We start from the raw sequence: 56,339 nt of genomic DNA, 5'->3' as shown, positions 1-56,339 counted from the left end.
GCGCTCAAGGAGGACGGCTGAGGAGGCTGTGGGTGCTGCCCCGAGCCCCTATGGCCTGAACGCCAGCCGACCGATCTACCGGATGGCGGCCGAGCCGACGCGGCTGCGCGAGGCGGCCGACGCGGTCAGGGGGAGTGGTTGAGGGCGGCCGACGCGGCGAGCATCGCGCGGACCTCGGTGACGAGCGCCGGCTTGGGCTCCCACACGTCGGGGCGGCCGAGCGTCACGATCGGCCGGGGCAGCGGCAGCACGTCCGCCAGGCGCCAGTGGTACGCGCCCGGGTCGGCCCACGGGCCGCAGTCGCAGGTGCCGCCCTGCACCGCGGCCGAGCACACCTCGGTCAGCTCGGCGGTCGCGATGATCGCGCCGATCGCGGCGAGCGGGTCGCGCGGATCCCAGCCGGCCTCCTGGATCAGCGGCGAGTCGCACGCCTTCAGGTCGACGCGCATCGCCGCGTAGACCAGCAGCGGGCCCCGGTAGGAGGCCGGCTGCCGCTGGTTGTAGACGGCCTTGCCTCCCCGCGCGATCGCGAAGGCCCAGGGCTGCTGAACGCTGATCGCCTGCACGCGGTCCACCTCCCGTGCTCGCCTGGTCTCCATCGACCGGGCCGTCCGGACGGTGGTGCCCGTTTCCGGGCGGAGTATCCAGGGGGTCATCCGGTCCGCACCCGTTGGTCAGGTGCCACGACAACGTGCGGGCCGGTCGAATGGTTCAAAGGATGTTTTTTCATGCGTTGGCGCGCCGGGCAACCTGGCACGCCGGGAAGATCAGTTCTGCACCATCCGGGTGTAGGCGATGATGTTGTCCACATAGTGGCCGCTGCCCGGATCGAACGAGCCGCCGCAGGTCACCAGCCGCAGCGCCGGGTAGTCCAGGTCCTCGGCGTAGACCTTCTCGCCGGGGAACGCGGACTTGGCGACGCGCTCGACGCGCTCGACGGCGAACGTGGCCGTCCTCCCGTCGCGCCGCCGCACCCGCACCCGGTCGCCGGGCCGCAGCTCGCGCAGCCGCGCGAAGACGGCCGGCCTCTTGTTCGCGTCGACATGGCCGAGGATCACCGCCGGGCCGCCCTCGCCGGGCGTCGGGCCGCGCTCCCACCAGCCCGCCAGGTTCGGCGTGGACAGCGGCGGCGTCTCGATCCTGCCGTCCGGCTGCAGCCCGAGCTCCGTCACCGGCGCCGAGACGCCGATGCGCGGGATCGTGATCGCGGCGGGCTGCGACCGGGGCAGCGGCGCCGCGCCCGCCCCGGCGGCGGCCTTGCCCGGGCCGCCGGGGTCGACCGGGCCGCCGTCCCAGTCGTCGGAGCCGCAGCCGGCCAGCGCGAGGACGCAGGCCGCCGTGCCGAGGACGAGGCGGCCTGCCCGCACGTTCAGGTGTTCCCCTTCGCGCGGCGGCGCAGCACGACGCCGCCGCCCACGGCCGCCAGCGCCGCGAGCGCGCCGCCGGTGAGGGCCGGGGCCGGGTCCCGCCCGTGGGCGGTGCTGCCGTCGCCGGTGTCGGGCGCGCCCTGCGGGATGGTCGGGCCGCCGTCCTCCGCCCGGTCGCTGCCCGGCCTGGTGCTGAAGGTGACCGAGCCGTAGCCCGGGCAGGTGACGGTGAGCCGGACGATCGCGGGCAGGTGCTTCTTGAACCGCCCGTTGCCCTCCCACCGGTCGCCGGAGTTGTCGACCGCGTCCATGCGCGGCTGCTCCACGAACGACGACGACGAGGCCGTCGGCTGGACCGGGCAGGTCGCGTTGATGTCGACGTTGCCGCCCGGCAGGACGCGCCGCGACGACAGGCGCACGTCGTCGAATCCGAACTTGAAGCGGGGGTCCTTGCCGGGCGGCGGCTTGCCGGGACCGGACGTCGGCGGGGGCGTCGGCGGCGGCGTCGTCCGGTGCGGCGTCCGCACCGACAGCTCGAAGGCCTCCAGCCCCTTGCCGGTGCGGCAGAAGAACTTGGCCGTGTAGACGTGGTCGGGCTCGAGGTCGGACGCGGTGGTGGCGATCGCCGTCCACACGCCCTTGCCCTGCTCGTTCCAGTCCGCCGGGTCGTTCTTGAAGAACAGCTTGTTCGGCAGGACGTGCGGCGAGCCGGCGCAGCCGGTCACGCGCAGCTCCAGGTTCCCGCCCGGCTCGGCCGGGAAGGCGCCGGAGGTGATCTTGGGCGGGCCGGCCGGCTCGTCCGCGGGGGGCGCCGCGACGGCGGGGGCGGCCGCGCCGAGGAGCGCGGCCCCCGATACGGCGCCCGCGGCGGCGAGTCTTGTGATGCCCATATGGCTCCTTGCCGGGAGGGTGGGCTCGGTCCGTCGATCACAGGTGTGACGCGCGAAACGGTGCCGGGGTTGTCCCTGTGACCGCTGGGGAGCGTGTTGCGTTCATCGCGCAGTGTAGTGATCATGCCGACGATCGCGCGAGAAGGCAATGGCCTGATCCGGTCAGCCCTTGAGGGCGCCCGCCATCAGGCCGCGCATGAAGAACCGGCCGAGCAGCAGGTACACCAGCAGCGTCGGCAGCGACGCCAGCAGCGCGGACGCCATCTGCTGGTCGTACTGGACGGCGACCGCGCCCGACCCGGCGGTGTTGTTCAGCAGCACCGTCACCGGCCAGCTGTCGGGCGCGCCGAGGAACACCGCGAACAGGAAGTCGTTCCACAGCGAGGTGAACTGCCAGATCAGCGTCACCGCGAACGCCGGGCCCGACAGGGGCAGCACGATCCAGGCGTAGGTGCGCAGGATCCCGGCGCCGTCCACCCGGGCGGCCTCCACCAGCTCGTCCGGGACCGTCACGTAGTAGTTGCGGAAGATCAGCGTGCAGATCGGGATGCCGTAGACGACGTGCGCGAGCACCAGGCCGCGGATCGTGCCGGCCAGCTCCAGGTGGGTGAGCAGCCCGGCGAGCGGGATCATCACCGCCTGGTAGGGGATGAACATGCCGAACAGGAACAGCGTGAACACCGCGTCGGCGCCGGGGAAGCGCCACTTGGCGAGGACGTAGCCGTTCAGCGAGCCGAGCACGGCCGAGAGCAGCGAGCCGGTCACCGCGATCTTGACGCTGTTGACCAGGCCGGGGCGCAGCGTCGTCCACGCCGACCGCCAGCCGGCCAGGCTCCAGTGCGCGGGCAGGCTCCACGCCTGCTGCGGGCCGGCCTCGGCGAACGGCTTCAGGCTCGTCACGACCAGCACGTACACCGGGATCAGGAACAGCACGGCGAACAGCAGCAGGAGCGCCGGGCGCAGCACCCTCGTCATCGGACCCGCTCCGTCCGCACCGACCACACCAGGTAGGGGACCACCAGCACCGCGACCGCGACCAGCAGGTAGGTCGCGATCGTCGCGCCGTTGGCCGGGTCGTGCCGGTCGAAGACCTCCACGTAGGTCGCGACGGCCGGCACGTAGGTGATGATCTGCTTGCCCGCGATCGCCATGATCAGGTCGAACACCTTCAGCGAGATGTGCCCGAGGATGATCAGCGCGGACAGTGTCACCGGCCGCAGCCGCGGGAACACCACGTACCGGTACACCTGCCACTCCGAGGCGCCGTCCACCCGCGCCGCCTCCCGCAGCTCCTCGGGGACGCCGCGGAACCCGGCCAGGTACAGCGCCATGACATAGCCCGACATCTGCCAGATCGCGGGCAGCGCCATCGCGGCCATGCCCCAGCCGGGGTCCTGCCACCAGTCGTTGGCCAGCGCGCCGAGCCCGGCCTTGTGGAACAGCTGGTTCAGCCCGACGGCCCGCTCGGGCGGCGCCGGGTTCATCAGCCAGCGCCACACCACCCCGCTCGCGATGAACGAGATCGCCATCGGGAACAGGTAGACCGCGCGGAACCCGGCCTCGCCCCGGATGCCCTTGTCCATCAGGAACGCCAGGAACGCGCCGAGCAGCAGCGCCCCGCCGACGAACACCGCGGTGAACAGCAGCGCGTGCCGCACCGCGCCCGGCCAGCTCGGCTGGTGCCACAGGTCGACGAAGTCGCGGCCCTTGTCGAACCCGTAGGGCGACACCTCGTCGTGCCGACCGCTCACCGCGACCCGGGTGTTCCAGAAGATCAGCCCGTACACGAACAGCCCGACCGCCAGGATCGACGGCGACACCAGCAGCAGTCCCGGCAGCGACTTCCGGAGCCGCCGCCGGGCCGGCGCCGGGCTCACTGGCCGCTGTTCTTGGCCGCCTCGGCCAGCCCCGCCTGGAGTTTGCCGACGTCCCTGCTCTGCAGGAAGAGCCCGACGGCGGTGTCGATGTCGGTGTGCTGCCGCTTGCTCGCGCTCACCCCGTGCCAGAACGACCCGGCGAGCTTGACGCCCGGCTTGTTCCACTCGTTGAACGCGTACTCCAGGTAGCCGGTGTACAGGCTCTTGTCGGCGTCCTTGCGGGCCGGGACGGACCCCTTCTTGGGGTTGAACAGGTCCTGGCCCTCCTTGCTGGACACCTCCTTCAGCCACAGCAGCGACCCGCCGCGGTGCGGCGCGCCCTTCGGCAGGGTGAAGCTGTCCGACAGCCACATGTAGGTGCCGTCGGTGCCGGGGGAGGGGGCGTACTTGAAGTCGGTGCCGAGCTTCTTGCCGAGGCCGTTCGGCGCGCCGCCGGTGAAGTAGCCGTACGCCCAGTCGCCCATGATGTTGAACGCGGCCTCGCCGTCCACCACGGCCTTGGCGGCGCCCTGCCAGTCGGTGGAGGCGGCCTCGGCGGTGGTGTAGCCGACGATCGTGGCGAAGTCGTGCAGCGCCTTGGTGACCGCCGGGCCGTTCCAGTCGGCGCCCGGCCGCCACAGCGCGTTGTAGGCGTCGGTGCCGAGGTCGCCGAGCAGCACGTTCTCCAGCAGGTGGTCGGCGGTCCACTGGGCGCCGAGCGACAGCGGCACCTTCCCGGTCTTGTCCTTGACGGCCTTCAGCGCGGCGATGAAGTCGGCGATCGAGGCGGGCGGCCCGGCGATCCCCGCCTCCTTCAAGATCTTGGGGTTGTACCAGAGCATGTTGGAGCGGTGGATGTTCACCGGCACCGAGTAGATCTTCCCCTGGTAGGTGATCTGCTGCAGGAGCTGCTGCGGGTAGGCGGACCGCAGGCCGTTCTCGTCGTAGAAGGAGTCCAGCGGCTCGATCTGCCCGGCCTTGATGTAGTCGAGCAGCTCGGCGCCGGCGTGGCCCTGGAAGGAGTCCGGCGGCTTGCGGTTCTGCAGCCGGCTCGCCAGCACCGCCTGCGCCTGGGTGCCCGAGCCGCCCGCGATGGCGGCGTTGACGAACTCGACGCCGGGGTTCTTCTTCTTGAAGTCGGCGACCATCGCCGCGAGCCCGTCGGCCTCGCCGGGCCCGGTCCACCAGGAGAAGACCTCGACCTTGGAGGCGTCGCCGGTCTCCTTGCCGCCGCCACCGCAGCCCGAGAGGGCCAGTACTCCGCTGAGGGCCGCCGCCGCGGCCGCCTTCCACCGTCCTCGCATCGCCCGTCCCTTCGGTCGCCCGAGGGCTTCAGCGTCCGTTCGGACACGCGGGCGGTCAACGGGGCCGGGTGAAATCGAGATCTTGCGGTGACCCGGCCCCCGCCGGCGGCGCGGCTACCAGCGCAGCGCGGGCGGCAGCAGCTCGGTGCCGGCGTCGGGCCATTCCAGGGGCGCGCCGAGCGGGACGAGCTCGGCCATCTGCAGCCGGAACCACGGCGAGGCCTCGGGCCGGTCCACCAGCTCCAGGCACCGCTCCCAGCTCCACCACTCGGCGTCCTCCACCTCGGCGGGGTTGCGGCGCACCCCCGGGCGGCTCGCCACCGCCCGCACCACCGGGCACCGCTCGTACTCGACGGTGCCGTCCGCGGCGACCGCGCGGTAGCGGAATCCCGGCAGCACCGGTGTGATCGTGTCGACGATCACACCGAGCTCGTCGCGCAGCCGGCGCTCCACCGCCTCGCGCAGGCCCTCGCCGGGCCCCGGGTGGCCGCAGCAGCTGCCCGTCCAGACGCCGGGGAAGGTCCGCTTGGACAGTGCCCGGCGGGTGATGAGGACCTGTCCCGCGGGATCGACCACGTAGCAGGAGAAGGCGAGATGGTAAGGAGTGTCACGATGGTGGCCGGTGACCTTGTCGACCGTCCCGATGGCCTCGTCAGCCGCGTTGAGCAGCACGATCTCCTCGACACTCATGACCTCTTTCTATCGCAGAGTCACTGATCGTCACGGGTGAACGCAGGTGAAGGCGCACCTCCAGGACACGCACCGTACGTCCCAAGGGTCTGTAAACTCGGAACGGCCCGACGACCAGGGGCAGCGGAGCCCCTGATGGAGGAGTTGACACGCGTGACCCTGCTTGAGTCGATCAAGGGTCCGGAGGACCTCAGGCGACTGGACGCCACGCAACTGCCTCGGCTCGCGGCGGAGATCCGCGAGACCCTGGTCGAGGCGGTCGCCAAGACCGGCGGCCATCTGGGGCCCAACCTGGGCGTGGTCGAGCTGACCATCGCGCTGCACCGGGTCTTCGACTCGCCGCGCGACAAGATCCTCTTCGACACCGGTCACCAGGCGTACGTGCACAAGATGCTGACCGGCCGGCACGACTTCGCCGAGCTGCGCCGCCGCGGCGGGCTGTCGGGCTACCCGAGCCAGGCCGAGTCCGAGCACGACATCATCGAGAACTCGCACGCCTCCACCGCGCTGTCCTACGCCGACGGCCTGGCCAAGGCGTTCCAGCTGCGCGGCGAGGACGACCGCGCGGTGGTCGCGGTCGTCGGCGACGGCGCGCTCACCGGCGGCATGTGCTGGGAGGCGCTGAACAACATCGCCGCGGGCACCGACCGGCCCGTCATCATCGTGGTGAACGACAACGGCCGCTCCTACTCGCCGACGATCGGCGGGCTGGCCAGCCACCTGGCCGACCTGCGCGTCACCCGCGGCTACGAGCACGCGCTCGACCTGATCAAGAAGACGGTGCCGCGGACCCCGGTGGTCGGGCAGGTCGCCTACGAGGCGCTGCACGGCCTGAAGAAGGGCCTGAAGGACGTCCTGCAGCCGCAGGCGATGTTCGAGGACCTCGGCATGAAGTACGTCGGCCCGATCGACGGGCACGACGAGGAGGCGGTGGAGCACGCGCTGCGCCGCGCCCGCGGCTTCGGCCGCCCGGTGATCGTGCACGCGATCACCCGCAAGGGGTCGGGGTACGCGCCGGCCGAGAACGACACCGAGGACTGCATGCACGGCGGCGGCGCCTTCGACCCCGCCACCGGCAAGGCGCTGCCGAAGTCCGGCGGCCCGTCCTGGACGTCGGTGTTCGGCTCGGAGATGGTCGCGATCGGCGCCGAGCGCCCCGACGTGGTCGCCATCACCGCCGCCATGCTCTACCCGGTCGGCCTTGCCCCGTTCGCCGACGCCTACCCCGAGCGCACCTACGACGTCGGCATCGCCGAGCAGCACGCGGCGACGTCGGCGGCGGGCCTGGCGCTGGGCGGCCTGCACCCGGTCGTCGCGCTGTACGCCACCTTCCTCAACCGCGCCTTCGACCAGGTGCTGATGGACGTGGCGCTGCACAAGCTTCCGGTCACGTTCGCTTTGGACCGCTCCGGTGTGACCGGCGACGACGGCGCCAGCCACAACGGCATGTGGGACCTGTCGATCCTCAGCCTGATCCCCGGCATGCGCGTCGCGGTGCCGCGCGACGGCGCCCGGCTGCGCGAGCTGCTGCGCGAGTGCGTCGCGGTCACCGACGGGCCGACCGCGATCCGCTACCCCAAGGGCGCGGCCACCGCCGACATCGAGGCGGTCGGGCAGGCGGGCGGCATGGACGTGCTGGCCCGGCACGAGGGCGCCAACGGCACCCGGGTGCTGCTGGTCGCGGCCGGCTCGATGGCGGGCCCGGCGGTGGAGGCCGCGGAGCTGATCGCCGCGCAGGGCATCGGCGTCACCGTCGTCGACCCGCGCTGGATCAAGCCGCTGGACCCGGCGCTGGTCGACCTGGCCGCCGGGCAGAGCCTGGTCGCGGTGGTGGAGGACAACGGCCGCACCGGCGCGGTCGGCGACGCCGTCGCGCGGCTGCTGCGCGACCACGCGGTGGACGTCCCGCTGCGCACCTTCGGCATCCCGCAGGAGTTCCTGGACCACGCCTCGCGCGGCCAGATCCTCACCGACATCGGGCTGACCGCGCAGGACCTGGCCCGCGACGTCACCGAGGCGGTCGCGCGCCGCTCCATCGCCCCGGCGCGGGTCCCCGGCCGGTAGCGGCGGCGGCCGCCGTTCGCCGGGAAGGCCCGGAAGGCCGGGCGGTCCGCTAGCGGGGCCGGCAGGCGTCGCGCATGGCGTCCCAGTGCGCGAGCTTGACCCGCTCGCCGCGGCCGAGCGTCCGGGCGAGGGCGACCTCGGCGGCGTCGAGGTTGAGCCAGTCGGCGTAGGTGACGACGGGCAGCGCCCGCGACTCCAGCAGCTCCTCGACGGTGCGGACGGCGCCGCCGCCCGGCGCGTCGGCCAGCAGGTTGCGGACGGTCTCGGCGGCGTCGGACTTGTTGGTGCCGACGACGCCGGTCGGGCCGCGCTTGATCCAGCCGGCGACGTACTCGCGCGGCCGGCCCAGCACCCGCCCGCCCTCGTTCGGCACGACGTAGGCCCGCTGGTCGAACGGCAGGCCCTCCAGCGGCACGCTCTGGTAGCCGACCGACCGCAGCACCAGGCCGGCGGGCAGCGTCTCGAACTCGCCGGTGCCGGTGACGCGGCCGGTCTCGTCCAGCCGGGTCGCCTCCAGCCGCAGGCCCTCGACGCGGGTGGTGCCGAGGATCTCCACCGGCGCGCGCCAGAACCGCACGTCGATGCGGCGGGGCCGCGCGTCCCCGGGGTCGCCGGTCCAGCGGCTCAGCACCTGGACGTTCCCGCGCACGTGCCGGTCGGACTCGGCGAGCGCGGCACTGGCGGGGTCCAGCTCCATGTCCCCGGGGCGGACGTGCACGCCCACGCCGTCGATCTCGCCGAGCTCGCGCAGCTCCTTGGTGGTGAACTTGGCCTGCGCCGGGCCGCGCCGCCCGATCATGTGGATGCGCCGCACCCGGCTCCGGCCGAGCGCCTCCAGCACCTGCTCGGGCACGTCGGTCTCGCGCAGCTGCGCCACCGTCTTGGCCAGGATGCGCACCACGTCCACCGCGACGTTCCCGACGCCGATGACGGCGACCTCCTCGGCCGACAGGTCGAACACGTGGTGGGCGGCGTCGGGGTGCCCGCAGTACCAGTTGACGAAGTCGGTGGCCGCGACGCTGCCGGGCAGGTCCTCGCCGGGGATGCCGAGGTGCCGGTCGACCATGGCGCCGGTCGAGTAGATCACGGCGTCGTAGCAGTCCAGCAGCTCGCCGCGGGTGATGTCGCGGCCGAGCTCGACCCCGCCGAAGAACCGCACGCCCGGCTCCTCCAGCACCTTCTGCAGGTACCGCGCGATCGACTTGATCGACTTGTGGTCCGGCGCGACGCCGTACCGCACCAGCCCGTAGGGGGTGGGCAGCCGGTCGAAGACGTCCACCCGCGCCGTCCCGCCGGACTGCTTCACCAGCGCCTCGGCGGAGTACAGCCCCGCCGGACCCGACCCGATCACCGCGACACGCAGAGATGCAGCCATGCGCGCCATTGTGCACACCCGTTCACCAAATGAACACAGTGACCCGGGTCACTGACCCGGGTCACCGGGCGGCGCGGTCAGGAGCCGGGCTTGGCGGCGGCGCCGACGCGGCTGTGGCGGGCGCCGTAGGCGAAGTAGACGACGGCGCCGACCACCAGCCAGACCAGGAACCGCACCCAGGTGTCGACCGGCAGGTTCAGCATGACGAACAGGCAGGCCAGGACCGACAGGATCGGCACGACCGGGACCAGCGGGGTGCGGAACGAGCGGGGCAGGTCGGGCCGGGTGCGGCGCAGGATCAGCACGCCGACCGAGACGACCACGAACGCGAACAGGGTGCCGATGTTGACCAGCTCGGCGAGCTTGGCGAGCGGGATGAACCCGGCGAGGACCGCGACGATGCAGCCCATCAGAATGGTGCTGCGGTAGGGGGTGCCGAAGCGCGGGTGGACGGCGGCCAGCCAGGCCGGCAGCAGGCCGTCGCGGCTCATCGCGAAGAACACCCGGCTCTGCCCGAGCAGCAGGATCAGCACGACCGTGGTGAGGCCGGCGACCGCGCCGATGCTGATGACGGTGGCGAGCCAGGGGTGGCCGACGGCCTTGAAGGCGTCGGCGAGCGGCGCCTTGGTGCTGAGGTCCTTGTAGTTCTGCATGCCGACGACCACCAGCGACACCGCCGCGTACAGGATCGCGGTGATGACCAGGGAGCCGATCAGGCCGATGGGCAGGTCGCGCTGGGGGCGGCGGGCCTCCTCGGCGGCGGTGGCGACGATGTCGAACCCGATGTAGGCGAAGAAGACGACGGCGACGGCGGCGAAGATGCCGAGCCAGCCGTAGCTGACCGGGTTGATGCCGAACAGCACCTGCATGAGGGGCGCGGCGCCGCCCTCGACCGAGGGGTTGGCCTTGGCCGCCGGGATGAACGGGGTGTAGTTGGCGCTCTTGACGAAGAACAGGCCCGCGAAGATCACCAGCAGCACGATCGCGACCTTGATGGTCACCACCACCGCGTTGACCCGCGAGGAGATCTTGATGCCGGCGACCAGCAGCGCGGTCACCGCGAGGACGAGCAGGATCGCCGGGACGTTGACCACGCCGCCGCTCTCGCCCGGCGGGTTGGCCACCGCGTCCGGCAGCGTGAGGCCCGCGCTGTCCAGCAGCGAGGCGGCGTAGCCCGACCAGCCGACCGCGACGACGGCGGCGCCGAGCGCCAGCTCCAGGATGAGGTCCCAGCCGATGATCCAGGCGGGGAACTCGCCGAGCGTGGCGTAGGAGAAGGTGTAGGCCGAGCCCGCGACCGGGACGGTGGAGGAGAACTCCGCGTAGCAGAGGGCCGCCAGGCCGCACACGACGGCGGCGAGCACGAACGACAGCGCGACCGCGGGCCCCGCCTTGTCCTTGGCGACCTGGCCGGTGAGCACGAAGATGCCGGTGCCGATGATGACACCGACGCCGAAGACGGTGAGGTCGAGCGCCGACAGGTCCCGCCGGAGCCGGTGCGCGGGCTCCTCGGTGTCACGGATCGACTGTTCGACCGATTTGGTGCGGAGCAGGTTCACCTCGGGCTCCTTCGTCGCAGGCCGCAGGGATGCAGGATTGATCACCGCAGCGACACGGCCGAAACCCGAGAGTGAGGGATAGGTCTGGATATGCACGAAAAGAGGCGTCCCGCGGGCGGGACGCCTCTCTCACGTGGTGCCGCGCGGGCCCGGAGGGTCGGCTGCCGGGTCCCCGCGCGGACGCTTCTACTTGACCGACGCCACGCCCGGCTCGAGGAACCGGCGCCCGGCGACCTTCTCGCTGACCCCGGCGCGGTCCAGGTACGGCGTGATGCCGCCCAGGTGGAACGGCCAGCCCGCACCCATGATCATGCACAGGTCGATGTCCTGCGCGGCGGCGACGACGCCCTCGTCCAGCATGAGGCCGATCTCCTGCGCCAGCGCGTTCAGCGCCCGCTCCAGCACCTGCTCCTCGGTGGAGGGGCTGGTGCCGCCGCCGAAGATCTCCGCGGCCTCGGGGTCGATGGTGAAGTCCGGCAGGTACACGCCGGACTTGCCCGCCGCGACGAACTTGGCGAACTTCTCCGAGAGCGGGAAGCGCTCGGGGAAGGCGCCGTGCAGCGTCTCGTTGACGTGCAGCGCGATCGCCGGGCCGACCAGGCCCATCAGCACGAACGGCGGCATCGGCAGCCCGAGCGGCGCGGCGGCGCGCTCGGCCACCTCGATCGGGGTGCCCTCGTCCACCGTCTGGATGATCTCGGCCATGAGGCGCAGCAGGATGCGGTTGACCACGAACGCCGGGGCGTCCTTGACCAGCACGCACGACTTCTTCAGCTGCTTGCCGACCGCGAACGCCGTCGCCAGGGCGGCGTCGTCGGTCCGGTCGCCGCGCACGATCTCCAGCAGCGGCAGCACCGCGACCGGGTTGAAGAAGTGGAAGCCGACGACCCGCTCGGGGTGCTTCAGCTTCGAGGCCATCTCGGTGACCGACAGCGAGGAGGTGTTGGTCGCCAGGATGCAGTCGGCGGAGACGTGCTCCTCGACCTCGGCGAACACCTTCTGCTTGACGTTCATCTCCTCGAAGACCGCCTCGATGACCAGGTCGGCGTCGGCGAACGCGTCCTTGGTCAGCGAGCCGGAGATGAGGGACTTCAGCCGGTTGGCCTTGTCGCCGGAGACCCGGCCCTTGGCCAGCAGCTTGTCGATCTCGCCGTGCGCGTAGCCGACGCCCTTGTCCAGGCGGGCCTGGTCCAGGTCGGTGAGGACGACCGGCACCTCCAGGCGGCGCGCGAACAGCAGCGCCAGCTGCGAGGCCATCAGGCCCGCGCCGACGACGCCGACCTTGGCGACCTTGCGGGCCAGGGCCTTGTCGGGCGCGCCCGCCGGGCGCTTCGCGCGCTTCTGGGTGAGGTCGAAGGCGTACAGGCCGGCCCGCAGCTCGTCGCTCAGGATGAGGTCGGCCAGCGCCTCGTCTTCGGCGGCGAAGCCCTCGTCGCGGCTGCGGTCCTTGGCGGCGGCGACGAGCTCCAGGGCGCGGGTGTAGGACGGGGCGGCGCCGTGCAGCTTGCCCTCCACGGTCCAGCGGGCCAGGTTGACCGCGTCGTCCCAGCCCTTGCCCTTGTCGACCTCGGGGCGCTGCACGCTGATCTCGCCCTTGACCACGCGGGCGGTCCAGGCGAGCGACTCCTCCAGGAAGTCGGCGCCGTCGAAGATCGCGTCGGCGATGCCCAGCTCGTAGGCCTGCGCGCCCTTCAGCATGCGGTTCTGCGCGAGCGGGTTGTCGATGATGACCTTGAGGGCCTTCTCGGCGCCGATCAGGTTCGGCAGCAGGTAGGTGCCGCCCCAGCCGGGGACCAGGCCGAGGAACGCCTCGGGCAGCGCGATCGCCGGGACGTTCTTGGAGACCGTCCGGTAGGTGCAGTGCAGGCCGATCTCGACGCCGCCGCCCATCGCCGCGCCGTTATAGTAGGCGAAGGAGGGGACGCTCAGCTCGCCGAGGCGGCGGAACACGTCGTGGCCGAGCTTGCCGATGGCGAGCGCGTCCTCGCGCCTCTCGATCAGCGGCACGCCCTTGAGGTCGGCGCCGACCGCGAAGATGAACGGCTTGCCGGTGACGCCGACGGCCACGATGTCGTCGCGCGCGGCGACGGCGTCGACGGCCTCGTTCAGCTCGGCCAGGCCGTTCGGGCCGAAGGTGTTCGGCTTGGTGTGGTCGAAGCCGTTGTCCAGCGTGATCAGCGCGAGCGTGCCCGCGCCGTAGGGCAGCTGAACGTCGCGGACGCGGGCGTGGGTCACGACCTCGTCGGCGAAGATGGCCTTGATGTCGGTGCTCACTTGGCGCCCTCCCAGTTCACGTTCTCCCAGAGGACGGTCCCGCCCATGCCCATGCCGACGCACATGGTGGTGAGGCCGTAGCGGACGTCGGTGCGCTCCTCGAACAGCCGCGCGAGCTGGTTCATCAGCCGGACGCCGGAGGAGGCGAGGGGGTGGCCGAGGGCGATGGCGCCGCCCCAGGGGTTCACCCGCGCGTCGTCGTCGGCGATCTTGAAGTGCTCCAGGAACGCCAGCACCTGCACCGCGAACGCCTCGTTGATCTCGATGAGGCCGATGTCGTCCATGGTGAGGGAGTTGCGGGCGAGCAGCCTCTCGGTGGCCGGCACCGGGCCGATGCCCATGACCTCGGGCTCGACGCCCGCGAAGGAGAAGTCGACCAGGCGCATCTTGGGCGTGAGGCCGAGCTCGGCGGCGACGTCCTCGGCGGCCAGCAGGCACGCGGTGGCGCCGTCGTTCAGGCCCGCGGCGTTGCCGGCGGTGACGTTGCCGGCGACCCGGAACGGGGTCTTCAGCGAGGCCAGCGACTCCATGGTGGTCTGCGGGCGCGGCGGCTCGTCCTCGGTCGCCAGGCCCCAGCCCTTCTCGGCGGAGCGGATCGCGGTCGGCACCAGGTCCGGCTGGATCCTGCCGGCCGCGTAGGCGGCGGCGACCTTCTGCTGGCTGCGCACCGCGTAGGCGTCGGCGCGCTCCTTGGTGATCTGCGGGAAGCGGTCGTGCAGGTTCTCCGCGGTGGTGCCCATGACCAGCGCGGACGGGTCGACCAGCTTGTCGGCCAGGAAGCGGGGGTTGGGGTCCACGCCCTCGCCCATCGGGTGGCGGCCCATGTGCTCCACGCCGCCGGCGATGACGACGTCGTAGGAGCCGAAGGAGATGCCCGCGCCGGAGGTGGTGACGGCGGTCAGCGCGCCCGCGCACATGCGGTCGATCGCGTAGCCGGGCACCGACTTGGGCAGCCCGGCGAGCACGGCGGCGCTGCGGCCGATCGTCAGGCCCTGGTCGCCGGTCTGGGTGGTGGCGGCGATGGCGACCTCGTCCACCCGCTCGGGCGGGAGGGAGGGGTTGCGGCGCATCAGCTCGCGGATGGCGCGGACGACCAGGTCATCGGCGCGGGTCTCGGCGTACAGGCCCTTCGGGCCCGCCTTGCCGAACGGCGTGCGTACGCCGTCGACGAACACGACGTCACGTGCGGTGCGAGGCACGGATCGTCCTCCCTTGAGGAATGGTCGGTGAGGGTTGAGCCCCATGCCGCCCGCGGCGGGGCGGCACGAGTACCCACGAGCACGATGCTACTCGCCGGTAACGCGAAATACTACTCGTCAGTAACCACTGACGAGCTGTGCGGCGGCCACTGACCGGCTGTCAAGGGCGCCGGTGCCCCTTGTCCACCTATCGCCCCGTGGGTAGCGTGCGGGTAAATCACCGGAGGAGGCGCGGTGGTGCACGCCAGACCCGCTTACCGCCCCGGGCCGCGCCGGCGCGCCGGGCACGTGCGCGATCTCACCGCGCTGCTGCTCCGCACCGGCCTCATCCTGTCCGGCCCCCCGCAGCGCATCCCCGCCCACATCGGCGCCTACCGCCGCTGGGGCACCACGCTCGCCGGGCTGATCGCCGCCGGCGCCGCGCGCGGCCCGAACCGGCCCGCCCTCATCGACGACGCGGGCACCCTCACCTTCGCCGAGCTGGACACCCGCTCCACCCGCCTGGCCGCCGGGCTGCCGCTGGACGGCCCGCGCCCCCGCGTCGGCGTGCTCTGCCGCAACCACCGCGGCCTGGTGGAGACCCTGCTGGCGTGCAGCAAGCGCGGCGTGGAGGTGGTGCTGCTGAACACCGGCTTCGGCGCCGGGCAGGTGCGCGCCGTCCTCGGCGAGCTGCGCATGGACCTGCTGGTCGCCGACGCCGAGTTCGCGCCGCTGCTCGCCGCCGCGCCGATCGCGCTGCGCCGCACCATCGTGTGGGCCGACCGGCCGCCGGGCCCCGGGCTCGGCCCGACCCTGGACCAGATCGTGCAGGCCACCCCCGCCGGGACGATCTCCCCGCCGCAGGTGCAGGGCCGCACGATCATGCTGTCGTCCGGCACCACCGGCCGGCCCAAGGGCGCCCGCCGCCCGCCCCGCCCGGGCCTGTGGCCGCTCGCCTCGATGACCTCGCGGATCCCGCTGCGCGCCCGCCAGACGATGATCATCGAGGCGCCGCTGTTCCACACCTGGGGCTACGCCGCGCTGCAGATGGCCTGGGCGCTGCGCGCCCCGGTGGTGCTCCACCGCCGCTTCGACCCCGTCGCCACCCTCGCCGCGATCGCCGCGCACCGCGACGCGGTGGTGTTCGCCGTCCCGGTCATGCTCCAGCGCGTCCTGGACCTGCCGCCGCGGGTGCGCGCCGCCCACGACACCTCGGGCCTGCGCATCGTCGCGCTGAGCGGCGCCGCGCTGCCCGGCGACCTGGCCACCCGCTTCATGGACGCCTTCGGCGACCGCCTCTACAACGTCTACGGGTCCACCGAGGCGTCCTGGGTGTCCATCGCCACCCCGCGCGACCTGCGCGCCGACCCGCGCACCGCGGGCCGGCCGCCGCGCAACACCGCGCTCGCCGTCCTGGACGAGGAGGGCCGCCCCGTCGGCCGCGCCACCATCGGGCACATCCACGCCGCCAACGAGCTGGTCTTCGAGGGCTACACCGGCGGCGAGCCGGTCGAGGTCCGCGGCGGGCTGCTGGCCACCGGCGACCTCGGCCACATCGACCACCGCGGCCTGCTGTTCGTGGACGGCCGCACCGACGGCATGGTGGTGTCGGGCGGCGAGAACGTCCTCCCGCGCGAGGTCGAGGACGCGCTGCTGCGGCTGCCCGAGGTGCGCGAGGTCGCCGTCGTCGGCGTGCCCGACCCGGTGTGGGGGCAGCGCCTCGCCGCCTACGTGGTGCCGGCGCCCGGCGCCGAGCCCGACCCGGACGCGCTGCGCGCCCACGTGCACGCCCAGGTCGCCCGCTACGCCGTCCCGCGCGACGTGCACTTCCTGGCCGAGCTGCCGCGCAACGCCACCGGCAAGATCGTGCACCGCTGGCTCGCCGCCGGGCCGCGCCAGGCCGAGCCCGAAGGCCGCGTCGCCTGGCCGCAGCCCGCGCCCTGACGGGCCGTCAGCGCATCCAGCAGGTGTAGGAGATCCGCGCGGAACCGCCCGGCGCGAACGAGACGCTGCCCGACCCGCCGCCCAGGGCGTAGCACCGCACGGTGGAGATGACGGTCACCGCGACGCTGGTGGACTGCCCGCTCGACAGCGTTCCGGCGCCGGACGCCCGGACGCGGCCGATGCTGGAGCTCACCGACGCCACCGACCAGCGCACGGACCCGCCGGAGGCCGAGAGCCGGACGTAACAGGTCCGGGGGAGCCCGGCGACGCCGATGCCGCGGCAGGCGCCGTCGTTGACGACCAGCCGGCCGGGGCCGGACGGCACCGTGGGCGGCCGCTTGGTGGGCGGCGGCTTGCGGGTCGGCGCGGGCGCCGAGGGCGTCGTCGGCGCGGGGGTGGGCGCCCCGGGGGTCGTCGGCGTCGCCGAGGGGGACCCGGGCGGTGCTCCGGACGGCGATCCGGAGGACGGCGTGGTCGGCGACGCGCCCGGCCCCGTCGCCGGGGGCGTCTGCGAGCCCGGCGGCGTGGTGCCGCCGGTTCCGGGACCGGGCGTCACCCCGGTGTCGTCGCCGACGGTCCCGCCCGCCAGCGGCGCGGGCGTCCGCTTGGCGTGCCCGCCGGAATCCGGCCAGAGGATCACGGCCCCGGCCGCCACCAGGAGACCGGCGAGCCCGGCGGCGCCCATGGCCTTGGCCTTGCGTCCCGGCTTCCCCAGCCGCCGGGGCGCAGGCCGCGCGCCGTTCCGCAGCGGTCCGGCGGGCGGCAGCGGCGTGGTGGCCGTGGCGGAAGCGACGGCCGCCGCCGGTTCGGGTCCCGTCCCTCGCTTCTCCGCCCCGGTCGCCGCCGCCCAGGCGGCTGCCGCGGCTGCCGCGGTCCCGGCCGCCGCGGGCCCGGTCGCTGCAGGAGCGGACGCCGCCGGTTCGGGCGCCGCCCCCTGACCGCCTGCCGCTGCCGGAGGCCCGGCCACTGCGGGCCCGGTCGGCGCCGCCCCGGTCGCCGCCGGTTCGGACGCCGCCGACCCGGCCCCCGCCACCCGCTTGTCCTCCGCCGTCGCCGCAGCAGCGGCCGCTGCTGCCGCCGCAGCCGCGAGCCTGGCCTTGGTAAGACCGGTCGCCGCCGGTTCGGGCTCTGCCGCCCGCTTGTCCGCGGCGGCCGTCGCCGGCTCGGCTGCTTCCGGGCCGCCCGATGCGGCCGCGGTCGGCACAGGCCCAGCCCCCGCTGGTCCGGCCCCTGCCGTCCGCTCATCCGGCGCCGCGGGCTCGGGCGCCACAGGCTCGGCCGCCGCGGGCTCGGGCACCGTGGGCTCGGGCACTGTGGGCTCGGGCACCGTGGGCTCGGGTGCCGCGGGTGCCGCCGCCGCGGGCTCGTCCACCACGGGCGCGGGCAGCACGGGAGCACCCTTTTGCGACGTCGTGATCAGCCGGACGCACTTCTCACGGACGAGGCCGGTCAGCCATTCGCGCATCCCCTCCGGCTGCGCGACCGTGGCCGGGTTGTCGCGAAGGGAGATGAGCGTCGCACGGACGATCTCGACGGCCTTCACCTGGTCGCCGATGAGCTCGCCCGCATAGGCGATGAGCTGCGGGCCATAAACGTTGTAGACGTGGCCGACGGCCCCCGGACGTCCCTCCCGGAGGCTTTCGGCCAGCCACTGGTCGTCGCTCGGCGACGGACCCGGATCGCTGGACATCGCACGGATTATGGTCGTCCCGGACCGCCGTGGGATGGGGGCCGGGTGCGCATTCGGCGCGTCCGTTTTGTTAACCGGTTGATACCGGCGCCCGGTTCGTATGGGTCCCGTGCGTGCCCGGTCGCCCACGGTGAGGGCGACGGCCGGGAAGTGCTCAGAGACCGCCGGCCAGCACCCGCCGCAACGCGTCCGCGAACTCCTTGGTCTGCCCGAGGAAACCGGCGTGGTCGCCGGGGAACTCGACCGGTGGCGTGCCGAGCCGTTCGGCCAGCGCCACGGAGGTGCGGTAGGTGACCAGGGCGCCCGATCCGGCGCCGACGCCGACGACGACCCGGGCGGCGCCGGCCGTCACGGCGGCGACGTCGGGCACGTACCGGGCGGTGCCCCGCATCTCGTGGCCGAAGAAGCGGGCGCCGTCGGCCCTGGCCCGCTCGGGGGAGGCGGCGGGCGGCGGGCCGGCGTCGTCGCTGTCGAACCCGGCGTAGCTCATGAACTTGCGCCACGCCGCCTCCACGCCTTCCCGGCGGAAGGTCTCGGTCATGTCGTCGACGGTGGCGCGCTGCCCGGCGGCGTCGGGGAGCAGCTCTATCAGGGGCGGCTCGTGCGCGACCAGCGTCCGCACCCGCCCGGGGTGCCGCGCGGCCAGCGCGAGGGCCGACACCGCGCCGCCGCTGCTGCCGAACACGTCGGCGGTCTCGGCGCCGAGCGCGTCCAGCAGGGCGGCGAGGTCGTCCGCGCGAAGGTCGGGGGTGGAGTCCTGTGCGGGGTCGTCCAGGACGCTGTGCCCGATGCCCCGCGGGTCGTGGGTGACGACGGTGCGCTCGTCGGCGAGCAGGTCGGCGAGCGGCACGAAGAGCGCGCCCTCCATCGGCGATCCGGTGAGGACCAGCAGCGGGCCCGAGCCGCGGACCTCGTAATGCAGGCGCCCGCCTGCGATGGCGATGGTGCGGGAGGTGGACATGTCCGGGGTCCTTCCGTTGCGGCGACAAGGGGTTGACTACCCGTCGCCGCGGAACTCAGCGGAGGAGCGCCAGCATTCGCGAGATTTCGGCCGACCGGGATCGGGTGACGCGCTCGGCCAACCGCCGGGTCCAGGCGTCCTCGCCGCCGCGGTTCTCCAGCCGGGCCAGCTGGACGGCGTCGTCCTGGTGGGCGATCAGCAGGTTGAGGAACGCGCGCTCGAAGCGGTCGTCCGGAACGCGGTCGAGCGCGCGCAGCTCGGCGTCGCTGGTCTGCGGCATTCCGCCGTGGGCGGCGTGCGCGTGCGCCGGCGCGGTCCGGGGGCGGCGCCAGCCGCGCAGCCGGTCCGCCATGCCGCCGGCCTCGGCGAGCTCGGTGCTCTCGATCGCCGCCGCGAGCGTCGCGGTCTCGGGCCGCACGGCGTGCCGCCGGGCCAGCCGCACCAGCCGCACGCCCTGCGCCTGGTGCGGGAGCATCATCTGCAGGAACATCACGTCGGTGGCGTTGAAGCCGCGGCCGCCGCGCGCCGGGGCGGGGCCGGACGGCGCGCCGCCGGCGGCCCCGCACTGGGCGAACAGCAGCAGGACGCACGCGGCGGCCACCGCCAGCACGCCGTACCTCACCCGCTCAGACCTTCCGCCAGAGCGCGGCGACGTTCGGCGGCTCCCAGCCCGCGATCGCGGTGTGGGCCTGGAGGCACTCATAGGTCGAGCCGCCGTAGGTCACCCGGTCGCCGGCGGCGTAGGCCTTGCCCGCCGTCCAGGTACCGCCGGGCTGCGGCGGCGTGGGAGTCGGCGTCGGGGTCGGCGTGGGCGTGGGCGGGGGAGTGGTGGGCGGCGGCGTCGGCTCGCCGGTCCCGCCGAAGTCCACGTCGGAGCAGGTGTAGAACGCCTCCTGGCTGCCCACGACCCGCTGCCAGATCGAGTAGATCAGGTGCCGCCCGGTGCGCTGCGGGATGTTCAGCGTCCATGTGGTGAAGGTGGTGGGGTTCTGCTTGGTGAAGGTGGCCAGCGGCACCAGGTCCGACCAGCGCAGCGGCTGGGTGGGGTCCCAGCCCTGGCGGGTGATGTAGTACTCGAAGTTGCTCTGCGCGTGCGGGGCGGTCGCGTGGTAGGTGACGGTGAGCGGCCCCGGCGCGATGCGCTTGGCGGGCCAGTCGGCGCGCTGGAGGTCCAGGCCGCGGTACTTCGCCCGGCCCGCGCTGCAGAGCTGCCCGTCGGGGATGAGCTCGCGGTGCCGGCCGCCGGCGTCCAGCAGCGACACCTCGTTCCAGTCGTAGAACGCCTGGGTGCCGGCCGTCGCGACGGCCGCCTTGCACGCGGCGGACCGCGGGTTCTCCGGACCCTCGTTCATGCAGACGTAGACGCGGCTCGGCGGGTCGGACAGCGTGCCGTGCGCGGCGGCGGGGGAGGCGGGGGCGAGGACGGCGAGCGACGCGGCGGCCGGCAGGGTGGCGGCGGCCGCGGCGGCCTTCGTGCGGGAGCGCATGGGGGTTCCTTCCGATCGGGAGCGGTGGTGCACACGGAACGTGCGGTGGGTCCCCCGAGCCGGACGCGCGATGAAACTATTAGTAAGCTTTCCTATAAGTTCACTAGCACGGTAACCAGCGTCCCGGCGACCGGCAACCCCCGTCGCGGCGCGCGCCGATCGCCCCGGCAGACCAGCCCAGGTCGGCCGGCGGACCAGCCGGCGGAGCGCGGATTATCGGCACTTGTTCACAAGGGAACCGCCGTCGTCCCGGCAGTTCTGTGCCACTCCGGCCTTTCCGGCATCCGGTCGCGCCGGGCGCAGCGTGGCTTGGCATGGGTATGCCCGACAGCGAGGATCATCTGAAGTCCAGACACCATCCGTTCGGGAAGGCCGCACCGTGAGCGAAGAAGACCTGTTCTCCCTGCCTGTCACCGAGCAGCTGTCGTCCACGATCAGCCGCCGCCGGATCGGGCGGCTGCCGCTGGTCGTGATCGACCACCCGCGGGTGCGGGCCGCCGTCACCCTGCAGGGAGCCCAGCTCATCGCCTGGCAGCCCGCCGGCGAGCAGCCGGTGCTGTGGCTGAGCGAGGAATCGGCCTTCGCCGAAGGCAAGGCCGTGCGCGGCGGCGTGCCCATCTGCTGGCCGTGGTTCGCCGGGGCGGGGGAGCCGGGTCACGGCTTCGCCCGCATCTCCGAGTGGGAGCTCACCTCCCACAAGGAGGACGACGAGACGGTGTCCCTGACCTTCACGCTGCGCAGCAGCCCGCGGACCCGCGAGCTGTGGCCGCACGACTTCGTGCTGACGGCCCGCCACACCCTGGGGAAGGAGTGCGGGATCGAGCTTCAGGCCGAGGGCGACCACGTCAGCACCGGGGCGCTGCACTCCTACTTCCACGTCGGGTCGGCCGACGAGGTCACGGTCGCGGGCCTCGGCGACCGCTACATCGACAAGGTGATCGACGACTCCGACGGCAGGCAGGACGGCGAGCTGTCCTTCCCCGACCGCGTCGACCGCATCTTCTTCCACCCCGAGGAGGTCAGCCTGCTGAAGGACCCGGTGCTCGACCGCGTCGTCGAGGTGCGCCACCGCGAGGTCAGCGACGTGGTGACCTGGAACCCCGGGGTGGAGCTGTCGCACCGCCTGGACGACATGGCCGACGACGCCTACACCCGCTTCGTCTGCGTGGAGTCCGCCCGCCTCACCCGGCAGCTGGAGAGCGCCGAGGGCGCACCGGCCCGGTTCGGCGTCACCTTGAGCGTCCGGCGCTGAGAGCCTGTTTCCGAACCCATCGGGCCAGGTCAGCGGCAGGTGCGACGGAACGGCGGTAGACGCCGCCGTTCGCCCGGACATCACCGTGACGGACGAGCGAACGGCTCCTGGCGAAGAGATCACCGAGACGGGAGTTAGCGTCACGTCCAGGCGTCACGGTGTGACGGCTGGAGAACGCGAAGCGTCTTCCGTGGTCAGCGGGCCGCCGACGGCCAAAGGTTCGGAAACAGGCTCTCAGCAGCGGTCCACACCCCTGACCTCAAGGCCGTCACGCCGGGGTCACCAGTCGCGCCACCAGCCGTTGCGGCACGTGGCCCAGACGTAGCCCCACTTGCCGTCGGGCTTGCGTACCCAGACGTACTTGCTGTGGCCTTCTTCGCTCGGGAAGCATGTGCCGTAGGTCGTGGCGTTGGCGGTGGCGGCGGTGCCGACGGCCACCCCGGACGAGGCCAGGACCAACGCCGCGGCGATCACTGCACGACGAGCCAGGTTCATGAGACTCCCTTCTGTGGAGATCGCTTGCACAACCATCGTCACCGCGCCACCGAACTCGATCAACGAATCCGGATGGCCCGAACCGGCCAGAAAAACATTAGTGTCTACATGAAATCTCCCGCCCCGGACCGGGGCGCAGCCATCCGGCGATGCGCCGCAGGACGAGGGGCTGCCGATCGAGCGGCATGTGGATGAGAGCCTGTCCGGTTGCCCACCCCGCCACCGCTCGGCGGTGGCGGGGTGGGCCCCGCCGGGGGCCGGCTCGGCGCGGTTCAGGCGGCCGGGGTGTAGATCTGGTTGACCACGCCGGTGGTGAAGGTCTCGGACGTGGCCAGGTTCAGCTTGACGGTGTCCAGGCCGTCGAACCAGCGGGCGCCCTTGCCGACGACGATGGGGTGGACGAACAGCTGCAGCCGGTCCAGCAGCCCCGCCGCCAGCAGCGACCGCACGAGGGTGAGGCTGCCGGTGATGGCGATGTCCTTGCCTTCGGAGTCCTTGAGCGCCTGGAGCGCGCCGAGCACGTCACCGCTGATGATCTCGGTGTTGTTCCAGGCGGCCTCGGTCAGCGTGTTGGTGACCACGTACTTCTTCTGGCCGTTCATGAAGCCGGCGAACTCGTCCTCGCTGGTGGGCCAGTACGCAGCGAACTCCTCGTACTGGACGCGTCCCAGCAGCATCGCGTCGCAGCCGGCCATGGCCCCGCCGACGGCCGCGCCCATCTCATCGTTGAAGTACGGGAAGTGCCAGGTGTCGGGGGCCTCCGCCACGCCGTCCAGTGAGACGAACAGGCTAGAGATGATCTTGCGCATCGGATTTCTCCCTGGCGTGGGTCTGTACAGTACCGTACGGTACTGCCTCTCGGTACCGTACCGTACGGTACACTTCGGAGGGATGTCAACGACCGTTCCGGCAGAACCAGGAGAAGCGACGATGCCGAAGGCCGGACCGCCCCGGGCGGGCGCCGGAGAGGACCTCGCCGCGCAGACGCGGCGCCGGATCATGGACGCGGCGATGGAGGTGTTCCTGCGCGACGGCTACGTCGGCGCGAAGACCGACGAGATCGCCGCCGCGGCCGGAGCGTCGAAGCAGACGATCTACAAGCACTTCGGGCGCAAGGAGAACCTGTTCGAGCAGATCGTCCTCGACCGGCTGGGCGGCATCGACGAGCTCTTCCAGACCGCCATCGGGGAACTGGCGGTGACCGATGACGTCGAGAGCACCATGAGGGCGGTCGCGCGCAAGTTCGTCCACGCCATCACGCAGCCCTCGCACCTGCGTGTGCGCCGCCTGGTCATCGCCGAAGCCCCCCGCTTCCCCAAGCTCGGCCACGCCTACTTCGAGGCGGGGCCCGAGCGCGTGCACGCCGCGCTGGCGTCATCCTTCGAGCAGCTGACCGACCGCGGGCTGCTGCGGATCGACGAACCCGTCCTCGCGGCCAACCACTTCACCTGGCTGGTCGTCTCGATCCCGGTCAACAAGGTCATGTTCTGCGGGGAGGACGTCCGCTTCACGCCGTCCGAACTCGACCACTACGCCGACACCGCCGTCCGCGTCTTCGCCGCCGCCTACCGCGCATCCGCCCCGAAGCCGGCCGGGGCCTAGGCCCGGCGTCTCCGGAGCTGGTCAGTTCCGGAGTGATCAGTGCATGATGGGATTCGGCCGTCGTTGTCCGTCCTGGGAGGGTGTGCCGCCGTCATGCCGTTGCCACGACCGGTGCGCGAGCGCTGCCGCGAGTTCCTCGGGATCGACGGGCAGATCCGCTACATCTTCCCCGCGATGTCCCACGGCGGCGGCTCGGGGTTCCTGTTCGTGGTGACCGACGACCAGGTGGCGGTGCTGGCGACCGGGCCCTTCGGCGAGGGCAGGCCGAAGAGCGTGTGGGGCAGCTACCCGCGCGGCACCCGGATCGGCCCGGTGGAGGCCGGGCCCGGGGCGGGCTTCGAGTTCGGCGGGGCCTTCTTCGAGGTCGACGACGAGTACGTGCCCGTCGTCAACGCCGCCGACGCCGAGATCTTCGACCGCGACAGCCTGCCCCGGGACCCGCTCCCGGACCTGTGACCCGGCCCCGGGCCGCCGGTCAGGACTTGGCCGCGGCGGCGGTGCGGGGAGCGGCCGGCCTGGCGGCGCCGCCCGACGGCGGGCGCAGGAACAGCACCATGACCGGCACCAGGTAGAGCGCCCACATGACCAGCTGGAGCCAGGTGATCTGCGGGGTGACGTTGAGGACGCCCTGGAAGACCGTCTGCATCCAGTCGCCCGCGTGCCCGAACTGCTGGAAGAACTCGCCCGGCTTCAGCGCGACCGCCTTCAGGCCCGGCAGCGCCTCGGCCTCCTGCAGGTCGTGGAAGCCGTAGCCGAACACGCCGGCCGCGACGACGATCAGCGCGCCGCCCGTCCAGGTGAAGAAGCGCTTCAGGTTCAGCTTGAGGCCGCCCCGGTACAGCAGGTAGCCGAGCAGGACGGCGGTGGCCAGGCCGAGGAACGCGCCCACGATCGGCTCGGCCGCGCCCGCGGAGTTGTTGATGTTGGTCCACAGGAACAGGGCCGTCTCCAGGCCCTCGCGGCTGACAGCGAGGAAGGCGACGGTGCCGAGCGCGACCGGCCCGAGGCTGAGGGCGCCCTCGAGCTTGCCCTCCAGTTCGGCCTTGAGGAAGCGGGCGGCCTTGCGCATCCAGAAGACCATCCAGGTGACCAGGCCGACCGCGACGATCGACAGGATGCCGCCGAACAGCTCCTGGGTCTTGAACTGCATCACCGCCGACGCGGCGCTGAGCGCGGCGCCGAAGCAGGCGGCGAGGGCGACCGCGGCGCCGACGCCGATCCACACCGGCAGCAGCGCGGCCCGGTTGCCGGTCTTGACCAGGTAGGCGATCAGGATGCTGACCACCAGGGCGGCTTCGAGTCCCTCACGGAGTCCGATGAGGAAGTTGCCCAGTAGCACCGCTACGCTCCTCGGGGGTCGGGCCCCGGGACTGTTCTCCCGGCGGCGGACGTACGGTCGGGCCACCTGACGGCGCAGGTCGCTTAGGCAAAGCTAACCTAATCAACTCTGTGCCCGGACGCCGCCCCTGGCAAGGGGGCGGCGGGAGATCAGTCCTCGGCCGGCTCGTCCGCCGGCTCCCCGGCGGGCTCGGCGGCGAGGACGAACGCCTCGGCGAGCGGGGCGGCGGTGAGCCCGACCTGCCACGGGCGGGCGCCGAGGCCGCGCAGCGCCGCGCCGATCGCCCCGGCGGACGGATCGGCCGGCGGCGACCACGCCAGCCGCCGCACCGTGTCGGGCTGCAACAGGTTCTCGGCGGGCATCCGGTGCTCCTCGGCGAGCCCGGTGACGACGCCGCGGGCGGCGGTGAGCCGCGCGGCGGCCACCGGGTCGCGCTCGGCCCAGCGGTGCGGCGGCGGCGGGCCGTCGCCCGGCAGGTTCGCCTCGGGCAGCGCGCGCTCGGGCAGGCCCCGGGCGCGGGTGACCGCGCGCAGCCACGCCGACTGGTGCCGGCGGGCGCCGCGGCCGCGCATGGTGGGCAGCGCCTGCAACTCGGCGGGCGTCTTCGGCGGGTTCAGCGCCAGGTCGACGATCGCGGCGTCCTGCAGCACCCGCCCCGGGGACAGGTCGCGTTCCTGGGCGATGCGGTCGCGGGCCTCCCACACCTCGCGGACGATCGCCAGGGCGCGCCGGTTGCGGATGCGGTGGATGCCGGACGTGCGGCGCCACGGGTCGGTGCGCGGCGGCTTCGGCGGCATCGCCAGGATCGCCGCGAACTCCTCCAGCGCCCACTCCAGCTTGCCCGCCTCGGCGAGCCGCTCCTGCAGCGCGTCGCGCAGCTCCACCAGCAGCTCCACGTCGAGGGCGGCGTAGCGCAGCCAGTCCTCGGGGAGCGGCCGGGTCGACCAGTCGGCCGCCGAGTGGCCCTTCTCCAGCGTGTAGCCGAGGACGTTCTCCACCATCGAGCCGAGCCCGACCCGGGGGTAGCCGAGCAGCCGGCCGGCCAGCTCGGTGTCGAACAGCCGCGGCGGCACCATGCCGACCTCGGCCAGACACGGCAGGTCCTGGTTGGCGGCGTGCAGCACCCACTCGGCGTCCGCCAGCGCCGCGTTCAGGCCCGACAGGTCGGGCACGCCGGTCGGGTCGACCAGCGCGGTGCCGGCGCCCGCGCGGCGCAGCTGGATCAGGTAGGCGCGCTGGCCGTACCGGTAGCCCGAGGCGCGCTCGGCGTCGACGGCGACCGGGCCGGTGCCCGCGGCGAACGCGGCGATCACGCGGGCGAGGCCGGCGGCGTCGGCCACCACCGGCGGCACGCCCTCGGCCGGTTCCAGCAACGGCACGGGCGCCGGCCCCTCGGACTCGGCCCCGGCCCGCATTTCGGACACTCCCACGATCTCGGTGCTCTCCCCGGCCGCCTCGGTCTCGGACGCTGTGCTTCCCACGTCCCCTACCGTACGACGTTCAACGGCCCGATCCGCCGGGGCGGCCGGGCAGCGCGGTCACCCCGGACGGCGGCAGGCCCGCGGTGACGCACATCACCTCGCACCAGGCGGCCACGTGCGGGGCCAGGTCCTCGCCGGTCGGCGACCACGAGGCGCGCAGCTCCAGCTCGGTCGCGGGCGGTTCGTCGGCCTTGTCGCCGAAGCTCTCCGACACCGCGCGGGTGATCGTGCCGGACTCGCCGGCGTACCCGGCGGGCTCCAGCGCCTCCAGCAGCCAGCTCCAGGCGACCGAGCCGATCAGCTCCTCGGCGGCGATCTCCGGTTCCAGGTCGGCGCGGATGTAGGCCACGATCCGGAAGCCGCCGGTCCAGCCGCTGCGGCCCTCGGGGTCGTACAGCACGATCAGGCGGCCGGTGGCGGCCTCGTTGTCCTCGTCGCGCCAGACGCCGCCCGACAGGGCCGCCGCGTACGGGGCGAGGCGCTGGGGGGCGGGCATGTCCTCGAGGTCGAGCTCGGGACGCAGCGGCGGGCCGTCCAGGATGGCGCGCAGCGTGTCCAGCGCCCGCTGGAAGGGGGGCGGGTTCACGGGCACGGCACCGTGCGCGAGAAGCGGGGGAGAGGGCGGGGATGCAGGCACAGCACAGGTTTCGTCTCGGGGGCGGGGCCGGTCAGGCGCCGGCGCATACGGTGACGGGGGCGGGCGAGGTACCGGAGGCGCCGGGCGAGGCTCCGCGTCCGTCGCCGCAGGTGGGACAGGACAAGGGACCTCCCTCGGCTATGACACGGATCACGTTCGCACGTGCGGGGGACAGAATGCGGGACTTCGCTCGGCGTGTCCGGAACTTCGTCGGGCCCGCACCCGCCGGGCCGGTGCGTCCCGGCCGGTCATCCGTGGGACGATCGGTGGGTGGCTGAAGACGCTGTTGTTCCCACCCAGGCCCCCGGGCTCGCGCAGAGCCCCTTCCTGCGCGCGTGCCGCCGCCAGGACGTGCCGCACACCCCGGTGTGGTTCATGCGGCAGGCCGGCCGGTCGCTGCCGGAGTACCTGCGGGTGCGCGAGGGCATCCCGATGCTGGAGGCCTGCGCCCGCCCCGACCTCATCGCGGAGATCACGATGCAGCCGGTGCGCCGGTACGCGGTGGACGCGGCGATCTTCTTCAGCGACATCGTGGTCCCGCTGAAGGCCATCGGGATCGACCTGGACATCAAGCCCGGCGTCGGCCCGGTGATCGCCGACCCGATCCGCGACGCCGCCGGGGTGAAGGCGGTCCGCGAGCTCACCCCGGACGACGTCCCCTACATCACCGAGGCGGTCGGCGCCCTGGTGGGCGAGCTCGGCGGCACCCCGCTGATCGGCTTCGCGGGCGCGCCGTTCACGCTCGCGGCCTACCTGATCGAGGGCGGGCCCTCCAAGAACCACGAGCACACCAAGGCGCTCATGTACGGGCACCCCGAGCTGTGGCACGAGCTGATGGACCGGCTCGCCGACCTCACCGTCGCGTTCCTGAAGGTGCAGGTCGCCGCGGGCGCGAGCGCGGTGCAGGTGTTCGACTCCTGGGTGGGCGCGGTCGCGCCGCAGGACTACCGCGAGTCGGTGCTGCCGCACACCAGCCGGATCTTCGAGGAGGTCGCGGGGCTCGGCGTGCCGCGCATCCACTTCGGCGTCGGCACCGGCGAGCTGCTCGGCCTGATGGGCGAGGCGGGCGCGGACGTGGTCGGCGTCGACTGGCGGGTGCCGCTGGACGAGGCCGCACGCCGCGTCCCGCCGGGCAAGGCGCTGCAGGGCAACCTGGACCCGGCGCTGCTGTTCGCGCCGTGGGACGTGGTGCGCCGCCGGGCCCAGGACGTGCTGGACCGGGGGCGGACGGCCGAGGGGCACGTGTTCAACCTCGGCCACGGCGTGCCGCCGTCCGCCGACCCCGACATGCTGGCCCGCCTCGCTGACTTCGTGCACGAGGCGTCCGCCCGCTAGGCGCGGGGCGCGCCGGACGCAGGCCCGTCCGGCCGGGGGCCGGCGGGCCGCCTGGCGAAGCGCGCGCGCAGCCGGTGCCGGAAGAGCACCAGCGGCAGGGCGAGCAGCAGAGCCACGACCAGGAACGGCAGCAGCCAGCCGAACAGCACCGTGAGGGCGGTGACCAGGGCGGTGAAGGCGTCCCAGCCCTCGCCGAGCGCGGCGAGGAAGCCCCGCTTCTCCGGCTTCCTGGCGGCGGCGGGCTGTGCCTCCAGGTGGACGGTGACGGTCGCGAACTGCGTGCTCTGCCGCAGTGCCCGCTGCCGCGCCTGCAGTGACTCCAGGTCGGCCTGGCGCCGCTCGATCTGCTCCTCCAGCGAGGTGATGTCGCTGATCGAGGTCGCCTTGTCCAGCAGCTTGCGGAAGGACTGCAGGGACGCCTGCGCCGACCGCACCCGGCTGTCGACGTCGGCGACCTGCTCGGTGACGTCGTCGGCCTTCTGGCTCAGCGCCAGCTTGGTGCCGAGCTGTCCGGCCAGCTGGTCCAGCGCGGCGGGGTAGCCCCCCGACGGGATCTTCAGGACGAGGGTGGAGCCCGCCGGGGACGTCGTGGAGGTCTCGTTGTCGACGTACCCGCCGGCGGCCGCGGTGAGCTGCTTGGCCCTGGCGGCGGCCGCGTCCACGTCCTTCGCCCGCACCCGCAGCGTCGCGGTGTAGATGACGGCGCGCCCGGGCGGCGAGGCGGTGCGGGCGGAGGTCTGTTTCGCGCCGCCCGTGGGGAGCTTCGCGGCGGCGGCGGGGCCGCCGGCCCGCTCCTTCTGGGCGAGGCCGCTGGAGGCGTTGTCGCGACCGCCGGCGCCGGCGCAGGCGGTCAGGGTGGCGAGGAGGAGAGCGAACAGAGCACAGAGGGCAAGCCTGATGGTCCGCATGGACGTTCGATGAGGTGGCGCAGATCACGGTTCCGGGCCGGGAGTCGCGATAAGGCCACAAAGCGGACGCGGGCGGGTCACGGGAAACGCTCGCAGGCCCTGGAACTGCGGCGACAGGCGTTCCCCGGACCCCGCGCGGGCCCGGTGCCCGCCCTGGTACCGCCCCGGTACGGGGCATCGGGAACCGTCTGGAAAAGTGGAGGCATGACAGCCTCCCATGTCGTCGTCATCGGTGCCGGCGTCGCGGGCCTGACCGCCGCCCGGACCCTGGCCCGCCGGGGCGTGCGGGTCACCGTCCTGGAGGGCTCGCCGCGGATCGGCGGCAAGCTACAGGTCAGCGAGATCGCCGGGCTGCCGGTGGACGAGGGCGCCGAGTCGATGCTGGCGCGCCGCCCCGAGGGCCTGGAGCTGGTGCGCGACCTCGGCCGCGGCGACGACCTGGTGAACCCCGGCACGACCTCCTCGGCCATCCTCAGCCACGGCGCGCTGCGCCGGCTGCCGGCCGGCCAGGTGATGGGCGTGCCGTCGGACCTGCGCGCCCTCGCCGCCTCCCAGGTGCTGTCGCCGGCCGGCCTCGCCCGCGTCCCGCTGGACCTGGTGCTGCCCGAGACGATGCGCGGCACGGACGTGTCGGTCGCCGACTTCATCGGCGCCCGCGTCGGCCGCGAGGTGGTGGACCGCCTCGTCGAGCCGCTGCTCGGCGGCGTCTACGCCGGGCGCGCCGAGCAGCTGTCGTTCGAGGCCACGCTGCCGGCCGTCGCCGCCGCCGCGCGCGCCCACCGGTCGCTGATCACGGCCGTGCGGGGGGTGCGCGCCGAGGCGCCCAAGGACGCCGGGCCCGTCTTCGCCACCCTGCCCGGCGGCCTCGGCACGCTGCCCGGGCTGATCGCCCGCGACATCGAGGCGGCGGGCGGCACCGTCCGCACCGGCGCCACCGTCCGCGAGCTGCGCCGCCGCCCCGGCGGCTGGCGGCTCACCGTGGGCCCGGCCCGCGACCCCGAGGCGCTGGACGCCGACGCGGTGGTCGTCGCGGTGCCCGCGGCGCCGGCCGCCCGGCTGCTGGCCTTCGACGTCCCGGCGGCCGCCCGGGAGCTGGCGCGCGTCGAGTACGCCAGCATGGCGATCATCACCCTCGCCTACGCGGCCACGGCGTTCCCCCGGCTGCCGCGCGGCAGCGGCTACCTGGTGCCCGCGGTGGAGGGCCGGGAGGTCAAGGCCGTCACGTTCAGCTCGGTCAAGTGGCCGCACCTGCGCGAACGCGACCGGTCGGTGGTCGTGGTGCGCTGCTCCATCGGGCGCTTCGGCGAGGAGGAGTCGCTGCAGCGCTCCGACGACGAGCTGAAGGCCGCCGCGATGACCGAGCTCGCCGCCACCTGCGGCGTCGCCGAGCTGCCCCTGGACACCCGGGTCACCCGGTGGGGCGGCGGGCTGCCGCAGTACAACGTCGGCCACGCCGACCGCGTCGCGCGCGTGCACGCGGCGGTCAAGGCCCAGCCCGGCCTCGCCGTGGCGGGCGCCGCCTACGCCGGGCTGGGGATCCCCGCCTGCGTCGCCACCGGGCGCGCGGCGGCGGGACGGGTGCTGGAACATCTGCAGAGTCGGGGAGAATCGGACCATGACAGCGAGCAAGCCCAAGGCACGGGATCTGAACCAGGTCATCCGGTACACGATGTGGTCGGTCTTCCGGGTGAAGAGCCCGGCTGACCTCGGCGACCGCGACGCCGCCGAGGTGCAGGCGGTGCTCGACCAGGCCGCCGAGAAGGACGTGGTGACCCGCGGCCTGTACGACGTGGCCGGCCTGCGCGCCGACGCCGACTACATGTTCTGGTGGCACGCGCCGACCTCCGACGACCTGCAGGAGGTCTACACCCGCTTCCGCCGCACCGCGGTCGGCCGCGCCAGCGAGCCGGTCTGGTCGCAGATGGCGCTGCACCGGCCCGCCGAGTTCAACAAGGGCCACATCCCGGCGTTCCTGGCCGAGGAGGAGCCCCGCGCCTACATCTGCGTGTACCCGTTCGTGCGGTCCTACGAGTGGTACCTGCTGCCCGACGAGGAGCGCCGCGCCATGCTCGCCGAGCACGGCAAGATGGCGCGCGGCTACCCCGACGTGCGGGCCAACACCGTCTCCTCGTTCGCCCTCGGCGACTACGAGTGGATGCTGGCGTTCGAGGCCGACGAGCTGCACCGCATCGTCGACCTGATGCGGCACCTGCGCGGCTCGGAGGCGCGGCGGCACGTCCGCGAGGAGGTGCCGTTCTACACCGGCCGCCGCAAGGCCGTCGCGGAACTGGTGGCGAACCTGCCGTAACGGCCGGTTGGCCGGACCCGGTCCAAGATCTGGGAAAGGGTCGGTAAAGTGCCGACCGTGACTAAAGCTCCCGCCAAGCACGCACGCGGCAGGCACGCCCGGAAGGCGCCGGGCCGCACGGCCGGATGGACCCGGCTGGCCGCCCGCGCGGCCTCCCGGGCCGCCTCGGTGCGGGCGCGCCGCCGGCGGCTGGTCATGGCCGGCACGGGCTCGGCGGTGGTCGCGCTGCTGGCGGTCACCGCCGTCGCCGGCCTGGCCGAGGGCGGCGACCGGCAGGCGCCGAGCGCGGCCGTCGCCGCCCGGTCGGCGCGGACCGGGGCTTCCGCCACGCCCGGCGCGCCCGCCGTCCAGCAGGACGCGGCGCGGCCCGCCGACCCCGACGAGGTCGGCGACGCGCTGCCGTACCTGCGCCAGAAGGACCCCGCCCAGGAGGTCGTCAAGCACGTCACCGACGTGCGGCGCAGCGGCGACTTCCTGCGCGTCTACACCGACCTCGGCGAGGACGAGGAGAACTCCCCGCCCGCGGTGTCGCTGTGCGAGTGGACCACGCAGTACCTCAAGGACGGCGGCGACACCGCGCCGCGGGTGTTCGTGCACGGCCGCAGCAGCGACAACGGCAGCGTGGTGCTCGCCAACAAGCAGAGCGACGACGACGACTGCAAGGTCGAGGAGACCCGCTGATCACCCGGCGGGCTCCAGCGTCAGGCTGACGCTGTTGATGCAGTACCGGTCGTCGGTGGGCGTGCCGTAGCCCTCGCCGTGGAAGACGTGGCCGAGGTGGGAGTCGCAGGTCGCGCAGCGCACCTCGGTGCGGGTCATGCCGAGGCTGGTGTCCTCGATCAGCACGACGGCGTCGGAGTCGGCCGGGGAGTAGAACGACGGCCAGCCGCAGTGCGAGTCGAACTTGGTCTCCGACCGGAACAGCTCGGTCCCGCAGGCGCGGCAACGGTACACCCCGACGGTCTTGGTGTCGGTGTACTCGCCGGTGAAGGGCCGTTCGGTGCCGGCCTCGCGCAGCACGTGGAACTCCTCGGGCGACAGCTGCGCCCGCCACTCTTCCTCGCTTTTGCGGATCTTGTCCATGCTCCGACGTTACCCCTCCCGGGAAACGTCGTACCCCTGGGTTAGCGTGCCGGTATGGCCTCGCCCTTCATCGAGATCCCGGTAGGGGATCGGCTCGTCAAGGTCAGCAATCCCGACAAGGTCTACTTCCCCGGGCCCGGGTACACCAAGCGGCGGCTGGTGGAGTACTACCTGGCGGTCGGCGAGGGCATCCTGCGCGCCACCCGCGACCGGCCGACGACGCTGGAGCGCTGGCCGTCGGGCGTCTTCGAAGGGGCCAGGCTGGCCACCCGCGGGGACGCCCGGGGAGCGGACGCGTTCTACCAGAAGCGCGCCCCCAAGGGCGCGCCCGACTACGTGCGCACGGCCCGCATCGACTTCCCGTCCGGCCGGTCCGCCGACGAGGTGATGCCGACGGAGCTCGCGGTGATCGCCTGGGCGGCCAACCTCGGCACGCTCACCTTCCACCCGTGGCCGGTGCGCGGCGGCGACGTCGACCATCCCGACGAGCTGCGCATCGACCTCGACCCGCAGCCGGGCACCGGCTTCGCCGACGCCGTCGCGGTCGCCCTCGGCCCGGCCCGCGACCTGCTGGGCGAGCTCGGCTACACCGGCTACGTCAAGACCTCGGGCAAGCACGGCGTGCACGTCTACGTGCGCATCGAGCCCCGCTGGACGTTCACCGAGGTGCGCCGCGCCGCGCTGGCGTTCGGCCGCGAGCTGGAGCGGCGCGCCCCCGCCCAGATCACCACGAAGTGGTGGAAGGAGGAGCGGGGCGAGCAGGTGTTCATCGACTTCAACCAGAACGCCCGCGACCGCACGATCGCCTCGGCCTACAGCGTCCGGCCCCTCCCGCACGCGCCGGTGTCGGCGCCGGTGACCTGGGCGGAGCTGCCGGACGTGGCGCCTGAGGACTTCACCATCGCCACCATGCCCGAGCGCTTCGCCCGCCTCGGCGACGTGCACGCGGCCATCGACGACGCGGCGTTCTCGCTGGAGCCGCTGCTGGAGATGGCCGACCGCGACGAGAAGGACCACGGCCTCGGCGACGCCCCCTACCCGCCGAACTACCCGAAGATGGCGGGCGAGCCGAAACGGGTCCAGCCGAGCAAGTCCCGCGACGCCTGACCGCCGCCCGCCCTGGCTGAAGGGCAGGTCCCGGAGGATCAGGGGCGGCCTCCAATGACGAGGGCGGCGCCGATGCCGAGGAGGGGGCGCGGGGTGAAGCGTCCGGCCGGGGGCGGTCTCGCCCGCCCCTGCGGCGAAAGGACGGCCGCAGGGGCGGGCGGGTGTCAGATGCCGCGGACGGCGGCGATGGTGAAGGGGATCTGCGGGGTGCCCGGCCCCAGCGGGCCGCCCTTGTCGAACTGGGAGCGCACGACGTAGAGCGTGCCGCGGCTCCGCACCAGCGTGGTGGGCAGCTGCAGGGCCGGGTCGGTCAGCCGGCGCTCGACGCGGGCGGCCGTGCCGGCCGCGGTGAGCCGCCACCGGCTGATGGTGTTGTCGCGGTTGTGCACCACCCACAGCCGGCCGTGCCGGAGTTCGAGGCCGTCGGCGTTGATCATGTCGCCGCCGCTGAGGGCGACCCGGCGGATCGCGCCGGTGGCCGGGTCGAGGCGGTACAGGTCGCCGCCGGTCATGTCCGCGGTGTACAGGCGGCCCGCCGGGTCGGCGACGATCCCGTTGAGGTTGAAGGCGTCCGGCGCGTGCGGGCGCAGGACGTGCGACAGGTCGAAGAACGGCGTGAGCGCGCCGCCGCCCCGCGCGACCTGCCGGGGCGTCACCCGGTAGACCACGGGGCGGACGCTGTCGGTGAGGTAGGCGCTGCCGTCGGGGGCGATGGCCAGGTCGTTGACGAACCGGCCGCCCGTCCCCGGGACCTCGAAGCGGGCGAGCGGGCGGCGGGTGCGGGTGTCGTAGACCGTCACGCCCTTGGTCGAGTCGGTCACCCACAGGCGGCCGGACGCGTCCACCTTCAGGCCGTTGGCGGTGTGGCGGCCGTCGGCGCCGGCGGGCAGGAACACCTCGGCGACGCGGCGGCCGGGCGTCGTCCGGTAGACGGTGCCGTCGGTGTACGACCCGGCGTACAGGGCGCCGGTGCGCGGGTCGGCGGCGATGCCCTCGGGGTAGACCCGGTCGCCGGGCAGTTCGTAGGCGGCGGTGACGCGCGGGGCGGCGTGGGGGCGCGTGTGCGCCGGCGGGACGTCGGCCCGGGCGGCGTGCGCCGCCGGGGCGAGGGGGAGCGCGGCGGTGAGCGCGGTGGCGGTGACGGCGATGCTTCGGGTGATGGAGGGCATGACGTCTCTCTGATCGCAGCGATAGAACACTGTCCAACAGGTGCATGCATACGTTAATTAGAACTCTAATGCTCGTCAAGGTGCATATGTTCGAGGCGGATATCATGCGCGGGTGACCTCGATGCCCGTCCCCGAGCGCCTCGGCTCCTACCTGAAGCGCGCCGAGCAGGCCCTGAGCGCCGCCAAGAACGCGGCGCTGCGGCCGATGGGCCTCACCGTCCCGCAGTACGCGGCGCTGCTGCAGCTGTCGGAGAACCCCGGCATGTCGGCCGCCGCGCTCGCGCGGGCGTGCGCGGTCACCCCGCCGACGATGAACACCGTGCTGAAGAACCTGCAGGAACGCGGCCTGATCGAGCGCAGCCCGCACGAATGGCACCGCAACATCCTGGAGACGCGGCTGACCCCGGAAGGCGAGGAACTGCTCGCCCGCGCCGACACCGGCCCGGTGCGCATCGAGCGGGGCCTCGCCGCCGAGTTCACCGAGCAGGAGCACCGGACGCTGGTCGAACTGCTCGGCCGCTGCATCGACTACCTGGACGGGGCCCGCGCCGAAGACGCGCGTTGACCGCCGGCCTGGTCAGGGCGGTGGCGATGGCGGTCTCGAGCGCGACCGGGCGAGTGCGCGTCACTACGCGAACGGCCCGGCGCGAGGTCCGCCTTCGGCATCACCTCGCGCCGGGCCGGTAGCGCACCCGCCCGGTGGACGGTCAGTACAGCTTCTTCTCCTGGCGGGGGAGCTTCACGTGCTGCGGGCCCTTCCAGACGCCGCGCGGCTGCGGAGCGACGAGGGCGGACGCGTCCTCGCCGAGGACGACGGGCACGGTGATCGAGCTGCCCGCCAGATCCACGGTGACCTTGGCGCCGGTGGCGGTGTCGTCGTTGTAGTCGTAGTCGGTGCCGGCGAGCACCAGCGCGAGCCGGTGCCCCTTCTTGAACACGTACTCCTGCGCGAGCGTCTGCCAGCGCACCGAGTAGTACTTACCGGGCGTGAGCGGGGCCGGCCTGCTGAGGGACGTGCGGTTCTGGGCGTCCAGCCAGCCGCGCGCGACGACGTTCACCGCCGACGTGACGGTCCGCGTGCGGGTCTGCCGGTAGCAGGCGTCGTCGGCCGGGGTGCTCTCGCCGTGGCAGTCCTCGGTCGTCAGGGTCTGGATGCCCGACCCCGGGCCGAGGTAGTCGACGCGGGTGTCCTCGCCGTAGTCGACGAGCATGGCGGTGAGGTTGGCGGTCGGCTTGTCCAGGCTGACCCGCAGCTTCGCCGTGGGGGAGCCGGACAGGCGGCCGGTGCGCGGCAGCGGCGCCGACACGTAGGCCAGCCGGTAGGGCTTGGCGGTGGTCGGGTCGGCGACCAGCTCGTCCTCGGTGTAGCCACCGCCCTGCGGGCCGGGGGCGTCGGTGAAGGACGCCGTCGCGCCCTTGGTGGCGGGCTTCAGGCCGAGCGAGCCGTCGGCGGCCGGGCGGACGGTGACCGGCCGCGCCGCGCGCGACGGCCAGTCCGGCTGGGTGATCCACTGGTCCGGGCCGACCTCGATGTCGGCGCGCGGGCCGCGCAGCGCGTCGTTGGGGATCTTGTGCAGCTCGTGGTCGAACCACTTGTGCAGGGTGTTCACCCACAGGTCGCGGCGGATGTCGAACGGGTCGACGTGGCCGCGCTGCGACAGCCACACCTTGCGCCGTACCCCGTTGGCGGCGAGGCCCTGCCACCACTTGGCGAAGTGGTCGGTCTTGACGTTCAGGTCGTTGACGCCGTGGTAGGCGAACACGCTGGCGCGCACGTTGCGCACGTCGCCGATCGTGCCGTGCCGGTAATCCGCGGTCTTCCAGTAGGCGTTGTAGTTGCCGGTCGCGTCGTCCTCGCCCTGGTGCATGGCGTCCCGGACGGCCTGGCACTTGGCCGGCGGGTCGGTGTCCACGACCCGGGCCAGGTAGGGCTGGTAGCCGTTGGAGTACTTGACGCCGTTGGAGCGGCTGTAGTCGTACCAGCTGGAGATCGCCGAGATGGGGACGATCGTCTCCAGCCCGCGCACGCCGGTGGAGGCGACGCCGTTGGCCAGGGTGCCGTCGTAGGACTTGCCGATCATGCCGGTGCGGCCGGTCGTCCAGTCGGCCTTCACCGCCTCGCCGGCGGCCGTGAAGCCCTTGGCGCGCCCGTTCAGCCAGTCGATGACGGCCTTCACCCCGAGCACGTCGGACGGCCCGCCGGTGACCGGGCAGCCCTCCGAGCGGGTGGTGCCCGCCATGTCGACGGCGAGGAAGGCGTAGCCGCGCGGGACGAAGTAGTTGTCGTAGAACAGGGGGAACTTCGCGGGGTTCCCGTCGGCGTCGTAGGCCTTCTTCTCGCCCTCGTTGCCGCGCCCGACGTTGTCGTAGTAGGGGCTGGCGTCCATGACGACGGGGACCCGCAGGCCCTGCCGGGTCTCCTTGGGGCGCACGATGTCGACGTTGATCCGGTCCTTCTTGCCGTCGTTGTCGCTGTCCAGCGGCGACTCGACGTACACGTGCTCGCGGATCGCGTCCTTGTAGGAGAAGACCGGCTGGGTGACGCCGTCCTTCACCACGATGTGCAGAACGGCGCGGGCGGCGGCCGTGCCGCCCGTGCCGAGCGTCGCCGCGGCCGCCACGGTCAGGACGGTGAACGCGGCGAGCGGGGCCGGTCTCGGGGTTCGCCTGGGCAACCCGCACCTCCAGGAGTCGAAATGATCTCTACGGGGGCAGGGTCCTCGGCCGGGCACCACCGGGTAAACGGCACTGCTTCAGGAACTTTGGCAGCTTTTGAGCACAACTTGCCGTTGTGGGGCGCTGAGACGGGATTTACGGCGGCACGGTGCAGCCGTTCTCTCCGGGCCCGGAGAGCGCCAGGCCGGCGCGCGCACCGGGGCCGCCCCTTGACATTGACCAAGTGGCCAATAATATTGGCCGCATGGTCAATAAGACTGGAGCCCGCCCGCCCGGCGGCCTCGGCGCCGCCGGCGCGCTGGTCACGGTCTACGTCGCCGTCGTCATCGCCACGCTTGTGGCGCTGGCGCTCATGTCGTTCGAGGCGCCCCGGCTGGCGACCGGCGACGCCTGGGGGCACGCCGTGGTCGTCGCGGTGTTCGCGGTCGTCCTTCCGCTGCGCCTCCGGTCAGCCCGGGCCGGCGACGCCGGCGCGGCCCGCGCGCTCGGCGTCATCGCCGCGGTGCTGCTCGCGGTGAACCTCGTGGAGGCCGCCCTGCCGGGCGTCTTCCCGGGCTGGATGCGGATCGAGATGGTGGCGATCGCCCTGCTGATGGCGGCGCTGCTCGTCGCGATGCGCCGTCCGGCACGCCGCTGACCCGCGCCTCGCGCGGATCCGCTAGAAATGACGGTGTGACCGCGCCCCGCCGAGAGCCCCGCCCGCGCCGGCGCCTCAGTGAGGAGGTGCGCCGGGCGCAGATCATCGAGGCCACCGTCGCGGTGGTCGCCGAACTCGGCTACGAGGGCGCCTCCATGGCCCGGATCGCCGAGCGGGCCGAGGTGTCCAAGGGCCTGGTCTCCCACTACTTCGCGGACAAGGACCAGCTCATGGAGACGGCCGCCAGGACCACCCTGGTGGCGCTCCGGGAGCACATCGCCGGCGCTGTCGACCTGACCGCCCCGGTCCCCGAGGTGATCCGCGGCGCGATCCACCAGGCCGCGCGCCTGGACGCCACGCACCGGTCCGAGCTGACCGCGCTCCGGCAGATCAGCGCCAACCTGCGCGAGGCCGACGGCACCCGGCGGTTCGGCCTCGCCGACTACGAGGAGACCTACCGGGGCCAGGAGGCCCTGTTCCGCCGGGGCCAGGACGAGGGCACGCTCCGCGACTTCGACACCCGGATCATGGCGATCACCTACCAGGGCGCCGTCGACACGATGCTCGCCTATCTGCACGAGCACCCCGAAACCGACGCCCGCCATTACGCCGACTCCCTCGCCGACATCATCATCGCCGCCATCAGCCGCCCCCGGGCGGCCGGCCCGGCCCCCGGCGCACGCCACCTTGTGCCGTAACCGCTTTTCGTGACTTGCCCGCTGCTGGAGCGGCATAGCCCGTATAGCGTCCTTTGTCGATCCTTGCCCAGGTCAGTGCCAGCGTGATGGAGGTGCGGAGGGTAGGGAGAGCGGTATGGAACCGGCTATCAGCGGTGCCCAGCTGGAAATCACGGCCGGGCCGTATACGGCGGTCGTCACCGAGTGCGGTGCGGGGCTGCGGGAGCTGACCTGGCAGGGCGAGCCGCTCGTCCTCACCTACCCGCCCAGCGAACCCGCACCGGCCGCCTTCGGGCAGCTGCTGATCCCCTGGCCGAACCGGATCGACCACGGCCGGTACACCTGGGAGGGGCAGGAGTACCGGCTCGACATCTCCGAACCCGAGTACGACAACGCCATCCACGGCCTGGTCCGCTGGCTGTCCTGGACGACCGTCGATATGGAACCCGGCCGGCTCCGCATGACCTGCAGGCTGATGGGGACGCCCGGCTATCCGTTCCAGCTCGGCCTGGAGGCCGTGTACGCGCTCGACCCCGGCGACGGGCTGACCATCACGCTGACGGCCGTGAACGAGGGCCCGCGGGTCGCGCCCTACGCCCACGGCGCCCACCCCTACCTGACGGTCGGCGAGCCGATCGACGGCTGCACCGTCACGGGGCCGGGACGGTTCTACCTCCCGGTCGACGACCGGATGATCCCGCCGGACGGGCCCGAACCGGTCGAGGGCACCCCCTACGACCTGCGGGCCGGCGCCCGGCTCGGCGACCTGAAGATCGACCGGGCCTTCACCGGGCTCGACCGCGACCCGGACGGCCGCGCCTGGGTCCACCTGGCCGGCTCGCGGCGCACGACCTCGTTCTGGATCGACCGGAACCACCCGTGGCTGGAGATGTACACCGCCGACGAGGTGCCGCCGGAGCACCGGCGGCAGGGGCTCGGCGTCGAGCCGATGACCGGCCCGCCCAACGCGTTCGCCAGTCACACCGACGTCATCGCGCTCCAGCCGGGAGACGCCTTCTCCGGCTCCTGGGGCATCAAGGCCGGCTGACCGGCCGGGACCACTTTCTGGAAGGACTCACCAGCCATGGGCAACCCGCAGAAGGCGGACGTGTTCGTCCTGTTCGGCATCACCGGCGACCTGGCCAAGAAGATGCTGTTCCCGGCCCTGTACCGGCTGACCGAGCGAGGGGCGCTGGGCATCCCGGTGGTGGGCGTGGCCGTCTCCGACTGGACCGACGCGGACCTGGTGGAGCACGCCCACGCCTCGATCTCCGAATCGATCGACATCGACGAGAAGGTCTTCGGCGAGCTCGCCGCGCAGCTCACCATGGTCAACGGCGACTTCAAGGAGGGCGCGACCTTCAACCGCCTGGCCGACAAGCTGAAGGGCAAGGGCTTCGCCGCCCACTACCTCGCCGTCCCGCCCTTCCTGTTCACCACCGTCGCCGCCGGGCTGGCGGGCGCCGGCCTGAACGATAACTCCCGGCTGGTCGTGGAGAAGCCCTTCGGGCACGACCTGGAATCGGCGCGCAAACTCGACCGCGACCTGACGCAGTACTTCGACGAGGAGCACCTCTTCCGGGTCGACCACTTCCTCGGCAACACCGCCATCGAGGGCCTGCAGGCCGCGCGGTTCTCCAACACGCTGCTGTCGGCCATCTGGAACCGCGACCATGTCGAGCGCGTCGAGATCAACCTGCTGGAGAACTTCGACGTCGCCGACCGCGGCTCGTTCTACGACCCCGTCGGCTGCGTCCGCGACGTGGTCCAGAACCACCTCCTCCAGGTGTTCGCGCTGGTGGCGATGGACCCGCCCGCCAAGCCCGGCGCCGACGGGCTGCGGCTGGAGAAGTGGCGCGTCCTGAACGCCACCCGCAAGATCGACCCGGCCGAGACCGTGCGCGGCCAGTACCGGGGGTACCAGGACGTCGACGGCGTCAAGCGGGACTCCACCACCGAGACCTACGTCGCCGCCCGGCTGTGGATCGACAACTGGCGCTGGCAGGGCGTGCCGTTCTACCTGCGCAGCGGCAAGAGCCTGAAGGTCACCGACACCGACATGGTGATGCGGTTGCGCCGCCCGGTCGTCGACCTGTTCCCCGGCCGGGACGGGAAGGCCGTGCCCAACGTGCTGCGGTTCCGTTTCGAGCAGCGCACCGGCCTGACCATCGAGATGGTGCTGGAGAACCCCGAGGAGGGCAGGCCGCCCACCGTGGTGCCGGTCTCGGTGGACTTCAAGGACCACATCGGGCGCGAGGAGAAGCCGTACGAGAACATCTTCGAGGCCGCGATCACCGGCAACGGCGAGTTCTTCGCCGAGATGCACGCGATCGAGGAGTGCTGGCGCATCGTCGGCGACATCATCGACTCCCCGGACCGGCCCGTCACCTATGAGCAGGGCTCCTGGGGACCCGAGAGCGCGGCCACGCTTCCCGGGCCCGACGGATGGCACAACCCCCCGGCGAACATGCCGCAAAGCTGAGGGGGGACAAGGAAATGAAACGCATCGTCGTCGTCGGAGCGGGGTTCGGGGGCTTTCACCTCCTGAGGACGCTTCAGCGCAGGCTGCCCAGGGGCGCCGCCGAGCTGGTCCTGGTGAACCCGAAGAACTACCACCTCTACACCCCGCTGCTGCCCCATGTCGCCGGTGGCCGCGTGCATCCGGCGTCGGTGGCGGTGCCGCTGCGGACCCTCAAGCACACCCGCTTCGTGCGCGGCAGCGTCACCGACGTCGACCTGACCGGGAAGAAGGTCACGGTCCGGGACCCGCGGGACCGCGACAGCGAGCTGAGCTGGGACCGGCTCGTCCTCGCGCCGGGCGCCGTCACCAGGATCTTCGACATCCCCGGGCTCAAGGAGCACGCCCACGGGTTCAAGACCATCACCGAGGCGGTGTACCTCGTCGACCGGGTGCTGGCCAACCTGGACATGGCGGCCACCACCCGGGACCCGGCCGAACGCGAGGCGCTCACCACGTTCATCGTCGTGGGCGCGGGCCTGGCCGGGGCGGAGTACATCGCGCAGGCGCGCCGGCTGGCGGACGCCGCCGCGCCGCGGACGAGGACCCGGTGGATCCTGCTCGACATGGCCGACTCGGTGATGCCCCAGCTCGGCGGCGACCTGCCGGCCAAGGCGCTGAAGGCGCTGCGGGCCCAGGGCATCGAGGTACGGCTCGGGATGTCGGTGCAGGAGGTGACCGCCGACTCGGCGACGCTCACCGACGGCACCAAGGTGCCCTGCCGCATGCTGGTGTGGACGGCGGGCGTGTCGGCCAGCCCCCTCATCGAGGGGCTCGGGCTCCCGACCGAGCGCGGGCGCCTCGTGGTGACCGCCGAGATGGCGGTCCCGGGCCATCCGGGCGTGTTCGCCCTCGGCGACGCCGCGGCCGTCCCGGACCTGACCGGCGGCGACGGCGCCCTGTGCGGCCAGACCGCCCAGCACGCCATGCGGCAGGGCCCGGCCCTCGCCCGCAACGTCGCCGCCTCGCTCGGCCACGGGGAGGCCCGCCCCTACCGCCACCACGACCTCGGCATGGTCGCCGACCTCGGCGGCCTGAAGGGCGTCGCCAGCCCGCTGCACGTCCCGCTGACCGGGGCCCCGGCCAAGGCGGTGGCCAGCGCCTACCACCTGATGTCGCTGGAGTCGCTCAGCAACCAGGTGCGGCTCGCCTCCGACTGGATCATGCACGCCGTCACGCGGCCCGCACCGATCTCCTTCGGCCTCGTCCCCGGCTCCCACGCGGCGCTGACGGCGGTGGAGCAGCTGGGCATCTACCCCGCCGCGGACGCTCACTCCGACGGTTCCGCCAAACGCGGCAAATCCGAGAAGGCGACCGCGTCATCCGGCGGTGCGCGGTCACACCGGCCGACCTGACATCAAGGAGCACGGACCCACCCGCACCGGAATGGACCGTCCCGTTCTGGGAAGCCTCCGGGCAACGCAGAACCTGGGAGGACACGATGGGCTGGAGCTACCGCAAATCCATGAAGGTGGGCCCCTTCCGCCTCAACTTCTCCAAGCAGGGCGTCGGCCACAGCGTCGGCGGCCGCGGGGCGCGCTACACCAAGGGCGCGGACGGCCGGAAGACGATGACCTTCCGCATCCCCGGCACCGGCTTCTCCTGGCGCCGGTCGGTCGGCAAGCGCTGAGCCTGCCCACCTTTCGCCTCGAAAGAGCCCGGGACCTTTCATTCCGAAAGACCCCGGGCTCGCCTATAGGGGGTATGGGGGTCGCCCCCACAAGAGACAGGGTCTAACCCCAGCCCCCACCTACTCCTAGCGATTAACAGCCGACAGCACAGCCCGGATCGACGCCGTCAGCACCGACGTGTCCTGTCCCGCACCCCACCGCGTCACGCCGTTCACCCGGCACTCGACATAGGCGACGGCAGCCGCCCCCTGCCCCGGCCCAGTCGCATGTTCGACGTAGTCCAGCACATCGACCCTGATCCCGGCGGCCCCCAATGCGGCCGTCAGGGCCGACAGCGGCCCATTGCCACTGCCGCTGTATTCGCCCTCGCGGCCGTCGATCCGCAGGGTGCCGGTGAAGTCGTGCCGTTCCGGGCCGGTGTGCGCCGTCCGCCAGCCGGTCAGCTGGACCGGTCCGGTGTCGGCGCGGTCCAGGTACTCGGTGCGGAAGAGGTCGCCCAGTTCCTTGGCGGTCATCTCGGCGCCGCTGCCGTCGGTCTCGCGCTGGACGGCCTTGGCGAACTCGATCTGGAGCCGGCGCGGCAGGTCCAGGCCGTGCTCGGTCTGCAGCAGGTAGGCGATGCCGCCCTTGCCGGACTGGCTGTTGACGCGGATCACGGCCTCGTAGGAGCGGCCGAGGTCGGCCGGGTCGATCGGCAGGTAGGGGACGTCCCAGGGGGCTTCGGCGGCGGGGACGCCGAGGTCGGCGGCGCGCGCGGCGTGGTGCGCCATGCCCTTGCGGATGGCGTCCTGGTGGGTGCCGGAGAAGGCGGTGTGGACCAGGGCGCCGGCGTAGGGGTGGCGGTCGGGCACCGGCAGCCGGTTGCAGTGCTCGACGGTGCGGCGGATCTCGTCGATGTCGGACAGGTCCAGCCGGGGGTCCACGCCCTGGGTGTGCAGGTTCAGCGCGAGCGTGACCAGGTCGACGTTGCCGGTGCGCTCGCCGTTGCCGAACAGGCAGCCCTCGACGCGCTGCGCGCCGGCCAGCAGGGCGAGCTCGGCGCACGCGACGCCGGTGCCGCGGTCGTTGTGCGGGTGCACCGACAGGATCACCGCGTCGCGGCGGGCCAGGTGGCGGTGCATGAACTCGATCTGGTCGGCGTAGAGGTTGGGGGTGGCGATCTCGACGGTGGCGGGCAGGTTGAGGACCACCGGCCGGTCGGGCGAGGCGTCCCACAGGGCGGTGACGTCGTCGCACACCCGCAGCGCGTATTCGGGCTCGGTCTGGTTGAAGACCTCGGGGGAGAACTGGAAGCGGACGCCGGGGCGGTCGCCGGCGAGCCGCGCGACGTGCGCGGCGCCGTCCATGACCAGCCGGTGCACGCCGTCGCGGTCGCGGCCGAGGACGACCTCGCGCCAGACCGGCGCGGTCGCGGTGTACAGGTGCACGACGGCGCGTTCGACGCCCTCGATCGAGGCGAAGGTGCGCTCGATCAGCTCGGGGATGGCGGGGGTGAACACCACGATGGTGACGTCGCCGGGGACGGCGCCGGGCTCGGCCAGGTCGCGGACGAAGTCGAAGTCGGCCTGGCTCGCCGAGGGGTAGCCGACCTCGATCTCCTTGAAGCCCATCGCCACCAGCAGGTCGAACATGCGGCGCTTGCGGGCGGGGTCCATCGGCTCGGCGAGGGCCTGGTTGCCGTCGCGCAGGTCGACGGGCACCCACAGCGGGGCCTCGGTGATCCGGGCGGTCGGCCAGGAGCGGTCGAAATCGGGCACCGTGACGCGCTGGTGGGCGGGCCGGTAACGGTGCGAGGGCATGGAGCCGCCGCGCTGGGGGTTCCAGAAGGGCGCGCCGTCGGGGACGGGGCCGGCGGGCGTGCGCAGGGCGTGGTTCACGTGGGGTTCCTTCGTCGTGCCGGAGAGACGACCGGCAGCATCGGACCCCGCGGCGGGGTGCCGGTCGGTTCAGGCCCCGCCGCGGCGGCCGAGAAGAAGCGCCTGCCACGTCATGCCCGGTACTCTAGACACTTGTCAGCTCCTCAGACAAGTTGAAGGGCCACATCGCCATGCTCCGTCCCAGCCCGCTCGTCGAACAGGCCGCCGCCCACCTGCGGGAACAGATCACCGCCGGGGTGTGGCCGGTCGGCGCGAAGCTGCCGGGAGAGACGACCCTGGCCAGGGAGCTCGGGGTGGGGCGCTCCACCGTCCGCGAGGCGATCCGGGCGCTGACGGGCGCCGGGCTGCTGCGGACCCGGCAGGGCGCGGGCGTGTTCGTCGTCGCCACCGAGCCCGCGGAGGACCTGCGGGCCCGGCTGCGCCGCGCCTCCGTCGTCGACGTCTACGAGATCCGGATGATGATCGAGGTGCGGGCCGCCGAGCTGGCCGCCGAACGGCGCACGGACGAGGACCTGGCCGTCCTGGACGCGGCGCTCGCCGCGCGGAACCGGGCCGTCGCCGAGGCGTCCGACGAGGTGTTCGTCGACGCCGACATCGCGCTGCACGTCGCCGCGGTGACCGCCGCGCACAACCCGCTGCTGGCCGATCTGTTCGCCGAGTTCGTGCCGGTCCTGCGGGCCGGGCTGCTGGACCTGGTGCGCCTGGTCGACGCCCGCGCCGCCGACGCCGAGCACGGCCGTGCCGCGCACGCCGGCCTGGTCCGGGCGATCCGCGACCGCGACCCGGGCGCGGCCCGGGCCGTCATCGACGCCGAGCTGCGGCAGACCCTGGCCTACCTGCAGGGCGGCTGACCGACGCCGTTTTGTCGGCCGCTGTCCGGTCCGTACTCTGTTGCCGTGGAAATCCTGCCGATGCTGCCCGAGCACGCCGACGAGGTGCTCGCCATCTTCCAGTACGGGATCGACGGCGGGAACGCCACGTTCGACACCGCCGCGCCCACCTGGGAGGCGTTCTCGGCGGGCAAGCTCCCCGAGCACCGCCTGGTCGCGCGCGACGCCGACCGGGTGCTCGGCTGGGCGGCGCTGTCGCCGATCTCGCCGCGCCCCGTCCTGCGCGGCGTCGCCGAGGTGTCGATCTACATCCACCCGGCCGCGCAGGGCCGCGGCGTCGGCCGGGCGCTGCTCGGCGCCGTGATCGACTCCAGCGAGCGCGGCGGCCTGTGGACGCTGCAGGCCGGCATCTTCCCGGAGAACACCGCGAGCCTGCGGCTGCACGAGGCGCTCGGCTTCCGGGTGGTCGGCGTCCGCGAGCGGATGGGCCGGCACGAGTTCGGCGGCGGGTCGCGCTGGCGGGACGTGGTGTTCCTGGAACGCCGCAGCCCCCTGGTGGACTGACGCCGATCTTCTGGGGTAGGCCTCCTCCCGTCGCCCAACCCCGGGAGGTCCGATGACCGGCGAGAACAGCCCCGACGACGCCCAGACCACCGCCCGCACCGCCCTGCTGCGGGCCATCTCCCGCCAGGCCGAGGAAATGGCCGAGGACGCCGGCGCGCGGGACGCCGCGTCGCTGGCCAACCTGGCGCACGCCTACGCGGCGATCGTCTCGGCCGACGGCCCGTCCACGATGCTCGCCCTGGAGCGCGAGGTCTGACCCGCAGGCGCGCGCGGGCGCCGCCCCGCCCGCGCCGCCGCGTCAGAACTCGAACAGGCCGCTTTTCTCGCGCGTGTAGGCGAGGACGGAGTCGTGGCCGTAGCCGCTGTCCTTCACGCCCTCCAGCGGGAACATCACCTTGCGGAAGGTGTTGACCCAGACCGTGCCGGTCTCCAGGCCGCGGAACATGCGCTGGGCGGTGCCGAGGTCGCGGGTCCACACGCCGGCGGCCAGGCCGTAGACCGAGTCGTTGGCGATCGCCAGGGCCTCCTCCTCGGTGTCGAAGGGCAGCACGACCGCGACCGGGCCGAAGATCTCCTCCTGGCAGATCCGCAGCGCGTTGTCGTCGGTGGCGAACAGGGTCGGCTCGACCCAGTAGCCGCCGGCGAACCGCTCGTCGCCGACGGCCTCGGCGCCGGACCGGCCGCCGAAGACCAGCTCGGCGCCCTCCTTGGCGCCGATCTCCAGGTAGGACGTGACGCGCTCGAACTGCTCCCGTGACACGATCGGGCCCATCGAGGTCCCGGACGACATCGGGTCGCCGAGCCGGATGCCCGCGGCGATCGCCTTCATCCGGTGCAGCATCTCGTCGTAGACGGGCCGCTGGATCAGGATGCGCGAGCCGCCGTAGCAGATCTGGCCCGCGTTGGCGGTGAAGATGGCCTGGGTGGTGACGCCCGCGGCGGCCTTGTCCAGGTCGGCGTCGGCGAAGACGATGTTGGGCGACTTGCCGCCGAGCTCCAGCGCGAGCGGCTTCAGCGCGTCCGCCGACGCGCGGGTGATGATCCGGGCGGTGTCCACCGAGCCGGTCAGGCTGATCTTGTTGACGTGCCGGCTGCGCACCAGCGGGTCGCCGACCTCCTCGCCGAGGCCCGAGACGATGTTGAGGGCGCCGGGCGGCAGCACGTCCTTCAGCAGCTCGCCGACGCGCAGCGAGGACACCGTGGCCTGCTCGGCCGGCTTGATGATCACGGTGTTGCCCGCCGCCAGCGCGAACGCGGCCTTGGCCGACAGGGTGGAGATGGGGGAGTTCCACGGGATGATGCCGAGCGTCACCCCGTACGGCTCGCGGCGGGTGACGCCCAGGCTGGACGCCCCGAAGTCCACGCTGCGCCCCTCGGCCGCCGCCGCGCACTCGGCGGCGGCGTTGTTCCACAGGTAGGTCATGCCGGGCAGGTCGCGCTTGGCCGTCTCGCTGATCGTGCGGCCGTTGTCGCGCGTCTCCAGCTCCGCCAGCTCCTGGGCGTTCTTGGCGAACACGCCCGCGACCTTGCGCAGGTAGTGCGCGCGGGCCGCGGCGGGCAGGCCGGACCACTGGGGGAACGCGGCGCGCGCGGCGTCGACGGCGGCCTCGGCGTCGGGTGCCGTGCTGCGCGGGACCCGGGCCCAGACCTCGCCGGTGGCCGGGTCGACCGAGCCCAGCGTGCCGCCGCCCGCGGCCGGCCGCAGCTCGCCGCCGATCAGGTTGGAGTACTCGCGCAGCTGTGTCATCGCCGTCCCTTCGGAACCGTCTCTACGGCAAGCAAGCGTACGCTTGCTTGCCGCTCCGGGGGAAGTGCCCGGTTGCGGACTGATCGGCGGATTCCCTACTATTCCGGGATACTTAACCAAATTAGTAGGGAAAGTGGGTTCCGGCGTGTCCGATACCGGAGTGGGGCGCCGCGGCGTGGTCGCGGCGATGGGGGCGGTGGCGGCGGCCGGCGTCGTGCTGAACGAGGGGACCGCGCAGGCGCGGACGCTGGAGCGGCGGTTCCGCGCCGACGTGCGCCGCAAGAACGTCCGGCGGCCGAACGTGCTGGTCATCCTGGGCGACGACCTGGGCTGGGCCGATCTCGGCTCCTACGGATCGCCGCACATCCGCACGCCGCACCTGGACCGGCTGGCCGCCCAGGGCGTCCGGTTCACCGACGCCTACTCGGCGGCGGCCGTCTGCTCGCCCACCCGTTTCGGCCTCTACACCGGCCGCTATCCGGGACGGCTGCGCGGCGGCCTGGAGGAGCCGATCGCGGCGCCGAACGAGCTGCACGGCATCCCCGCCGAGCACCCGACGCTGGCCTCGCTGCTGAAGGGCGCGGGCTACGCCACCGCGATGTTCGGCAAGTGGCACTGCGGCTTCCTGCCCTGGTACAGCCCGGTCAAGTCGGGCTGGGACACCTTCTTCGGCAACCTGTCGGGCGCCGTCGACTACTACTCCAAGATCACCGAGCAGGGCGTCGACCTGTACGAGGGCGAGGTGCGCACCGAGGACCTCGGCTACTACACCGACACGATCGCCGACCGCGCCACCGCCTGGATCCGCCGCGACCACGACGGCCCCTGGCTGCTGAACCTCAACTTCACCGCGCCGCACTGGCCGTGGGAGGCGCCCGGCGACCGCGAGGTCAGCGCGGAGATCACCGCGCGCGTCAAGGCCGGCGACCGCCGCGCCCTCTGGCACGACGACGGCGGCTCGCTGGACACCTACCGCCGCATGGTCGAGGCGATGGACGCCGCGATCGGCCGCGTCCTGCGCGCGCTGAAGGACAGCGGCCAGGAGGAGGACACCCTGGTGCTGTTCTCCAGCGACAACGGCGGCGAGCGCTGGTCGCACCAGTGGCCGCTCACCGGCGCCAAGGCGAGCCTGAACGAGGGCGGCATCCGGGTGCCCAACATCCTGCGCTGGCCCGCGCGCGTCCGGCCCCGCCAGGTCAGCGACGTCCCCGTCATCACCCAGGACTGGACCGCGACGATCCTGGAGGTCGCGGGCGTGGCCCCGGCCGCCTCGCACCCGCTGGACGGCACCAGCCTCGTCCCCTACCTGTTCAAGGGCGCGCGGGCCCCCGGGCACGACCTGTTCTGGCGCACCAGGAGCTCGCGCGCGCTGCGCCGGGGCCGCTGGAAGTACCTGCGCGCGGCGGGCGGCGACGCCCTGTACGACCTCGCCGCCGACCCGCGCGAGCAGGCGAACCTGGCCCGGCGCCGGCCCGAGGTGCTGACGGACCTCGCCGCCCGCTGGGAGCAGATCAACAAGGATCTGCTGCCGTATCCGTAAGGAGGGACAGGCAGTCCGGCAGGTCGCCGTCGTGGACGACGGTGAGGCGCCGGGTCGCGCGGGTGACCGCGACGTAGAGGTCCTGGCCGCCGCGCGGCGACTCGGCGATGATCCCGGCCGGGTCGGCGACGATCACCGAGTCGAACTCCAGCCCCTTGGCCTCCCCGGTGGTCAGCACGACGACCGGGGAGTCCAGCGCCTCGGGGGTCGCGCCCGCCTCGGCGTCCGGCAGCGCCGCGAGGACGGCCGGGTGCCAGGCGCCCGAGGAGACCACCGCGAGGCGGCCGTCGCCGATCTCGGCCAGCTCGGCCTCCACCAGCGAGGGGAGCTCCCCGGCGGGCAGGCGGAGCGCGCGCGGCGGCGGGCCGTCGTCGCGGACGGGCTCGGGCGGCGTCTGGTCCGGCGCGACCGCGGCGAGGACGTCCGCCGCCACCTTCATGATCGCGGCGGGGGTGCGGTAGTTGACCAGCAGCCGCTGCTCGCGCCAGCGCCCCGGCACGTACCGGTCGAGCATCTGGCCCCACGAGCGCGCCCCGGCCGGGCTGCCGGTCTGCGCGATGTCGCCGACGACGGTCAGCGAGCGCGTCGGGATGCGCCGCATGACCGCGCGCCAGGCCATCTCCGACAGCTCCTGCGCCTCGTCCACGATGACGTGGCCGTAGGCCCACTCGCGGTCGGCGGCGGCGCGCTGCGCGGTGGTGAGCGGCGGGCCGTCGTCGTGGTGGCGGTCGGCGAGGAAGGCGGCGTCGACCGTTTCCAGCCCCGCCGACTCGATCACCTCGCGGGCGTACTTCTCCTCCTCGGCGCGCTGCTCGGCGGCGGTGCGGGCGCGGGCGCGCTCGGCGGTGTCGTCCTGGCCGAGCCACTCGGCGGCCTCGTCGAGCAGCGGGACGTCCGCGACCGTCCAGGGCGAGCCGGCGGGGCGGACCAGGGCGTCCAGCTCGGCGGGGGAGAGGCCGGACTCCAGGCGGTGCAGGGTCTCGGGGGAGGAGAACAGGTCGTCCAGCAGGCGCTGCGGGGAGAGCTCGGGCCACAGGGCGTCGATCGCGGACCGGACGAGCGGGTCCGCCCAGAGCTCCTCCTTGGACAGGCGGCGGTCCTCCTCGTCCAGCAGCGGGGTCTCCTCGGCCTCGTCCATGAGCTCCTGCAGCCAGGCCGGGGTGCCCGACTTCATGATCTCCTGGAGGGGCTCGTCGGTCATGCGGTCGTACTGCTCGGCCCGGTCCAGGGCGAGGGCGTCCAGCAGTTCGTGGACGTAGAGGCGGCGCTGGATGTTGTGCGGGGCGCGCAGCGCGCGCGCCCGGTCGCGGGCCTTCAGCGCCGTCTCCGCGTCCACGGTCAGGGTGAGGCCGTCGGCCTCGACCGCCAGGCCGCCCTCGGGGGCGCGCTGGCGGTCCAGCACGGCGGCCTCGATCAGCCCGGCCATGCGCAGGTCGCCCTTGACGACGGCCGTCCCGGGGGAGTCGGCGGCGGTCGCGCGGACGCCCGGGTACAGCTCGCCGACCGTGGCGAGGGCGACGTCGGTCTCGCCGAGGCCGGGCAGCACCTGCTCGATGTAGCGCAGGAACGTCGCGTTCGGCCCGACCACCAGGACGCCGCGCCGCTCCAGCACGTCGCGGTGGGTGTAGAGCAGGTAGGCCGCGCGGTGCAGGGCCGCGACGGTCTTGCCGGTGCCCGGCCCGCCCTGCACGACCAGCACGCCCTGCAGCGCGGAGCGGATCACCTGGTCCTGCTCCTCCTGGATGGTGGCGACGACGTCGCCCATCCGGCCGGTGCGCCCGCGGCGCAGCGCGGCCAGCAGCGCGGCCTCGCCGACGATCGTGCTCCGGTCGGCCTCCGACATCCCCGCCAGGTCGAACACCTCGTCGTCCAGCCGGACCACCTCGCGGCCGCGCAGGTGCAGGTGGCGACGGCGCGCCAGGGTGCCGGGGGAGGTGGCGGTGGCGGTGTAGAAGGGGCGCGCCGCGGCCGCGCGCCAGTCGATGAGCAGCGGCTCGCGGTGCTCGTCGCGCAGCCCGATCCGGCCGATGTAGAAGGTGTCGCCGGGCTCGTCCCCGTCCGCGCGGTGGTCGATCCGGCCGAAGCAGAGGGCGCGCTCGACGCCGGCCAGCCGGGCGAGGCGGCGGGCCGCCTCCTCGGTGGCGACCTGGCGCTCCACCTGCGCCTGGAAGCCGGCGCCGCCGCCGCGACCCGGGCCCGAGCGCAGGATCCGCTCGGCCTCGCCGCGCTCGGTGTCGAGCCGGGCGTAGACGCGCGACACGTAGGCCTGCTCGGTCTCCACGGGGTTGACTTGACGAACTCCCATGTGTCTTATACGCTCCTGCTCATAGGATGGGTGTTACGTATGCGCGTATTTGCAAGGCGCTAGCGTAGCACCCTTTGTGTGTTCCAGTTCCGCCGCAGGCGGGTACTCCTGTGTTCGATCACTTCTGATCACTTCTGTTGGAACGCGCGTCATCTGGGTGGAACGTGACGGCCATCGGTGCTGGCAAGGCTGTCCGGCGAGCACAGTCGGACTCTCCGAAAGGCCACTCGATGACCGACGGTTCCCTTTTGTCCGGACTTGACCGCCGCTCCTTTCTCGTCAACACGGGCCTCATCACCACCGGCATCACCGCGGGTGGGCTCGCCCTCACCGGCGGCACCGCGCAGGCCGCCCCCGCCACCCGCCGCGCGCCGCGGCCCGGCGACCCCTTCACGCTCGGCGTCGCCTCCGGCGACCCCAGCCACGACGGCTTCGTGCTGTGGACCCGCCTCGCCACCAGGCCCCTCGCCGAGAACGGCCTCGGCGGCATGCCGGCCAAGACCGTCCCGGTCCAGTGGCAGGTCGCCGAGGACGCCCGTTTCCGGCGCGTCGTGCGCCACGGCACCGCCGACGCCCGCCCCGCGTCCGCGCACAGCGTGCACGTCGAGCTGTCCGGGCTGCGCCCCGGCCGCGAATACTGGTACCGCTTCAAGACCGGCAAGCACGTCTCGCCGGCCGGCCTGACCCGCACCGCGCCGCACCCGGGCACCTTCGGCCCGGCCCTGGCCATGGCGTTCGTGTCGTGCTCGCAGTACGAGCACGGCCACTTCACCGCCTACCGGCGGCTCGCCGAGGAGCACCCCGACCTGATCCTGCACCTCGGCGACTACCAGTACGAGTACGCGAAGGACTCCTACGAGATCCCCGGCGGCAACGTCCGCGACCACGAGGGGCCCGAGACCGTCACGCTCGCCGGCTACCGGCAGCGGCACGCGCAGTACAAGTCCGACCCCGACCTGCAGGCCGCGCACCGCGCCGCGCCGTGGCTGGTGGTGTTCGACGACCACGAGGTGGAGAACAACTGGGCCGGTGATGTCCCCGAGGAGGGGTCCGACACCCCCGAGCGCGACGAGTTCCTGAAGCGCCGCGCCGCGGCCTTCCAGGCCTACTACGAGAACATGCCGCTGCGGCGCGGCTCGGTGCCGCACGGCCCCGACATCCAGATCTACCGGCGCGTCCGCTGGGGCCGGCTGGCCGGCTTCCACATGCTCGACACCCGCCAGTTCCGCGACGACCAGGCCTGCGGCGACGGCAACAAGGTCTGCCCCGCCGCCGCGGACCCGGCCCGCAGCATCACCGGCGCGAAGCAGGAGAAGTGGCTGCTGGACGGCTTCCGCCGCTCCGAGGCCCGCTGGGACGTCATCGGCCAGCAGGTGTTCTTCGCCCAGCGCGACAGCGACGCCGGGCCGCTGAAGAAGACCAGCCAGGACGCCTGGGACGGCTACGTGGCCTCCCGCAAGCGCATCACCGACGGCTGGGTCGCCGCCAAGGTCCGCAACCCCGTCGTGCTGACCGGCGACGTGCACGCGCACTGGGCGAGCGACCTGAAGGCGGACTACGACGACCCCTCGTCGAGGACGGTCGGCTCGGAGCTGGTGTGCAGCTCGATCACCAGCGGCGGCGACGGCGCCGACTCCAACCCCGCCGACCACCCCTACCTCAAGATCAACAAGCACCTGCGCTTCTACAACAACCAGCGCGGCTACGTGATCACCCGGATCGGCAAGGACGAGATGCGGGCCGACTTCAAGACGGTGCCGACCGTCCGCACGCCCGGCGCCGCCGCCTCCACCAAGGCCACCTTCGTCATCCACGACCGCGTGCCCGGCCTGAAGCAGACCTACCTGCGGCCCTACACGAGCGTGCGGGCGACCGCCGAGGACCCGAGCGACATCATCGAATACACCATCGAGAGCGAGAACCGGCGCCCGTAGCTCACGGGTTCGGCCCGCCGAGGATGTCGTCGAGGTCGTAGGCGACCGGTTCCTCCAGCTGCTCGTAGGTGCAGGACTCCGGCGTCCGGTCGGTGCGCCAGCGCCGGAACCGGGCGGTGTGGCGGAACCGGTCGCCCTCCATGGCCTCGTAGGCGACCTCGACGACCAGCTCGGGCCGCAGCGCCACCCACGACAGGTCCTTCTTGCCCGTCCACCGCGAGACCGCGCCCGGCATACGGTCGGCGGTGCTCTCGGTCTGCCGCGCCCAGCCCTCCCACGGGTGGCCGGCGTAGTCGTCCATCCGGTAGGGCTTCAGCTCCTCCACCAGCTCGGCGCGGCGCTTCATGGTGAACGACGCGGCGACGCCGACGTGCTGCAGGACGCCCTCGGCGTTGTAGAGGCCGAGGAGCAGCGACCCGACGATCGGGCCGGACTTGTGCCAGCGGAAGCCGGCCACCACGCAGTCGGCGGTGCGCTCGTGCTTGATCTTGAACAGGACCCGCTTGTCCTGCTGGTAGGGGGCGTCCAGCGGCTTGGCGAGGACCCCGTCCAGCCCGGCGCCCTCGAACTCGTCGAACCAGCGCAGCGCCTGCTCGTAGGAGTCCGAGGCCGGGGTGACGTGGACCGGCGCGCGCACGCTCGCGAGCGCCTCCACGAGGCGCCGCCGCCGTTCGCCGAGCGGCTGCTCCAGCAGCGACTCGTCGCCGAGCGCGAGCAGGTCGAACGCGACGAACGAGGCCGGCGTCTGCTCCGACAGCAGCGTGATGCGCGACGCGGCCGGGTGGATGCGCTGCTGCAGGCAGTCGAAGTCCAGCCGGGTGCCCTGCCGCATGACGATCTCGCCGTCGACGACGCACCGCTCGGGCAGCTCGCGCTTCACCGCCTCCACCAGCTCGGGGAAGTAGCGGGTCAGCGGCTTCTCGCCGCGGCTGGACAGCTCCACCTCGTCGCCGTCGCGGAAGACGACGCAGCGGAACCCGTCCCACTTCGGCTCGTACAGCACCTCGCCCTGCGGCATGGCCTTGACGGCCTTGGCCAGCATCGGCGAGAAGGGCAGGCTGATCGGCAGGTCCATACCCTCATCCTGCCCGCCGCCCCCGACAAAAACGATCCGCTAACCTTGCAGCTCATGCGCCGTCTGCTGCCCGAGCCCGCCGCCGACGTGGACCCTTACGAGGCGTACGCGGACGCGCCGGCGCTGCGGATCGGCATGGTGATGAGCGTCGACGGCACCGTCACCGACGCCGAGGGCTGGACCGACGGCCTCGGCGGCGACGCCGACTTCCGCGTCTTCCGCACCCTGCGCGCCCTCGCGGACGCGATCCTGGTGGGCGCCGCGACGGTGCGGACCGGCCGGCTCGGCCCCGCCCGGCTCCGCCCCGACCTGCGCGCGCGCCGCGGCGGGCCGCCCGCGCCGATCGTGGTGGTGAGCCGCTCGCTGGAGCTGGACTGGACGCTGCCGCTGTTCACCGCCGCCGAGACCCCGACGATCGTGGTGACGTCCCGCGCCGCGGCGGCCGCTCGCGACGTGCCCGTCCAGGTGGTGGCGGCGGGGGAGCACGACGTCGACCTCGCCGAGGCCGTCCGGGCGCTGCGCGAGGACCTCGGCCACGAGCGGCTGCTCTGCGAGGGCGGCCCGGCGCTCGCCACCGCGCTGATCGGCGCGGGCCTCGCCGACGAGCTGTGCCTGAACATCGCCCCGGCCCTGCTCGGCGGCGCCCGCCACACCCGGCTGCTGAACGGGCTGCCGGGCGAGGTCGCCCTCGACCCGGCGGCCCTCTACCTGGACGAGGGCGTCCTGTTCGTCCGCTACCGGCCAGCCGGGTGACCGGAGAACAGCAGGTCAGGGGACATAACTCGATCCCTCGGTGACGGTTCGTGCCGTCATCTTCACGTTTCGGTCGTCACGTCCGCCGGTCCGGGGGACACTGGGGCGCGAGAGGCGGAAAGGAGCCGGGGATTGGACGTGGTCGCACTCGTCACATGGATCCTGGCCGCGTCGGCCGGCCTGTACCTGCTGCTGATGTGGTTCGCCAACGGGGGCCTGC

At 73.1% G+C, this 56,339-nt stretch carries 53 protein-coding genes (2 of these 53 cut by a window edge); 25 read left to right on the top strand and 28 right to left on the bottom strand.

Features of this window, described 5'->3' with window-relative positions; all coding sequences use genetic code 11:
• Positions 1–21, top strand: partial view of a G/U mismatch-specific DNA glycosylase gene (mug, locus tag ACRB68_RS30335; RefSeq protein WP_194293513.1) — the 3' portion only. The gene continues 546 nt to the left of window position 1, outside the view; only the last 21 of its 567 coding nucleotides appear in the window; the start codon falls outside the window, past its left edge; the stop codon is at positions 19–21.
• Positions 22–125: 104 nt separating this feature from the next.
• Here mug and ACRB68_RS30330 read toward each other — a convergent pair whose 3' ends face one another.
• From ACRB68_RS30330 to idi, 7 genes are all read right to left on the bottom strand, one after another.
• Complete coding sequence (locus tag ACRB68_RS30330) at positions 126–566, bottom strand: ASCH domain-containing protein (RefSeq protein ID WP_328594971.1); 441 nt, start codon at positions 564–566, stop codon at positions 126–128.
• A gap of 201 nt (positions 567–767) precedes the next feature.
• Positions 768–1,367, bottom strand: coding sequence for a class F sortase (locus ACRB68_RS30325; RefSeq protein ID WP_328594970.1), 600 nt, complete (start codon positions 1,365–1,367; stop codon positions 768–770).
• Positions 1,368–1,369: 2 nt separating this feature from the next.
• Positions 1,370–2,257, bottom strand: a complete 888-nt coding sequence (locus ACRB68_RS30320; protein WP_153538536.1) for a hypothetical protein — start codon at positions 2,255–2,257, stop codon at positions 1,370–1,372.
• A gap of 162 nt (positions 2,258–2,419) precedes the next feature.
• Positions 2,420–3,232, bottom strand: a complete 813-nt coding sequence (locus tag ACRB68_RS30315) for a carbohydrate ABC transporter permease (RefSeq protein WP_153538534.1) — start codon at positions 3,230–3,232, stop codon at positions 2,420–2,422.
• Complete coding sequence (locus ACRB68_RS30310; RefSeq protein WP_328594969.1) at positions 3,229–4,134, bottom strand: carbohydrate ABC transporter permease; 906 nt, start codon at positions 4,132–4,134, stop codon at positions 3,229–3,231. The genes ACRB68_RS30315 and ACRB68_RS30310 overlap by 4 nt, the downstream gene beginning before the upstream one ends.
• On the bottom strand, positions 4,131–5,417 hold the full coding sequence (locus ACRB68_RS30305) for an ABC transporter substrate-binding protein (RefSeq protein ID WP_153538532.1): 1,287 nt from the start codon (positions 5,415–5,417) through the stop codon (positions 4,131–4,133). Before ACRB68_RS30305 ends, ACRB68_RS30310 begins: the two co-directional genes overlap by 4 nt.
• 114 nt (positions 5,418–5,531) lie before the next feature.
• Positions 5,532–6,107 (bottom strand): isopentenyl-diphosphate Delta-isomerase, encoded by a 576-nt coding sequence (gene idi, locus ACRB68_RS30300; RefSeq protein WP_153538530.1) that lies wholly within the window; start codon positions 6,105–6,107, stop codon positions 5,532–5,534.
• Positions 6,108–6,260: 153 nt separating this feature from the next.
• Here idi and dxs point away from each other — a divergent pair, with 153 nt between their 5' ends.
• On the top strand, positions 6,261–8,171 hold the full coding sequence (gene dxs / locus ACRB68_RS30295; RefSeq protein WP_328594968.1) for a 1-deoxy-D-xylulose-5-phosphate synthase: 1,911 nt from the start codon (positions 6,261–6,263) through the stop codon (positions 8,169–8,171).
• A 49-nt stretch (positions 8,172–8,220) separates the two neighbouring features.
• Here dxs and ACRB68_RS30290 read toward each other — a convergent pair whose 3' ends face one another.
• From ACRB68_RS30290 to ACRB68_RS30275, 4 genes are all read right to left on the bottom strand, one after another.
• Positions 8,221–9,546, bottom strand: coding sequence for an FAD-dependent oxidoreductase (locus ACRB68_RS30290; RefSeq protein ID WP_153538527.1), 1,326 nt, complete (start codon positions 9,544–9,546; stop codon positions 8,221–8,223).
• A gap of 77 nt (positions 9,547–9,623) precedes the next feature.
• A complete protein-coding gene (locus tag ACRB68_RS30285; RefSeq protein WP_328594967.1) occupies positions 9,624–11,105 on the bottom strand; it encodes an amino acid permease in 1,482 nt (493 codons plus the stop codon).
• Positions 11,106–11,291: 186 nt separating this feature from the next.
• Positions 11,292–13,379, bottom strand: coding sequence for a 3-hydroxyacyl-CoA dehydrogenase NAD-binding domain-containing protein (locus tag ACRB68_RS30280; RefSeq protein ID WP_328594966.1), 2,088 nt, complete (start codon positions 13,377–13,379; stop codon positions 11,292–11,294).
• Positions 13,376–14,554, bottom strand: a complete 1,179-nt coding sequence (locus ACRB68_RS30275) for a thiolase family protein (protein WP_328595067.1) — start codon at positions 14,552–14,554, stop codon at positions 13,376–13,378. Before ACRB68_RS30275 ends, ACRB68_RS30280 begins: the two co-directional genes overlap by 4 nt.
• Positions 14,555–14,812: 258 nt before the next feature.
• Here ACRB68_RS30275 and ACRB68_RS30270 point away from each other — a divergent pair, with 258 nt between their 5' ends.
• On the top strand, positions 14,813–16,501 hold the full coding sequence (locus ACRB68_RS30270) for an AMP-binding protein (protein ID WP_328594965.1): 1,689 nt from the start codon (positions 14,813–14,815) through the stop codon (positions 16,499–16,501).
• Positions 16,502–16,508: 7 nt separating this feature from the next.
• Here the strand turns inward: ACRB68_RS30270 and ACRB68_RS30265 are convergent, their stop codons facing one another.
• From ACRB68_RS30265 to ACRB68_RS30250, 4 genes are all read right to left on the bottom strand, one after another.
• A complete protein-coding gene (locus ACRB68_RS30265; protein WP_153538523.1) occupies positions 16,509–18,191 on the bottom strand; it encodes an RNA polymerase sigma factor in 1,683 nt (560 codons plus the stop codon).
• A 154-nt stretch (positions 18,192–18,345) separates the two neighbouring features.
• Positions 18,346–19,152 carry an alpha/beta fold hydrolase gene (locus tag ACRB68_RS30260; protein ID WP_153538521.1) on the bottom strand — a complete coding sequence of 269 codons (807 nt, stop codon included), beginning with the start codon at positions 19,150–19,152 and terminating at the stop codon, positions 18,346–18,348.
• Between the two features lie 55 nt (positions 19,153–19,207).
• A complete protein-coding gene (locus tag ACRB68_RS30255; RefSeq protein ID WP_194293512.1) occupies positions 19,208–19,774 on the bottom strand; it encodes a DUF305 domain-containing protein in 567 nt (188 codons plus the stop codon).
• A gap of 4 nt (positions 19,775–19,778) precedes the next feature.
• Complete coding sequence (locus ACRB68_RS30250; protein WP_153538517.1) at positions 19,779–20,639, bottom strand: lytic polysaccharide monooxygenase; 861 nt, start codon at positions 20,637–20,639, stop codon at positions 19,779–19,781.
• A 379-nt stretch (positions 20,640–21,018) separates the two neighbouring features.
• Between ACRB68_RS30250 and ACRB68_RS30245 the strand changes: the two genes are divergently transcribed.
• Complete coding sequence (locus ACRB68_RS30245; protein ID WP_207709869.1) at positions 21,019–21,891, top strand: D-hexose-6-phosphate mutarotase; 873 nt, start codon at positions 21,019–21,021, stop codon at positions 21,889–21,891.
• A 279-nt stretch (positions 21,892–22,170) separates the two neighbouring features.
• Here ACRB68_RS30245 and ACRB68_RS30240 read toward each other — a convergent pair whose 3' ends face one another.
• Both ACRB68_RS30240 and ACRB68_RS30235 read right to left on the bottom strand, forming a co-directional pair.
• Positions 22,171–22,386: a hypothetical protein gene (locus tag ACRB68_RS30240; protein ID WP_153538515.1), complete on the bottom strand. Its 216-nt coding sequence runs from the start codon at positions 22,384–22,386 to the stop codon at positions 22,171–22,173.
• Between the two features lie 272 nt (positions 22,387–22,658).
• Entirely contained in the window at positions 22,659–23,195 is a 537-nt protein-coding gene (locus ACRB68_RS30235) for a dihydrofolate reductase family protein (RefSeq protein WP_153538513.1), read from the bottom strand.
• 121 nt (positions 23,196–23,316) lie between these two features.
• Here ACRB68_RS30235 and ACRB68_RS30230 point away from each other — a divergent pair, with 121 nt between their 5' ends.
• Together ACRB68_RS30230 and ACRB68_RS30225 are read left to right on the top strand one after the other, a co-directional pair.
• The gene (locus ACRB68_RS30230) at positions 23,317–23,988 is read left to right on the top strand and encodes a TetR/AcrR family transcriptional regulator (protein ID WP_153538511.1); all 672 of its coding nucleotides are present in this window, start codon (positions 23,317–23,319) and stop codon (positions 23,986–23,988) included.
• Between the two features lie 93 nt (positions 23,989–24,081).
• Entirely contained in the window at positions 24,082–24,444 is a 363-nt protein-coding gene (locus ACRB68_RS30225) for a hypothetical protein (protein WP_153538509.1), read from the top strand.
• Positions 24,445–24,463: 19 nt separating this feature from the next.
• Here ACRB68_RS30225 and efeU read toward each other — a convergent pair whose 3' ends face one another.
• The 3 genes from efeU to ACRB68_RS30210 form a co-directional block, all read right to left on the bottom strand.
• Entirely contained in the window at positions 24,464–25,327 is an 864-nt protein-coding gene (gene efeU, locus ACRB68_RS30220) for an iron uptake transporter permease EfeU (protein ID WP_328594964.1), read from the bottom strand.
• 149 nt (positions 25,328–25,476) lie between these two features.
• Positions 25,477–26,742, bottom strand: a complete 1,266-nt coding sequence (locus ACRB68_RS30215) for a ribonuclease D (protein ID WP_153539331.1) — start codon at positions 26,740–26,742, stop codon at positions 25,477–25,479.
• Between the two features lie 85 nt (positions 26,743–26,827).
• The gene (locus ACRB68_RS30210; RefSeq protein WP_328594963.1) at positions 26,828–27,394 is read right to left on the bottom strand and encodes a DUF3000 domain-containing protein; all 567 of its coding nucleotides are present in this window, start codon (positions 27,392–27,394) and stop codon (positions 26,828–26,830) included.
• A 378-nt stretch (positions 27,395–27,772) separates the two neighbouring features.
• On the opposite strand from ACRB68_RS30210, the gene hemE reads away from it, so the two are divergent.
• The gene (hemE, locus tag ACRB68_RS30205) at positions 27,773–28,780 is read left to right on the top strand and encodes a uroporphyrinogen decarboxylase (RefSeq protein WP_153539327.1); all 1,008 of its coding nucleotides are present in this window, start codon (positions 27,773–27,775) and stop codon (positions 28,778–28,780) included.
• On the opposite strand, the gene ACRB68_RS30200 is transcribed toward hemE, so the two are convergent.
• Positions 28,777–29,688 (bottom strand): DUF4349 domain-containing protein, encoded by a 912-nt coding sequence (locus ACRB68_RS30200; RefSeq protein WP_153538505.1) that lies wholly within the window; start codon positions 29,686–29,688, stop codon positions 28,777–28,779. The genes hemE and ACRB68_RS30200 overlap by 4 nt on opposite strands.
• A 204-nt stretch (positions 29,689–29,892) precedes the next feature.
• Between ACRB68_RS30200 and hemG the strand changes: the two genes are divergently transcribed.
• The 3 genes from hemG to ACRB68_RS30185 are packed head-to-tail and all read left to right on the top strand — an operon-like array spanning position 29,893 to position 32,677.
• Positions 29,893–31,392, top strand: coding sequence for a protoporphyrinogen oxidase (gene hemG, locus ACRB68_RS30195; RefSeq protein WP_153538503.1), 1,500 nt, complete (start codon positions 29,893–29,895; stop codon positions 31,390–31,392).
• Positions 31,304–31,996, top strand: a complete 693-nt coding sequence (gene hemQ / locus ACRB68_RS30190) for a hydrogen peroxide-dependent heme synthase (RefSeq protein WP_153538501.1) — start codon at positions 31,304–31,306, stop codon at positions 31,994–31,996. The genes hemG and hemQ overlap by 89 nt, the downstream gene beginning before the upstream one ends.
• 57 nt (positions 31,997–32,053) lie before the next feature.
• Complete coding sequence (locus ACRB68_RS30185) at positions 32,054–32,677, top strand: hypothetical protein (protein ID WP_153538499.1); 624 nt, start codon at positions 32,054–32,056, stop codon at positions 32,675–32,677.
• Here the strand turns inward: ACRB68_RS30185 and msrB are convergent, their stop codons facing one another.
• Positions 32,678–33,079, bottom strand: a complete 402-nt coding sequence (gene msrB, locus ACRB68_RS30180; protein ID WP_153538497.1) for a peptide-methionine (R)-S-oxide reductase MsrB — start codon at positions 33,077–33,079, stop codon at positions 32,678–32,680. It abuts the gene before it with no gap.
• Positions 33,080–33,133: 54 nt separating this feature from the next.
• Between msrB and ACRB68_RS30175 the strand changes: the two genes are divergently transcribed.
• On the top strand, positions 33,134–34,186 hold the full coding sequence (locus ACRB68_RS30175) for a DNA polymerase domain-containing protein (protein ID WP_153538495.1): 1,053 nt from the start codon (positions 33,134–33,136) through the stop codon (positions 34,184–34,186).
• Between the two features lie 164 nt (positions 34,187–34,350).
• On the opposite strand, the gene ACRB68_RS30170 is transcribed toward ACRB68_RS30175, so the two are convergent.
• The gene (locus ACRB68_RS30170; protein WP_153538493.1) at positions 34,351–35,355 is read right to left on the bottom strand and encodes an SMP-30/gluconolactonase/LRE family protein; all 1,005 of its coding nucleotides are present in this window, start codon (positions 35,353–35,355) and stop codon (positions 34,351–34,353) included.
• 121 nt (positions 35,356–35,476) lie between these two features.
• On the opposite strand from ACRB68_RS30170, the gene ACRB68_RS30165 reads away from it, so the two are divergent.
• Positions 35,477–35,920: a MarR family winged helix-turn-helix transcriptional regulator gene (locus tag ACRB68_RS30165; RefSeq protein ID WP_153539325.1), complete on the top strand. Its 444-nt coding sequence runs from the start codon at positions 35,477–35,479 to the stop codon at positions 35,918–35,920.
• Positions 35,921–36,062: 142 nt separating this feature from the next.
• Here ACRB68_RS30165 and ACRB68_RS30160 read toward each other — a convergent pair whose 3' ends face one another.
• Entirely contained in the window at positions 36,063–38,030 is a 1,968-nt protein-coding gene (locus tag ACRB68_RS30160; RefSeq protein ID WP_235960406.1) for a Xaa-Pro dipeptidyl-peptidase, read from the bottom strand.
• Positions 38,031–38,275: 245 nt separating this feature from the next.
• Here ACRB68_RS30160 and ACRB68_RS30155 point away from each other — a divergent pair, with 245 nt between their 5' ends.
• The 6 genes from ACRB68_RS30155 (at position 38,276) to ACRB68_RS30130 (ending at position 43,493) form a co-directional block, all read left to right on the top strand.
• The gene (locus tag ACRB68_RS30155) at positions 38,276–38,668 is read left to right on the top strand and encodes a hypothetical protein (RefSeq protein WP_153538491.1); all 393 of its coding nucleotides are present in this window, start codon (positions 38,276–38,278) and stop codon (positions 38,666–38,668) included.
• A gap of 35 nt (positions 38,669–38,703) precedes the next feature.
• Positions 38,704–39,366 carry a TetR family transcriptional regulator gene (locus ACRB68_RS30150; RefSeq protein ID WP_153538489.1) on the top strand — a complete coding sequence of 221 codons (663 nt, stop codon included), beginning with the start codon at positions 38,704–38,706 and terminating at the stop codon, positions 39,364–39,366.
• Between the two features lie 115 nt (positions 39,367–39,481).
• Complete coding sequence (locus ACRB68_RS30145) at positions 39,482–40,393, top strand: aldose 1-epimerase family protein (protein WP_153538488.1); 912 nt, start codon at positions 39,482–39,484, stop codon at positions 40,391–40,393.
• Between the two features lie 36 nt (positions 40,394–40,429).
• Positions 40,430–41,827 carry a glucose-6-phosphate dehydrogenase gene (gene zwf / locus ACRB68_RS30140; RefSeq protein ID WP_153538486.1) on the top strand — a complete coding sequence of 466 codons (1,398 nt, stop codon included), beginning with the start codon at positions 40,430–40,432 and terminating at the stop codon, positions 41,825–41,827.
• A 14-nt stretch (positions 41,828–41,841) separates the two neighbouring features.
• The gene (locus tag ACRB68_RS30135; RefSeq protein ID WP_194293511.1) at positions 41,842–43,218 is read left to right on the top strand and encodes an NAD(P)/FAD-dependent oxidoreductase; all 1,377 of its coding nucleotides are present in this window, start codon (positions 41,842–41,844) and stop codon (positions 43,216–43,218) included.
• Positions 43,219–43,304: 86 nt separating this feature from the next.
• Positions 43,305–43,493, top strand: a complete 189-nt coding sequence (locus ACRB68_RS30130; protein WP_153538482.1) for a DUF4236 domain-containing protein — start codon at positions 43,305–43,307, stop codon at positions 43,491–43,493.
• 126 nt (positions 43,494–43,619) lie between these two features.
• Here the strand turns inward: ACRB68_RS30130 and leuA are convergent, their stop codons facing one another.
• Positions 43,620–45,293: a 2-isopropylmalate synthase gene (gene leuA / locus ACRB68_RS30125; protein ID WP_153539322.1), complete on the bottom strand. Its 1,674-nt coding sequence runs from the start codon at positions 45,291–45,293 to the stop codon at positions 43,620–43,622.
• A 248-nt stretch (positions 45,294–45,541) separates the two neighbouring features.
• Between leuA and ACRB68_RS30120 the strand changes: the two genes are divergently transcribed.
• The 3 genes from ACRB68_RS30120 to ACRB68_RS30110 are packed head-to-tail and all read left to right on the top strand — an operon-like array spanning position 45,542 to position 47,021.
• Positions 45,542–46,222, top strand: coding sequence for a FadR/GntR family transcriptional regulator (locus tag ACRB68_RS30120; RefSeq protein ID WP_153538480.1), 681 nt, complete (start codon positions 45,542–45,544; stop codon positions 46,220–46,222).
• 45 nt (positions 46,223–46,267) lie between these two features.
• On the top strand, positions 46,268–46,765 hold the full coding sequence (locus ACRB68_RS30115) for a GNAT family N-acetyltransferase (protein ID WP_328594962.1): 498 nt from the start codon (positions 46,268–46,270) through the stop codon (positions 46,763–46,765).
• Between the two features lie 52 nt (positions 46,766–46,817).
• Positions 46,818–47,021: a hypothetical protein gene (locus ACRB68_RS30110; RefSeq protein WP_153538478.1), complete on the top strand. Its 204-nt coding sequence runs from the start codon at positions 46,818–46,820 to the stop codon at positions 47,019–47,021.
• A 42-nt stretch (positions 47,022–47,063) separates the two neighbouring features.
• On the opposite strand, the gene ACRB68_RS30105 is transcribed toward ACRB68_RS30110, so the two are convergent.
• Positions 47,064–48,512 (bottom strand): aldehyde dehydrogenase family protein, encoded by a 1,449-nt coding sequence (locus ACRB68_RS30105; protein ID WP_153538476.1) that lies wholly within the window; start codon positions 48,510–48,512, stop codon positions 47,064–47,066.
• Positions 48,513–48,657: 145 nt separating this feature from the next.
• Here ACRB68_RS30105 and ACRB68_RS30100 point away from each other — a divergent pair, with 145 nt between their 5' ends.
• Positions 48,658–50,052 carry a sulfatase family protein gene (locus ACRB68_RS30100; protein WP_328594961.1) on the top strand — a complete coding sequence of 465 codons (1,395 nt, stop codon included), beginning with the start codon at positions 48,658–48,660 and terminating at the stop codon, positions 50,050–50,052.
• Here ACRB68_RS30100 and ACRB68_RS30095 read toward each other — a convergent pair.
• Positions 50,024–52,357 carry a HelD family protein gene (locus ACRB68_RS30095; protein WP_153538474.1) on the bottom strand — a complete coding sequence of 778 codons (2,334 nt, stop codon included), beginning with the start codon at positions 52,355–52,357 and terminating at the stop codon, positions 50,024–50,026. The genes ACRB68_RS30100 and ACRB68_RS30095 overlap by 29 nt on opposite strands.
• 230 nt (positions 52,358–52,587) lie before the next feature.
• Here ACRB68_RS30095 and ACRB68_RS30090 point away from each other — a divergent pair, with 230 nt between their 5' ends.
• Positions 52,588–54,291, top strand: coding sequence for an alkaline phosphatase D family protein (locus tag ACRB68_RS30090; protein ID WP_153538472.1), 1,704 nt, complete (start codon positions 52,588–52,590; stop codon positions 54,289–54,291).
• A gap of 1 nt (position 54,292) precedes the next feature.
• Here the strand turns inward: ACRB68_RS30090 and ACRB68_RS30085 are convergent, their stop codons facing one another.
• On the bottom strand, positions 54,293–55,366 hold the full coding sequence (locus tag ACRB68_RS30085) for an ATP-dependent DNA ligase (protein ID WP_153538470.1): 1,074 nt from the start codon (positions 55,364–55,366) through the stop codon (positions 54,293–54,295).
• A 54-nt stretch (positions 55,367–55,420) separates the two neighbouring features.
• On the opposite strand from ACRB68_RS30085, the gene ACRB68_RS30080 reads away from it, so the two are divergent.
• The gene (locus tag ACRB68_RS30080; protein WP_153538468.1) at positions 55,421–56,119 is read left to right on the top strand and encodes a dihydrofolate reductase family protein; all 699 of its coding nucleotides are present in this window, start codon (positions 55,421–55,423) and stop codon (positions 56,117–56,119) included.
• Between the two features lie 138 nt (positions 56,120–56,257).
• A protein-coding gene (locus ACRB68_RS30075; RefSeq protein WP_328595066.1) for a hypothetical protein crosses the window boundary here: on the top strand, positions 56,258–56,339 show its 5' portion. The gene runs 326 nt beyond the window's last position; only the first 82 of its 408 coding nucleotides appear in the window; it begins with the start codon at positions 56,258–56,260; its stop codon lies beyond the right edge, outside the window.

Source organism: Actinomadura macrotermitis (genome assembly GCF_009604375.1).
Classification (GTDB): Bacteria; Actinomycetota; Actinomycetes; order Streptosporangiales; family Streptosporangiaceae; genus Spirillospora; species Spirillospora macrotermitis.
Note: the sequence above shows the minus strand (reverse complement) of the source record. Positions and strands in the feature narration are given on the sequence as shown.

Coding starts and splice junctions, on each gene's coding strand:
- ACRB68_RS30235 (WP_153538513.1), bottom strand. CDS start 23,195: ATGCGCAAGATCATCTCTAGCCTGTTCGTCTCACTGGACGGCGTGGCG.
- hemG (WP_153538503.1), top strand. CDS start 29,893: ATGACAGCCTCCCATGTCGTCGTCATCGGTGCCGGCGTCGCGGGCCTG.
- ACRB68_RS30175 (WP_153538495.1), top strand. CDS start 33,134: ATGGCCTCGCCCTTCATCGAGATCCCGGTAGGGGATCGGCTCGTCAAG.
- ACRB68_RS30265 (WP_153538523.1), bottom strand. CDS start 18,191: ATGTCCAGCGATCCGGGTCCGTCGCCGAGCGACGACCAGTGGCTGGCC.
- ACRB68_RS30155 (WP_153538491.1), top strand. CDS start 38,276: ATGGTCAATAAGACTGGAGCCCGCCCGCCCGGCGGCCTCGGCGCCGCC.
- ACRB68_RS30110 (WP_153538478.1), top strand. CDS start 46,818: ATGACCGGCGAGAACAGCCCCGACGACGCCCAGACCACCGCCCGCACC.
- ACRB68_RS30200 (WP_153538505.1), bottom strand. CDS start 29,688: ATGCGGACCATCAGGCTTGCCCTCTGTGCTCTGTTCGCTCTCCTCCTC.
- ACRB68_RS30250 (WP_153538517.1), bottom strand. CDS start 20,639: ATGCGCTCCCGCACGAAGGCCGCCGCGGCCGCCGCCACCCTGCCGGCC.
- ACRB68_RS30165 (WP_153539325.1), top strand. CDS start 35,477: ATGCCCGTCCCCGAGCGCCTCGGCTCCTACCTGAAGCGCGCCGAGCAG.
- ACRB68_RS30290 (WP_153538527.1), bottom strand. CDS start 9,546: ATGGCTGCATCTCTGCGTGTCGCGGTGATCGGGTCGGGTCCGGCGGGG.
- ACRB68_RS30170 (WP_153538493.1), bottom strand. CDS start 35,355: ATGCCCTCCATCACCCGAAGCATCGCCGTCACCGCCACCGCGCTCACC.
- leuA (WP_153539322.1), bottom strand. CDS start 45,293: ATGCCCTCGCACCGTTACCGGCCCGCCCACCAGCGCGTCACGGTGCCC.
- ACRB68_RS30130 (WP_153538482.1), top strand. CDS start 43,305: ATGGGCTGGAGCTACCGCAAATCCATGAAGGTGGGCCCCTTCCGCCTC.
- ACRB68_RS30320 (WP_153538536.1), bottom strand. CDS start 2,257: ATGGGCATCACAAGACTCGCCGCCGCGGGCGCCGTATCGGGGGCCGCG.
- ACRB68_RS30230 (WP_153538511.1), top strand. CDS start 23,317: ATGCCGAAGGCCGGACCGCCCCGGGCGGGCGCCGGAGAGGACCTCGCC.
- ACRB68_RS30105 (WP_153538476.1), bottom strand. CDS start 48,512: ATGACACAGCTGCGCGAGTACTCCAACCTGATCGGCGGCGAGCTGCGG.
- ACRB68_RS30215 (WP_153539331.1), bottom strand. CDS start 26,742: ATGCGGGCCGGGGCCGAGTCCGAGGGGCCGGCGCCCGTGCCGTTGCTG.
- ACRB68_RS30225 (WP_153538509.1), top strand. CDS start 24,082: ATGCCGTTGCCACGACCGGTGCGCGAGCGCTGCCGCGAGTTCCTCGGG.
- ACRB68_RS30090 (WP_153538472.1), top strand. CDS start 52,588: ATGACCGACGGTTCCCTTTTGTCCGGACTTGACCGCCGCTCCTTTCTC.
- ACRB68_RS30305 (WP_153538532.1), bottom strand. CDS start 5,417: ATGCGAGGACGGTGGAAGGCGGCCGCGGCGGCGGCCCTCAGCGGAGTA.
- hemQ (WP_153538501.1), top strand. CDS start 31,304: ATGACAGCGAGCAAGCCCAAGGCACGGGATCTGAACCAGGTCATCCGG.
- ACRB68_RS30095 (WP_153538474.1), bottom strand. CDS start 52,357: ATGGGAGTTCGTCAAGTCAACCCCGTGGAGACCGAGCAGGCCTACGTG.
- zwf (WP_153538486.1), top strand. CDS start 40,430: ATGGGCAACCCGCAGAAGGCGGACGTGTTCGTCCTGTTCGGCATCACC.
- msrB (WP_153538497.1), bottom strand. CDS start 33,079: ATGGACAAGATCCGCAAAAGCGAGGAAGAGTGGCGGGCGCAGCTGTCG.
- ACRB68_RS30315 (WP_153538534.1), bottom strand. CDS start 3,232: ATGACGAGGGTGCTGCGCCCGGCGCTCCTGCTGCTGTTCGCCGTGCTG.
- ACRB68_RS30135 (WP_194293511.1), top strand. CDS start 41,842: ATGAAACGCATCGTCGTCGTCGGAGCGGGGTTCGGGGGCTTTCACCTC.
- ACRB68_RS30145 (WP_153538488.1), top strand. CDS start 39,482: ATGGAACCGGCTATCAGCGGTGCCCAGCTGGAAATCACGGCCGGGCCG.
- ACRB68_RS30240 (WP_153538515.1), bottom strand. CDS start 22,386: ATGAACCTGGCTCGTCGTGCAGTGATCGCCGCGGCGTTGGTCCTGGCC.
- ACRB68_RS30080 (WP_153538468.1), top strand. CDS start 55,421: ATGCGCCGTCTGCTGCCCGAGCCCGCCGCCGACGTGGACCCTTACGAG.
- ACRB68_RS30120 (WP_153538480.1), top strand. CDS start 45,542: ATGCTCCGTCCCAGCCCGCTCGTCGAACAGGCCGCCGCCCACCTGCGG.
- ACRB68_RS30085 (WP_153538470.1), bottom strand. CDS start 55,366: ATGGACCTGCCGATCAGCCTGCCCTTCTCGCCGATGCTGGCCAAGGCC.
- idi (WP_153538530.1), bottom strand. CDS start 6,107: ATGAGTGTCGAGGAGATCGTGCTGCTCAACGCGGCTGACGAGGCCATC.
- ACRB68_RS30260 (WP_153538521.1), bottom strand. CDS start 19,152: ATGTCCACCTCCCGCACCATCGCCATCGCAGGCGGGCGCCTGCATTAC.